Genomic DNA, 56073 nt, shown 5'->3' with positions numbered 1-56073 from the left:
AAGCCAGATAGCCGATGAGCTCCAGCAATCCGGGCGCAATGTCTACCTTTCGGTCAGCCCCCATCGTCGGGTGCCTCGGCGCTATCGCGGCAAGGATGTTTTGTGGTGGTTCGACAAAATGGGACGTTTCGAGATCACCATCGACAGTTTCCCGGAGCAGCGGTATCCCCCCTCGACGGTCGTAACCGGTGTCAACGGCGGTTACGATATGAACGTCCGCCGTTTTGCCCGCGATGGCGGAACGGTGCTGGGACGTGTGCTCGGATGCGCCGATGGAAAACTGTTGGTGGCCGGGGATGCCTCGCAGATATTGGCTGAAGCCGATAGGTCCTATGACGATTTTGTCTCCGCTGCAGAGGCGTTGGCAGAGAAACCTGAAGTCGCGGACCACATCAGCGATGGCAATGAACGCTCAGCAACGCCAATCCTGGCGGAAGTCGGCGGCGCCCGGTCAGTGGATATCTCCGGCGAGAACGTCAGCTCGGTTATCTGGGGGACGGGATACCTCTTCGACTACAACTGGATAGATTTGCCAATTTTCGATTCGCGCGGTGCACCCGTTCAACAGCGTGGCGTGACGGCTTTTCCTGGCCTGTATTTTCTTGGCCTCCATTGGATGCATACCTTTGGCTCCGGCCTTCTCTCATATGTAGGCCGCGACGCCGCCCACATAGCCAGGTGTATGGAAGCCTTGGGGTCGCCTGCGCCGTCAGGCCGGTCGCCGCGCTAGACCGCCGGCACGTCCCAGACTTCGCCCGGCCGCAAGGCGCGAAAACGTTGCCGCGGCAGGCCGGCAGCATCGAGCGCTTCGCCGAGCTTTCTGGGCGGCTCGTCGATCGGCTCGTTGGTGAGCCGGAACGTGCCCCAGTGACAGCCGGCGGCATAGGCGGCGTTGCACAAAAGCATGCCTTGCACCGCCTCCTCCGGATCCTGGTGATGTGGCGCCATGAACCAGCGCGGCTCGTAGGCGCCGATCGGCAGGATGGCGAGGCGGAACCCGCCGTGCTTTTGCGCCATCAGCCGGTAATTGATGCCACCGTGGAAGCCGGTATCGCCGGCGAAATAGATCCTTGCGTCGGGTGTGTCGACGACGAAACCCGCCCACAGCGCCATGCGCCGGTCGCGAGTACCGCGGGCCGACCAGTGGTGCACCGGCTCGACATAGACCGCGACGCCATCGCCGATATCGACCCGGTCGCCCCAGTCATGCGCGGAAAGCCGCATGCGGGGCACGGCAGCGCCGATGATCGTGTCGTTGCCGAGCGGCGTCAGCAGCAGCGGGTCGTGTCTTGTCTTCAGGCGCTTCAGCGTGGCGAGGTCGAGATGGTCGTAATGGTTGTGGCTGACCAGCACGAGGTCGATCGGCGGCAAATGCGAAAAGGCGATGCCCGGCGGATTGACGCGTTTCGGACCGGCGAAGGAGAGCGGCGAGACGCGTCGCGACCAGACCGGGTCGGTCAGGATGTTCAGGCCGGCTGTCTGGACGAGCAGCGAGGAATGACCGACCATGGTGAGGCGGAGCGCTGCACCATCGATGCGCTCGACCGGTCTTGCCGGTGGAAACGGGCTCGGATCCGCCGCCGGCCATTTCGAGCGCTCGCGGCTCAATTGCCATTTCAACAGATCGGCAAAGCGACCCGGCGGCCGTCCGTTGGGATTGAAGAACAAGGTGCCGTCGAAATGATCGCTGGGCGGCCCGCTGTAATAGCGGTTGGCGGCTCTCTTTCTCGCGGCCAAGAAATCGGCTCCCTGCAGTTTGCTGATCCCAAGAGATAATGCCGGCGCCGGCCCGCACAAGCATTTGAGGTGAACGCCAAGGGTTTGGCGCCAGCGTGCCGTATCGAATCAACCGGAGGTGTCGGCCAAACGGCCAAGGCGTAACGCAATTTCAGGCAATGTGCATTTTGCGACAAATTTGCAACATTAGCGGCGCAAACCGTATTTTAACCATATCGGGTTGAAATTTCGCCACCTTCTCCATCTTGGTGAGGGGGACATTGCGCGGACGGCATCCCCAGCCCGATCCGACGGAGGTTGAAGAATGAAATTTTCGAAAACCGGCCTGCTGGCCGTATCGTTGGCCGTGCTCGTTGCGAGCGGCTGTTCAACCTCACGGTTCTCATCGATGGACGAGCAGCAGCCGGCGCCCCTGGAAGCTGCGCCCGCCGGCAAGGTGACTGCAAACCAGCTGCCGCCGCCGGCGACACCCGGCCCGGCCGACCCGTCGAAATTTCCGACCGCGCCGCAGAACACCCAGGTCGCCTCGCTGCCGCCCGACGGGACGGCGCCGGCCGGTGCGGCCGATCTGACCGCCTCCAGCGTCGCCGGTGTTTGGAAGGCAAGCGTGTCCGGCCAGAGCTGTCAGGTGGCGACGCCGCAGACCAAATTCGGTTCGGGCTACCGCGCCGGACCGCTGCATTGCCCGGCGCCGCTCGATGGCATCAAATCGTGGAACGTCGCCGGCAAACAGCTGACGCTCTTTGACGAGAATGGCGGCACGCTGGCACGGCTTTATTCTTCGGGCGGCGAGAAATTCGACGGCCAGACTTCCAACGGCCTGCCGATCTCGCTTACAAGGTAAGAGAACGGCCCCCCATTGTTACGCAATTCCGGACGGAAAACCGTTACACACTTTTCCTGGAATTGCCTCTTTTGTTTTTTACGCAATTCCGGACAGAAAACCGCTACACACTTTTCTTGGAATTGCTCCGGAACGACGTGACCAATGCATCTGCGTGACGGCCTCCAGACCCATGCGACCGTCAAGCAGCGCTATGACCATCTGGTCGAGACGGGCGCCATCGGGCGCGATCCGGCGCAGGAGCGGATCGCCGCTGCGCTCGACCGGCTGATCGAAGAGATATCGGCAAAGCGGCTGGCGCAGAAATCAAGCGCGCTGGGGTGGCTGTTCGCCCGCAAGCGCGAGGTGCACGAGGCGGTCAAGGGCCTTTATATCCATGGCGGCGTCGGCCGCGGCAAGACCATGCTGATGGACATGTTTTTCGGGCTGCTGCCGGTGCGGCGCAAGCGCCGGGTGCATTTCAACGACTTCATGGCCGACGTGCAGGACCGCATCCAGAAGCACCGGCAGGCTCGCAAGAACGGCACGGCCAAGGAGGACGACCCGATCCCGCCGGTGGCGCGCGCGCTGGCCGAGGAAGCCTGGGTGCTATGCTTCGACGAGTTCTCCGTCACCGACATCGCCGATGCGATGATCCTGTCAAGGTTGTTTTCGGCGTTGTTTGCCAATGGCGTGGTGCTGGTTGCCACTTCCAATGTCGCGCCGCAGGATCTCTACCGCGACGGCCTGAACCGTCAGTTGTTTTTGCCGTTTGTCGCTATCCTGGAGCGCCACGCGCAGGTGCTGGCGCTTGACGCCGACAAGGATTACCGCCTCGACAAGCTCAGCCGCATGCCGGTCTACGTCACCCCGGCCGATGCCGCCGCCGACCATGCGCTCGACGACGCGTGGGCGGTGATGACGCATGGCAGGCCGACGGCCGAGACGATGCTGACGGTGAAGGGCCGGCACGTCGTAGTGCCGCGGGCTGCAGGGGAGGCTGCGCGGTTTTCCTTCGCCGATCTCTGCGAGAGGCCGCTCGGCGCCCGCGACTATCTTGCCATTGCCGCCCGCTTCTCGACCATCTTCATCGACCATGTGCCGGTGCTCGGCGAAGGCAAGCGCAACGAAGCCAAGCGCTTCATCCTGCTGGTCGATACGCTCTACGATCATCATGTGCGGCTGGTGATGAGCGCCGCGGCACCGCCGGCGCAGCTCTATACGGCCAAGCGCGGCAACGAAGTCTTCGAGTTCGAGCGCACCGCATCGCGGCTGATCGAGATGCAGAGCCACGACTGGCTGGAGGACTGGGCGGAGAGGCAGAGGGCGCGCAGGGATCATCGACGGAGGCACGGCAGGCACAGGCGTGAGGGATAGTACCGAAGGGGGCGCTGCCGCCGGCGCCTATAATCGATAAACATACATGACGAACCCCTCCGCCGGCCCATGCGGCTCTTTTCGCGACTCGTAAAGTGCGCGAGCAGCAACATTGTCCGGCTCGGTGCCGACCCACGCCTCCTCACAGCCATGCTCGCGACCGAGTGCGAACATGGCGCCGAGCATCCTCGTCGCAATGCCCTGGCGTTGAAAGGCCGGCGCCACGCCGACCTCGTCTACGTAGAGTTCGCTCACCTTGTCCGGGTGGCGGTGGATGACGGCTGCGCATTGGCCAACGACGATGCCGTCGGCGAGGGCCACGACCATGAAATGACAGGGCTCCGCGAGATAGGCGGAGAGCCGATCCGGCCTGACCGGCTCGTCGAAGACTTCATCGGCAACCCGCATCACAAGGGCGTCATCGTCAGGAAACAGCCTTCTGATTTCCAGTGCCATTGTGTAGAATTTCTCTAGTCGGCTTCAGAATTTTGACGTTTACGTAAGTCCCATTGTTTCTAACCGATTGAAATTATTCACTCCAAAATAATCGTTTGAATTTTTGTGCGGCCGGGGCTATTGCGTGCGGCGAATTTCGCGGTTCCGCAGCATTCCGGCCTCTTCCTCCGACGCCGTCATCAAATCGTCAAGGATTTGGGGCGCCGTCATAGTCAAAGGGAAAACATCCTGACATGGCACGCAACAAGATAGCGCTCATCGGCTCGGGCATGATCGGCGGCACCCTCGCCCACATGGTCGGCCTCAAGGATCTCGGCGACGTCGTGCTGTTCGATATCGCCGAAGGCATCCCGCAAGGCAAGGGACTGGACATCGCGCAGTCGTCACCGGTCGATGGGTTCGACTCCAGGCTGACCGGCGTCAACGACTATGCCGGTATCGAGGGCGCCGACGTCTGCATCGTCACCGCCGGCGTGCCGCGCAAGCCCGGCATGAGCCGCGACGATCTTCTAGGCATCAATCTGAAGGTGATGGAGCAGGTCGGCGCCGGCCTCAAGAAATACGCGCCAAAAGCCTTCGTCATCTGCATCACCAATCCGCTCGACGCCATGGTCTGGGCGCTGCAGAAGTTTTCCGGCCTGCCCAAGAGCCATGTCGTCGGCATGGCCGGCGTGCTCGACAGTTCGCGCTTCCGTTATTTCCTTGCCGAGGAATTCAAGGTCTCGGTCGAGGACGTCACTGCCTTCGTGCTCGGCGGCCACGGCGATTCCATGGTGCCGATGATCCGCTATTCGACGGTTGCCGGCATCCCGCTGCCCGACCTCATCAAGATGGGCTGGACCTCGAAAGAGCGGCTCGACCAGATCGTGCAGCGCACCCGCGACGGCGGCGCCGAGATCGTCGGCCTACTCAAGACCGGCTCTGCCTTTTATGCGCCGGCCGCCTCGGCCATCGCCATGGCCGAAGCCTATCTCAAGGACAAGAAGCGGGTGCTGCCCTGTGCGGCGTATCTTTCGGGCCAATATGGCGTCAAGAACACCTATGTCGGCGTTCCCGTTGTAATCGGCGCCGGCGGCGTCGAGCGGATCATCGAGATCGAGCTCGCGAAGAACGAGCAGAAGATGTTCGACAATTCAGTCGCGGCGGTGCAGGGCCTGTGCGACGCCTGCGTCAAGATCGCTCCGCATCTCGCGGCCAAGTAAGCCGGCAACCAAGCCCGCCAAGCAAGCTGGAGACATAGCGCATGAACATCCATGAATATCAGGGCAAGGCGCTGCTGAAAGGTTTTGGCGCACCGGTGGCCGAGGGCGTGCCGGTGTTCAAGGCGAACGAGGCGGAAGCCGCCGCCAAGGCGTTGCCCGGCCCGCTCTATGTGGTCAAGAGCCAGATCCATGCCGGCGGTCGCGGCAAGGGCAAGTTCAAAGAGCTCGGCGCCGATGCCAAGGGCGGTGTCAGGCTGGCAAAGTCGGTGGCCGAGGTCGTCGCCAACGCCGAGGAGATGCTCGGCCATACGCTGGTCACCAAGCAGACCGGCCCGGCCGGCAAGCAGGTCAACCGGCTCTATATCGAGGACGGCGCCGACATCGAGCGCGAGCTCTATTTGTCGATCCTGGTCGACCGCTCGGTCGGGCGCGTCGCCTTCGTCGTCTCGACCGAGGGCGGCATGGACATCGAGGCGGTCGCCCACGACACGCCGGAAAAGATCATCACCGTAGCCATCGACCCGGAAAAGGGCGTGACGGCCGACGACGTGAAGAAGCTCAACGCGGCGCTGAAGCTCGACGGCGACGCCGCCAAGGATGGCGCCACGCTGTTCCCCATCCTCTACAAGGCCTTTGTCGAGAAGGACATGAGCCTGCTCGAGGTCAACCCTTTGATCGTCATGAGGAGCGGCCGGCTGCGCGTTCTCGACGCCAAAGTGTCGTTCGACAACAATGCGCTGTTTCGCCACCCGGACGTGCTCGAATTGCGCGACACCACCGAAGAGGACGAGAAGGAGATCGAGGCGTCGAAATACGACCTCGCCTATGTCGCGCTCGACGGCAATATCGGCTGCATGGTCAACGGCGCCGGCCTCGCCATGGCAACGATGGACATCATCAAGCTTTATGGCGCCGAGCCCGCCAACTTCCTCGATGTCGGCGGCGGCGCGTCGAAAGAGAAGGTGACGGCGGCGTTCAAGATCATCACCAAGGATCCGGCGGTCAAAGGCATCCTGATCAACATCTTCGGCGGCATCATGAAATGCGACATCATCGCCGAGGGCGTCATCGCCGCTGTCAAGGAGGTCGGCCTGCAAGTGCCGCTGGTTGTGCGGCTGGAAGGCACCAATGCCGAGCTCGGCAAGAAGATCATCAACGACAGCGGGCTAAACGTGGTGTCGGCCGATGATCTTGATGACGCAGCCAAGAAGATCGTCGCGGCGGTGAAGGGCGTCTGATGCAGCGGATGCTGGCCCTAGCGCTGACCGGCATGGCCCTTTGGGCCAGCGCTGCTGCGGCCGCGGATAGTTCGAAGTCGCCTGCCTGGATCGGCAAGAGGGTCAATCTCTTCATGAACTTATGTCCGGCAACGGCGCCCAGCTTCGGCCGGTTCAACGCGGTTGCCCGGCAAAGCGGGTTCAAGGCCGGATCCGACGGGCTGCAAGTCTACAAGGCCACGGAGATCGTTGCCTCAATCAAGAGTTGGAACGGTCGCTGCGACTGCCTGGTCTCCTTCGGCACCAACGATCCGAAGCTGGCCGCCAACATGATCCTGAAAAGGCTTCTGACCAAATATGGCAGCAGTTTCCAAGCCGATGATGACCCCAAGTCCCTTGGTGAATTGAGAACGTCTAACGGCAATTTATCGGTGCAGATCGTGACGACCCGGCGCGCCGGGGGCCAATGGATCGGTGCTGTCGTTCATGGAAACCAAAAATGCCCAGCTTGAAAACAGAACTTCAGGGTCAAGGTCGATAGGCGATGCCTCCGTACAAGATAAATCTCGTCGAGGCGGCGGATCAGAAGATCAACAAGGTCTTCGATCCGCATATTGCCGGCGACGTCAACGATTCCCAAGTCAAGATCGCCAAATTCGGCGACGTCTTCGACTGGCACGCGCATGACAATGAAGACGAAGCATTCCTGGTGCTGCGCGGCCGCATCGCCATCGATTTCCGCGACGGCACGGTTGAGCTTGGCAGCGGCGAGTTCATTGTCGTGCCGCGCGCCGTCGAGCACCGGCCGCGCTCGCTAAGCGAGGAGCCGGTGGTGCTGATGTTCGAGCCGGCAACGACGCTCAACACCGGCAATGCCAAAAGCGACCTTACCGTCGCCGAGCTGAAGCGGTTGTGACCATGAGCGCGCGGCCTTCCCCGATCAACGGTTTTTAAAAAGGACCATCATGTCCATTCTCGTCGACAAGAACACCAAGGTGCTGGTGCAGGGCCTGACCGGCAAGACCGGCACGTTCCACACCGAACAGGCGCTGGCCTATCACGGCACGAAAATGGTCGGCGGCATCCACCCCAAGAAGGGCGGCGAAACCTGGACCGGCGCCAAGGGCGAGGCACTGCCGATCTTCGCCACCGTAGCCGAAGGCAAGGCCAGGACCGGCGCCAATGCCTCCGTCGTCTACGTGCCGCCGGCAGGGGCCGCGGAAGCGATCCTGGAAGCGATCGAGGCCGAGATCCCGCTGATCGTCTGCATCACCGAGGGCATACCGGTGATGGACATGATCAAGGTCAAGGCGAGGCTCGACCGCTCGACGTCGCGGTTGATCGGCCCCAACTGCCCCGGCGTGCTGACCCCGGACGAATGCAAGATCGGCATCATGCCCGGCAACATCTTCCGCAAGGGCTCGGTCGGCGTTGTTTCCCGCTCGGGAACGCTTACCTATGAGGCGGTGTTCCAGACCACCAATGTCGGCCTCGGCCAGACCACCGCCGTCGGCATCGGCGGCGATCCGGTCAAAGGCACGGAGTTCATCGATGTGCTGGAGATGTTCCTCGCCGACGACGAGACCAAGTCGATCATCATGATCGGTGAGATCGGCGGTTCGGCCGAGGAAGATGCCGCGCAGTTCCTTAAGGACGAGGCAAAGCGCGGCCGCAGCAAGCCAATGGCCGGCTTCATCGCCGGGCGCACCGCGCCGGCGGGCCGCACCATGGGCCATGCGGGCGCGGTCATCTCCGGCGGCAAGGGCGGCGCCGAGGACAAGATCGCGGCGATGGAATCGGCCGGCATCAAGGTTTCGCCGTCGCCGGCCCGGCTCGGCACGACGCTGGTCGAGGCGATCAAGGGTTAGGGGAGTAAGGGAGTACGGGAATAGGGGAGTAGGGAACAAGACGAGGGCATTTGCCCTACTCCCTTACTCCCCTATTCCCTTACTCCCCTCCAACAAAGGAGACGAAGCAAAGGCTTCGACAATGACATGGCAAGACAAGATCAGGCCAACGACCAGTTTTCGCTTACCTCTTTCCTCTATGGCGGCAATGCCGATTATATCGACGCGCTCTATGCCGCCTATGAGGACGATCCCGCTTCCGTCGATCCCGAATGGCAGGACTTCTTCGCGGCGCTGAAGGACGACGCCGGCGACGTGCGCAGGAACGCCAAGGGCGCCTCTTGGGCCAAGCCCTCCTGGCCGATGCAGGCTAATGGCGAGCTGGTTTCGGCGCTGGACGGCAATTGGGGCCTGGTCGAAAAGCACATCGAAAAAAAGGTCAAGGACAGGGCGGCCGGCAACGGCGCAGCGCTTTCCGACGCCGACGTGCATCAGGCGACGCGCGATTCCGTCCGCGCCATCATGATGATCCGCGCCTTCCGCATGCGCGGCCACCTGCACGCCAATCTCGATCCGCTTGGCATTGCCAAGCCGCTCGAGGATTATAACGAGCTGTCGCCGGAGAATTACGGCTTCACCGAAGCCGACTACGACCGGCCGATCTTCCTCGACAATGTGCTCGGGCTGGAATTCGGCACCATCCGGCAGATGCTCGATATCCTGACCCGGACCTATTGCTCGACGCTCGGCGTCGAATTCATGCATATTTCCGATCCCGAGGAGAAGGCCTGGATCCAGGCGCGCATCGAGGGCACCGACAAGGAGATCTCCTTCACCGCCGCCGGCAAGAAGGCGATCCTGCAGAAGCTTGTCGAGGCGGAAGGCTTCGAGCAATTCATCGATGTCAAGTACAAGGGCACCAAGCGCTTCGGCCTTGATGGCGGCGAGTCGCTGATCCCGGCGCTGGAGCAGATCATCAAACGCGGCGGCCAGCTCGGCATGAAGGAGATCGTGCTGGGCATGGCGCATCGCGGCCGGCTGAACGTGCTGTCGCAGGTGATGGCCAAGCCGCACCGCGCCATTTTCCATGAGTTTAAGGGCGGCTCGGCCGCGCCCGACGAGGTCGAAGGCTCGGGCGACGTGAAGTACCATCTCGGTGCCTCGTCGGATCGCGAGTTCGACGGCAACAAGGTGCATCTGTCGCTGACCGCCAATCCCTCGCATCTGGAAATCGTCGACCCGGTGGTGATGGGCAAGGCGCGCGCTAAGCAGGACTATCTGTTCGGCCGCAGCCGCGAGGAGATCGTGCCGCTGGAAGAGCGCGCCAAGGTGCTGCCGCTGCTGTTGCATGGCGACGCCGCCTTTGCCGGCCAGGGCGTGATTGCCGAAATCCTCGGCCTGTCGGGCCTGCGCGGCCACCGCGTCGCCGGCACGCTGCATTTCATCATTAACAACCAGATCGGTTTCACCACCAACCCGCGCTTCTCGCGCTCGTCGCCTTATCCGTCGGATGTGGCCAAGATGATCGAGGCGCCGATCTTCCACGTCAACGGCGACGATCCGGAAGCGGTGGTCCATGCCACCAAGGTGGCGATCGAATTCCGCATGAAGTTCCACAAGCCTGTCGTGGTGGACATGTTCTGCTACCGCCGCTTCGGCCATAATGAGGGCGACGAGCCGGCCTTCACCCAGCCGATCATGTATCGCAAGATCCGCAACCAGAAGACGACCATGCAGATCTATGCCGACCGGCTGATCGCGGAAGGCCACATCACCCAGGCCGAGCTCGAAAAGGTGAAGGCCGATTGGCGGGCGCATCTCGAGCAGGAATTCGAGGTCGGCCAGCACTATAAGCCGAACAAGGCGGATTGGCTGGACGGCGCCTGGTCCGGCCTGCGCTCGGCCGACAACCAGGACGAACAGCGGCGCGGCAAGACCGCGGTGCCGGTCAAGACGCTGAAGGAGATCGGCAAGAAACTGACCGAGGTGCCGAAGGATTTCGAGGCGCACAGGACGATCATCCGCTTCCTCGACAACCGCCGCCAGGCGATCGAGTCGGGCGAAGGCATCGACTGGTCTACGGCCGAGGCGCTGGCCTTCGGCGCCATCCTGCTCGACGGCAATCCGATCCGGCTGTCCGGCCAGGATTCGGAGCGCGGCACGTTCTCGCAGCGCCATTCCGTGCTCTACGACCAGCGCGACGAGACACGCTACATCCCGCTCAACAATCTGTCGGCGGCGCAGGCCGGTTTCGAGGTCATCAACTCGATGCTGTCGGAAGAGGCCGTCCTCGGCTTCGAATATGGCTACTCGCTGGCCGAGCCGAAGGCACTGACGCTGTGGGAAGCGCAGTTCGGCGACTTCGCCAACGGCGCCCAGGTGGTCTTCGACCAGTTCATCTCGTCGGGCGAGCGCAAATGGCTCAGAATGTCGGGCCTCGTCTGCCTGCTGCCGCATGGCTACGAAGGCCAGGGCCCCGAGCATTCGTCGGCCCGGCTCGAGCGCTTCCTTCAGCTTTGCGCCGAAGACAATATGCAGGTCGCCAACGTCACGACGCCGGCCAACTATTTCCACATACTGCGCCGGCAGTTGAAGCGGGACTTCCGCAAGCCGCTGATCCTGATGACGCCGAAGTCGCTGCTGCGCCATAAGCGGGCGGTATCGACGCTGCCGGAGATGTCGGGCGAAAGCGCCTTTCACCGGCTGTTGTGGGACGATGCCCAGCTGCTGTCGGGCCAGGCCATCAAGCTCACCAAGGATTCGAAGATCCGCCGTGTCGTGCTCTGTTCGGGCAAGGTCTATTACGACCTCTACGAGGAGCGCGAGAAGCGCGGCATCAACGACATCTATTTGCTGCGCGTCGAGCAGCTCTATCCGTTCCCGGCCAAGGCGCTGATCACCGAACTGTCGCGCTTCCGCAATGCCGAGATGGTGTGGTGCCAGGAGGAGCCCAAGAACATGGGCGCCTGGTCGTTCATCGATCCGTATCTCGAATGGGTGCTGGCGCATATCGACGCCAAGCATCAGCGGGTGCGCTATACCGGCCGGCCGGCGGCCGCCTCGCCGGCGACCGGATTGATGTCGAAGCATCTCGCCCAGCTTGCCGCCTTGCTCGACGACGCGCTTGGTGAATAGAACAGAACCGAAAGAAACGGACAGGCACAATGGCAACCGAAATCCGCGTCCCGACACTTGGTGAATCCGTCACCGAGGCGACCATCGGCAAATGGTTCAAGAAGGTCGGCGACGCGATCGCCGCCGATGAGCCGCTGGTTGAGCTCGAAACCGACAAGGTGACGGTGGAAGTGCCGGCCGCCGCCGCGGGCACGCTCGCCGAGATCGCCGTCAAGGAAGGCGAGACGGTCGGCGTCGGCGCACTGCTCGGCACGATTTCGGCAGGCGCCGGCGCGGCAGCCAATGCCGCCGCTCCGGCAACGAAGCAGGAGGCGGTGTCGCAGGCTTCGGCTCCGACTGCGGCCTCGAGCGTCAAGCAGGCCGCTGCCGAGACGGCCAAGATCGCCGGCGACGCCGGCGCAATCGAGACGCGCACCATGCCGCCGGCACCGTCGGCGGCAAAGCTGCTGGCCGAGCACAATCTCGCAGTCGACCAGGTGTCGGGCTCGGGCAAGCGCGGCCAGGTGCTGAAAGGCGACGTGCTCGACCTTATCGCCAGGGGCGCGCCGTCGCAGCCGGCAGAAATGCCGAAGGCCGCGCCTGTACCGGCACCCGTTGCCGCGCGCGCGCCGTCCTCGGCCGACGATGCCTCGCGCGAGGAGCGCGTGCGCATGACCAAGCTGCGCCAGACCATCGCGCGCCGCCTCAAGGAAGCGCAATCGACCGCCGCCATGCTGACCACCTTCAACGAGGTCGACATGAGCGCGGTGATGGCGCTGAGGAGCAAATACAAGGACGTGTTCGAGAAGAAGCACGGCGTGAAGCTCGGCTTCATGGGCTTCTTCACCAAGGCGGTCACCCATGCGCTGAAGGAGATCCCGTCGGTCAATGCCGAGATCGACGGCACCGATATCATCTTCAAGAACTACGCCCATATCGGCGTTGCCGTCGGTACAGAGAAAGGCCTCGTCGTTCCGGTTGTGCGCAATGCCGACCAGATGTCGATCGCCGAAATCGAGAAGGACATCGGCAGGCTGGGGCTTGCGGCGCGCGACGGCAAGCTGTCGGTTGCGGATATGCAAGGCGGCACGTTTACGATTTCCAACGGTGGCGTTTACGGGTCGCTGATGTCGACGCCGATCCTCAATGCGCCGCAGTCCGGCATTTTGGGTATGCACAAGATTCAGGAGCGGCCGATGGTGGTCGGCGGCCAGATCGTCATCCGGCCGATGATGTATCTGGCGCTGTCCTACGACCACCGCATCGTCGACGGCAAGGAAGCGGTGACCTTCCTGGTCCGCGTCAAGGAAAGCCTGGAGGATCCTGAGCGGCTGGTGCTCGACCTCTAGGGGCGGCCGACGTGAGCCGGAGCATGGATCTGCGCCGCCGGATGAGTTCGTCTCGTTTCCGGTCCGGTTTGTTTGTCACAATCTGCGCACTCGGCGTGCAGACGGTCTCCGCGGCGCTCGCCGCCTGCCCGCTCGAGCTCGCCGTCTATGGCGATCCCGAAAACGCCGCCGAGATCGATTTCAGGCCAACCGGCGAATCGGCCGCCGTCACCAACAGCTTCAAGATGGTGCTCGATAAGGGCGTCGTGCTCGACGGCATCGTCATGTGGACGGAGGGCGCGGCGCGGCCGCATGGCTCGCTGATGTACAAATGCCCGGCCGGCGACGTCACCGGCGACGAGCTCGCCGCCTGCACTGTGTGGGAGGGCGTCATCTACACTGCCGACGACCAGGGCAATATCGCGTTGCTGCCGGGCGAAGGAAAGGATGCGCCGAAGAAGCTGATCTTGCCTGATCTGGGAGCGTCGCTGCAGATGTCGGCGGCCTATGGCGCCAACGGCTTTTCCAAGGTGCCCTGGGACGTCTTTGCCCTGAAGGGATGTCAGGAATGAGCGCGAGCGGAAAGATCCTGCTGGTGACCGGCGGCAGCCGCGGCATTGGTGCCGCTACATGCAGGCTTGCCGCCAAGGCCGGCTATCGCATTGCGGTCAATTACGCGTCGAATGCAAAAGCCGCCGAAGCGGTGGTCGCCGACATCGAGGCCGCTGGCGGAGAAGCCTTCACAGTCAAGGCCGATGTCGGCAGCGAGACGGACGTATTGGCCATGTTCGAGGCTGTCGATGGCCGTTTCGGTCGGCTCGACGCGCTCGTCAACAATGCCGGCGTGGTCGACCAGAGCGCGCGCGTCGACGAGCTTAGCGCTGCAAGGCTGGAGCGCATGATGCGCATCAATGTGATCGCGCCGATGCTTTGCGCCCGCGAGGCGGTGAAGCGGATGTCGACCAGGCATGGCGGCAAGGGCGGCGCCATCGTCAATGTTTCTTCGATCGCGGCAAGGCTTGGCGGGCCGGGTCAATATGTCGACTACGCCGCCTCGAAGGGCGCGGTCGATTCCTTCACCATCGGGCTTGCCCGCGAAGTGGCCGGCGAAGGCATTCGTGTCAACGCGGTCAGCCCGGGCATCATCGACACCGAAATTCATGCCTCCGGCGGGCAGCCGGATCGCGTCGAGAGAATGCGCAAGGTGGTGCCCATGCAGCGCGTCGGCACCGCCGAGGAAGTCGCAGCCGCAATTCTCTGGCTGCTGTCGGACGAGGCGTCCTACACAATAGGCGCCAATCTGGAAATCGGCGGCGGCCGCTAAAGCAAAAGGGACAGTATCATGGCCTATGACGTCGTTATCATCGGATCGGGACCAGGCGGCTACGTCTGCGCCATCAAGGCGGCGCAGCTCGGTCTGAAGACGGCGGTAGTCGAAAAGAACCCGACCTTCGGCGGTACCTGCCTCAACATCGGCTGCATCCCGTCAAAGGCGCTGCTGCATGCGTCCGAGATGTTTGCCGAGGCCGGCCATTCCTTCGAGGCGCTCGGCGTCGAGATCGGCGCGCCCAAGCTCAATCTTGGGAAGATGATGGCACACAAGGATGCGACGGTGACGGCCAACGTCAATGGCGTCGCCTTCCTGTTCAAGAAGAACAAGATCGACAGTTTTCGTGGCACCGGCAAGGTGGTTGCGGCCGGCAAGGTGTCGGCGACCTCCGATGACGGCAAGGTCGAGGAGATCGAGACCAAGAACATCGTCATCGCCACCGGCTCCGACGTCGCCGGCATTCCCGGCGTCAAGGTCGATTTCGACGAGAAGGTGATCATCTCGTCGACCGGCGCGCTGTCGCTGGACAAAGTGCCGGGCCATCTGGTGGTGGTCGGCGGCGGTGTCATCGGTCTGGAGCTCGGCTCGGTATGGGCGAGGCTCGGCGCCAAGGTCACCGTTGTCGAGTTCCTCGACACCATCCTGGGCGGCATGGACGGCGAGGTCGCCAAGCAATTCCAGCGCCTGCTGTCGAAGCAGGGCTTTGAGTTCAGGCTGGGCGCCAAGGTGACCGGCGTCGCCAAGGCCAAGAAGGGGGCGACGGTCACCTTCGAACCGGTCAAAGGCGGTGCGGCCGAGACGATCGAGGCGGACGCGGTGCTGATTTCGACGGGACGACGGGCCTATTCGGACGCTCTCGGGCTGAAGGATGCCGGCGTCGACGTCGATGAGCGCGGCCGGGTCAAGACCGACGGTCATCTCAGGACCAACGTGCCCGGCATCTACGCCATCGGCGATGTCATCGCCGGGCCGATGCTTGCCCACAAGGCCGAAGACGAGGGCGTGGCGGTAGCCGAAACCATCGCCGGCCAGGCCGGCCATGTGAACTATGACGTGATTCCGAGCGTCGTCTACACCACGCCGGAAATCGCCTCGGTCGGCAAGACCGAAGAAGAATTGAAGAAGGCCGGCATCGACTACAAGGCCGGAAAATTCCCGTTCAGCGCCAATGGCCGCGCGCGCGCCATGCTGCACACCGACGGCTTTGTGAAAATCCTGGCCGACAAGGCCAGCGACCGTGTGCTCGGCGTCCACATCGTCGGCTTCGGCGCCGGCGAGATGATCCACGAGGCGGCCGTGCTGATGGAATTTGGCGGCTCGTCGGAAGACCTAGCCCGCACCTGTCACGCCCATCCGACAATGTCGGAGGCGGTAAAGGAGGCGGCATTGGCGACGTTCTTCAAGCCCATCCATATCTGAGCAATTGAATCGCAGGCGACGGTGGCGATTGGCGAAAGCGGGGCTGATAGCCAATCTCCCCCCAAGTGGGGGAGATGTCCGGCAGGACAGAGAGGGGCGCGAAGGATCACCACAGACGGCTTCCATTCTGAACCACAGATGGATTCCAGGGTCTCCGCGATGTCGCTTCGCTCCTGCTCCGCGCTGGATGACGAAGATGAAGTTAGCCCATGGCTAATCGCAGCTCAGAGCATCGACGGCTGCTCCCCAAAAAAAACGGCCCGCCTTTCAGCGGACCGTTCATATATTAAATCAGCAGTCTGATCACTGAGCCGGGGCCGGGGCCGGTGCTGGTGCGGGAGCCGGAGCCGGAGCCGGGGCTGGCGCAGGGGCCGGAGCGGGTGCAGGTTCTGCCGGAGCCGGAGCCGGAGCGGGTGTCGCCGGAGCTGGCGCAGGAGCCGGTTCGGCTGGCTTCATCGGCTCGGCAGGTGCTGGGGCCGGAGCCGGTGTGCTGGCTGCGGGCGGTTCGGCAGGCGCAGGTGCCTCGCTACGTCTTCCAAAAACATAATAGGCGACAATTGCCAGGATAACGACGACCAGTGCAATCAGCCAGCCGCTGCCGCCGCCGCGTGGCCGTGCGGTACCCGGTGAGGTGAATGGGTCGTTCGGATTGGGTGTGTTCGCCATAAAAGTGTCCTCCGTGGATGAAAAACATCAAGTAATAGCCATCAACGTACAATCGTTGAATCGGTTTCACATTAGGCGTTGAAAACGCCGAAAACAGGGCAATTCTGATCCGGAATCGCTTGCAGGCATGCATTTCCACCGCAAAATGGGTTTCGATCGAGCCAAACCGAACCTTTTTCAGTTTCTTGGCACGAAGCGCGGCTGGTCCGCCGTCGCGCCACGAGTAAGGGCTGGTCCCGCCTCGGCAATGATTCGGTGTGCAACTCCGCCGTGTCGTTCAGTTGACGGCGGTCACCGTATAGCCGGTCTTGCGGAAACCCTCGACCAAGCCTTGCGCTCCGGGAAGGTGCATGGCGCCGACCGCCATGAAGACATTGCCGTGGGCGAGGATCGGCGCTGCACGATCGACCATCACCTTGTTGCGGCTGGTGATCATGGTCTGCTCGAATTCGGCGTAACCCGATTGGTCGTCGACCTGTTCGGGGATGACGGCCCGAAACAGCGGTACATACATGCCAGTGTCGCCACGCCGGTAAAGCACGATCATGGTTTCGTTGACGTCGTTCACCTTGTCGCCAAGCTTCAGCGTATCGACCAGCCCCTTCAGGTGAAAGGCGATCGGCAGCGAAGCCATGGCGCGCAGCTGGTCGGCGATTGTCTCCAGCCCCTCGACCGATTTGCCCGAAGCCTCGGCGTCCTTGGCAAGCTTGACGTCGAGCACCGGCGCACCGCCAGCCTGGCGGGCGACTTCGCATGCAGGTAGCGCCACCATCGCCGACAGCAACCAGGGTTTCATCTTGGCGACGGTCGCTGGCGGGATGCCACGCGCATCGAGCGCCTTGTTGACCACCGCCGCATCCTCCGGCGACAGCAGCGACGAAAGCGTCGTCTTGTCGGTGAACATCATCAGCTCCGGCTCTTTCAGCAGTGCTGCCATCATCTTCTGCTTGTCGAGCACTTCGGTGGTCTCGATGATGACGGTGCCAGCCGCATCGAATGCCTTCTGCGCGGCGGGTGGCAGCGTGGTGACGCGCGGGTCGGTAACGTGCATGGTGCCGAACAGGAAGGACGGTTTTTCACCCGATTTTTCGAGCTTCCACAGCAGGCCCTTGCCGTTCGGCGTCGCTGCCGCGTCTGCCTCGATCTTGCGGTAGGCAGCCGGGTCGTCCTTTTGCAGCGCGCTCAGCATATCGCTACCGGCGCAGGCCGAAGTCTCGGCGCGTGCCTTGCCCGCGGCGAGCAGCGCGACGATGAGGAAAGAAAGGAAAAACAGGGCGTTGAGCGCGACGAGCAGCTTCAGCGACATATGGGTCGCGCGGTCGGCGATGGCGATGAGGCGTTTCATGCTGCGGTTCTAGGCGCAAAAAGCGGCAAAACGGTTAACCGGCGCATCAAAATTGTTGCGAGATGGCCACCGACACATGCATCGATCACGCACGAGGATGAGCTGCTTCGTAAATCTCGAGCAGCCTGGCGGTGTCGACGCCGGTGTATATCTGGGTTGTCGACAGGCTGGCGTGGCCGAGCAACTCCTGGATGGTGCGCAGGTCGCCGCCCCGCCCTAGCAGATGCGTGGCGAAGGAATGGCGCAGCGCATGCGGCGTCGCCGTGTCGGGCAGGTTGAGCGCCGAGCGCAGCTTGGCCATGTCGCGCTGGACGATTGCCGGGTTCAGCGGGCCGCCGCGGGCACCGCGGAACAGCAGGCCCTTGGGATCGAGATGCCAGGGACACAAGCGGCGGTATTCGGCAATCGCCCGCAGCGCTACCGGCAGCACCGGCACCAGCCGGGTCTTGCCACCCTTGCCGGTGACGCGCAGCACGGTATCACCAGGTGAGGAAAGATCGGCGCCCGACAGGCCGAGCGCCTCGGAGATCCGCAAGCCGGACCCATAGAGCAGGGTCAGCACGGCGGCGTTGCGCGCGGCAATCCACGGCTCCTCTGCCAGTTGGCCTTCCACCGAGACGACGTGTTTTGCATCGCTTGCGGTCAGCGGCTTGGGCAGCGATTTCGGCTGCCGCGGCGCGCGCAAGGCTGTCGCACCTGCCGCATTGGCGAGGCCGCGCCGTTCCAGGAAACGCAGCAGCGAGCGGATGCCGGCCAGCCCGCGCCCGAGCGTGCGGGCGCCGGCGCCCTCGGCACGGCGGGCAGCGAGAAAGCCGCGCAAATCGGCGGGGCGCAGATCGGCGATGTCGGAAATGCCGGGCGAGCCGCCGCAATGGCCGGTCAGGAAATGCAGGAACTGGCGCGTGTCGCGCTCATAGGCCTCGACGGTTTCGGGCGATAGCCGGCGTTCGCGCGCCAGCATCTTCAGCCAGGCCTCGCGCGCCGCCTGCAGGTCGGGTTTTGCCGGTATGAGGAATTCCTGCATTGCACTCTTCCAGTTCCCCGCCATCTTCCGGCACGCGGGTTAGGAAGCGGTGAAGAGCGGCGTCATTGAAATGACGACGGGCTGGGGTTAGAGCAAGGCAAAGGATTTTCCGCAGATGATCAAGCCGCAAAACCCCGTCCAGATGGCCGTGATCGGTGCCGCGCATGGCATCAAGGGCGAATTGCGCGTCAAGAGCTTTACCGGCGACCCGCTGGCGCTGGCCGATTACGGTCCGCTCTACGCCAGGGATGGCCGCGCCTTCCAGATCGTCGACATCAGGCCCGCCAACACCGTGGTGGTGGTGCGGTTCAAAGGCGTCAACGACCGCAATGCCGCCGAGGCGCTGGCCGGCACCGAATTGTTCGTAGATCGTTCGGTGTTGCCCGATGAGGGCGAAGAGGATGAATTCTACCATGCCGACCTCGTCGGACTGGAGGTCAAGGACGACACCGGTGCGGTCATCGGCAAGGTCGTCGCCGTGCACAATTTCGGCGGCGGCGACATTCTCGACGTGACGCTGGCGGGGCGCAAAGGCGTGCTCATCCCGTTCACGCAGGCCGCCGTTCCGGAAGTGTCGATCGCCGGCGGCTTTGTCCGCGTTGATCCAGCCGCCGCAGGGTTGGTCGAGGACGAGGACGGCGAGCCTCCCGCTGACGACGGTTTCGACCCCAAGGGCAGGCCGCGCGGGCCGAGGGACGCCGGAGGCAACCGGTGAGTTTTTCGGCTTCGGTGCTGACGCTCTATCCCGACATGTTTCCCGGCGCGCTCGGCCTGTCGCTGGCCGGCCGCGCGCTGGAGACCGGCATTTGGTCGCTCGAAACAGTCCAGATCCGCGACTTTGCCAGCGATCGCCACCGGACCGTCGATGACACGCCGGCCGGCGGCGGCGCCGGCATGGTGATGCGGGCAGACGTGCTGGCCAGCGCCATCGACCACGCCTCGCCGGCAGGCGATCCACGTCCGCGCCTGCTGATGAGCCCGCGCGGCAAGCCGCTGAACCAGGCACGCGTGCGCGAACTCGCCGCTGGGCCGGGTGCGGTGATCGTCTGCGGCCGCTTCGAAGGCGTCGACCAGCGGGTCATCGAGGCGCGCGGCCTCGAAGAAGTTTCGATCGGCGACTTCATCCTGTCCGGCGGCGAGCCGGCGGCACTCGTGCTGCTCGACGCCGTGGTGCGCCTGCTGCCCGGCGTCATGGGCAATGCGGTATCGGGCGAGGAAGAGAGCTTTGAAAACGGCCTGCTCGAACATCCGCATTATACGCGGCCGCAGGAGTTCGAGGGGCGGCCGATTCCCGAAGTGCTGATTTCGGGCAATCACAGGAAGATCGCGGCGTGGCGGCGGGCCGAAGCGGAGAGGCTGACGAAGGAGCGACGGCCGGATCTTTCAGCCGCTCAGCCCTTATCGAAATAGTAGAAAGCCAGGAACAGGCCGACGGCGATGACGAAGCCGCGCACCGCGTTCTGCGGCACGCGCCTGGCGATCCAGACGCCGGCATAGCCGCCGAGCGCGCCGCCCGGGATCATGATGATCGCCTGCAGCCAGGCGATGACGCCGCCGGAGACAAAGACCAGGATGGCGACCGCAGCGATGACCACGGCCAGCATGTTCTTCAGTGCGTTCAGCCGGTGATAGTCGCCGGACTGGGTGAGACCGAGCGTCGCCAGCATCATGACGCCCATGCCGGCGCCGAAGAAGCCGCCATAGACGGCGGTGGCGAACTGCGCCAGCGACCCGACCAGCGAACCTACCGCGGCCTCATGCTCCGGCTTGGGCGCCGGCTTCAGCCATGGCCCGGCAGCGAACAATGCGGTTGCCGCCAGCAGCAGCCACGGCACCAAGGCGCGGAACGACGGGTTGTCGAGCCCTAGAAGGATGAGCGCGCCAGACAGCGCACCGAGAGCCGAAATGAGGCTGAGCAGCAGTGCGCCACGCCAGAAATGCTTGATGTCGTGCCAATAGGCGAGCGTCGAGGTGATGTAGCCAGGAAATTGCGTCACCGACGATGTCGCATTGGCGACGATCGGCGGCAGGCCGGCCAGGGTCATGGCGCCAAAGGTTATGAACGTGCCGCCGCCGGCAACGGCATTGACCGCGCCTGATAGAAAGCCGGCGAGAAAGAGCAGGACCGCGTCCAAGATTGGCATGAGGGGTGTCGTCGCTGGAGGAAAATGCCTGTCTTCCGGCTTAGGAAGCTTGACGCGCGGGCGCAACCCCCTGGACCACAAGCGATCACGGGATTGCCACAGCGGGCGCCAGCCCAAGAAGCAGCGCAAAAAAGAAACGGCCCAAAAAAGAAACGGCGAAGACGTGACAAAGCGCCGAAATAGCTGTATGTGCGCGCCGAACCGGAAGAAAAATCTGCCAAGAGCGATCTTCTGGCCCGTCAACAATGACGGTGTAGTCGCCCCTGCCCGATGTTCTCGAACAGACGTTCTCGAACGAAGGGCATAGCCGAGCGGTCGATGCGACTGCAAGGCGAGTGTCGGGCGCTCTGACTGTCGGAAGAACAAGAAGTGGATTTTTGAGATGGACATCCTCCGTCAGCTCGAGGCCGAGCAGGCCGCCAAGATCGAAGCCAAGCGCAAGCTCCCCGAATTCCAGCCCGGCGACACCGTGCGCGTCCAGGTCCGCGTGACCGAAGGCACCCGCACCCGCGTGCAGGCCTATGAGGGCGTCGTCATCGCCCGCGCCGGTGCCGGTTTCCAGGAGAGCTTCACCGTCCGCAAGATTTCCTACGGCGAAGGCGTCGAGCGTGTGTTCCCGGTCTATTCGCCAATGGTCGAGGGCGTCGAGATCGTGCGCCGCGGCAAGGTGCGTCGCGCCAAGCTGTACTATTTGCGTGACCGTCGCGGCAAGTCGGCCCGCATTTCGGAAAACACCGGTGTGCGCGCCCGCAAGCTCAACGACGAAGAGCGCGATGCGCTGAACGCCGAGAAGGCGCGCATCGAGGCCGAGAAAGTGGCCGCCGCCCAGGCGCTGGCCGCCGAGAAGGCCGCGCAGGACGCCGCCGAGAAGAAGGCCGCCGACGAGGCCGCCAAGGCCGCGGAAGCAGCTGCCGCCGAATAAGGCTCTTCAAGAACGTATTTTCGGAAAGGCGGCTTCGGCCGCCTTTTTGTTTCGCGAGGCGGATTCTATTTTGCCGGGCTGCGTCGGCCGCAATCGATACGGATCGTTACGTAATGCCGCCGTTGAAAGCATTGGAATCCATTTTCGTGCCGAGTGGCGCATCGGAGCGGCTTGCAAGGCGCCTGCGGAAAGCTAAAGTCGGCGCCGGATTTCCTGCATGCCTCGGTCGATCGAGGCGGTTCAGTTCCTGGGGAGCATAGTCATGATCAATTCGAAACTGCTGCTGGCCGGCCTGCTGGCTTGCCTTCTCGTGCCTGTCGCGGCTCTGGCGCAGGCGCTGCCCGACCTCGGCGGCAAGAAGGTGGTGGTGGTGACCGAAAACGCCTATCCGCCGCTGCAGTTCATCGATGCCAAGACCGGCAAGCAGATCGGTTGGGAATATGACGCGATGAACGAGATCGCCAAACGGCTGAATTTCAAGGTCGAGTACCAGAATACCTCTTGGGACGCGATGATCCAGGCGGTTTCCGACAATCAGTACAACATCGGCATGACCGGCATCACCATCAAGGACGACCGCAAGCAGAAGGTCGATTTCTCCGATCCGTATATGCGCTCGGAACAGTTCATGCTGGTGCGCGGCGACGAGAAGCGCTTCACCGACGCCAAGACGTTCGCCGCCTTCAAGGACGGGCTGATCGGCGCGCAGGCCGGCACGACGCCCTTCTACACCGCCGTCTACAGCGTGCTCGACGGCAACGAGCAGAACCCGCGCATCAAGCTGTTCGAGACATTCGGCGCGACGGTGCAGGCGCTGAAGGCCGGCGACGTCGACGTCGTGCTCACCGACGGCACTGCCGGCAAGGGCTATGTCGATGCGTCCAATGGCGGCCTTAAGCTGATCGGCGGCCCACTCGGCACCGAGGATTTCGGCTTCATCTTCCCCAAGGGCTCCGACCTGGTGAAGCCGGTCAACGCGGCAATCGCCGCGCTCAAGGCCGACGGTACGCTCGACGCGCTCAACAAGAAGTGGTTCCTTGATTACAAGATGGGGCAGTAGGCCCGCTTGTTGCGCGCATTTCATGACGATTGTGCGCGGGAACTCGCGCTGACTCTGCGCTCGTACACCCCCCTCTGTCCTGCCGGACATCTCCCCCTCAAGGGGGGAGATCGGATTTCGCATCGGCTTTCGCCAATTTTCAGTGTTGCAGAACGGGCCGCGAGGTCAAAGCTGCCGATCTCCCCCCTGGAGGGGGAGATCGCCGGCAGGCCAGAGGGGGGTGTGACAGAACGCTGCCTTCGTGACTCTGTTATCGGTACCGCTTGATGCCGTCGGCGCCTCCCGCCTCAGCCAAATCCGACTTCCCGTGGTGGCTTGCCGTGGCCGTGGCGATCGCCTTGGCCGCCGCCATCTTCATCGCTGCCAGCGACCTCTATGCCCAGGTCTTCGCAACCGTCGCCAAGGGCATCGGCGTCACCATCTTCGTCACGGTGGTCGCCTTCGCGCTGGCTTGCGCGATCGGCCTCGGCGTCGCGCTGATGGGCCTGTCGGGCTCACGCTGGCTCAGCCAGATCGGCCGCTTCTACGTCGAGATCATCCGCGGCGTGCCGATGCTGGTGCTGTTGTTCTGGATCGCCTTTGCCGGGGCGCCGGCCTTCGTCGCGGCATGGAACGCGCTGACGGCGCCGCTGCAAAGCGCCGGCCTCTTCGGTGAGCTGCTGGTACGCGACGTGTCGTTGCTTTGGCGCGCCGTCATGGCGCTGACCATCGGCTATTCCGCCTTCATCTCGGAGGTGTTCCGCGCCGGTATCCAGGCGGTCGAGAAGGGGCAGATCGAGGCGGCCAAGGCGCTCGGGCTGACGCGCACCCAGCGCTTCCGGCTGGTCATCTTTCCGCAGGCGATCCGCACCATCCTGCCGCCGCTCGGCAATGATTTCGTCGCCATGGTCAAGGATTCCTCGCTGGTCTCGGTGCTCGGCGTCGCCGACATCACCCAGATGGGCAAGATCTACGCCGCCGGCTCGTTCCGCTTCTTCGAAACCTATTCGATCGTCGCCTATATCTATCTCATCCTGACCGTCGGCCTGTCGTTGGCCTTGCGGGCGCTGGAGAAGCGGCTCCGCCACCAGCATGGGGAATAGAAGGCAGGCGAAAACGGCGCTACCATCGAGCGGACGCGACCGGGGAGGACCCATGATCATCGACAAGGCCAATGCGGCGCTGGAAGCGGTCTATACGGCCGACACGCCTGAGACGCTCGCCAAGGCCTATGCGCAATGGGCCGCGACCTATGACGGCGAAACCGCGGCGCTCGGCTATCTCCTGCCGTTCCTGATCACCGCCTGGGTGGCGCGCCATGTGCCGGCGGGCGAAGGGCCGCTGCTCGACGCCGGTTGCGGCACCGGCCTGTCGGGGCCGTCCCTGAAGGCACTCGGCTACCACGATATTGCCGGGCTCGACCTGTCGCAGGACATGCTGAAAATCGCCGGCAGCCGGCAGGCCTACAGCGAGCTGAAACAGGCGATGCTCGGCGGGCCATTGCCTTGGGCGGACGGGTATTTCCGCGCCTTTTTCTCGACCGGCGTGTTCACCATCAGCCACGCACCGGCGTCGGGCCTGCATGAACTGGTACGCATCACCAGGACGGGCGGCCACGCCATCTTCACGGTTCGCGACCAGGTGTTTGAAAGCGGCGGGTTTCAAGCCGTGTTTGGCGAACTGGAGCAGGCGAAAAAATGGCAGCCGGTCGAGGAGAGCCCGTGGTTCCGCTGCTACGCAATCGCCGAGCCCGACGCGCTGGTGAAGACCTTCGTGTTCGAGGTGGTTTGAGTGGCGCCTTCTTCCTTCTCCCCTTGTGGGAGAAGGTGGATCGGCGCGCAGTGCCGAGACGGATGAGGGGTGTTGGACGGAATGAGGCGTTGGCGTTCCCTGGAGCACCCCTCATCCGTCGCCTTCGGCGACACCTTCTCCCACAAGGGGAGAAGGGGAAGCCGCGCCACAACCCGCCAATTGCCGAAAAGCCAAAACATTGATATGAGCAGCGCCATGGAAGAGCTTTTTGGCGATCCGGCCTATAAAGGTTTCGTGCTGCAGGACAGGAAACGCCTGCCGTCGCGATTTTCCGCGCGCGTCTGCGGGGCGCTGACCAGCCGACTTAGCTAGGGCAGACTCGCCAGGCTGTTTCGCCGGTCCGACCGGCGTCGTTTTCCCTTTTTAAATCGACGGATTTACGCAAATGAGCGCACCGCGCACCCTCTACGACAAGATTTTCGACGACCATGTTGTCGACCGCCAGGACGACGGCACCTGCCTGCTCTATATCGACCGCCATCTGGTCCACGAAGTCACCAGCCCGCAGGCTTTCGAAGGCCTGCGCATAACCGGCCGCAAGGTTCGGCATCCGGAAAAGACGCTGGCCGTGGTCGACCACAATGTGTCGACTTCGCCGGAGCGAAAGTTCGGCATCAAGAACGAGGAAAGCCGCATCCAGGTCGAAGCGCTGGCCAAAAACGCCAAGGATTTCGGCGTCGAATATTATTCCGAGAAGGATATCCGCCAGGGCATCGTCCACATCATCGGGCCGGAGCAAGGCTTTACGCTGCCCGGCATGACCATCGTCTGCGGCGACAGCCACACCTCGACGCATGGCGCGTTCGGGGCGCTGGCGCATGGCATCGGCACCTCTGAAGTCGAGCATGTGCTGGCGACGCAGACGCTGATCCAGCGCAAGGCCAAGAACATGCTGGTGCGCGTCGACGGCGCACTGCCGGAAGGCGTCACCGCCAAGGACATCATCCTCGCCATTATCGGCGAGATCGGCACGGCCGGCGGCACCGGCTATGTCATCGAATATGCCGGCGAGGCAATCCGTGCGCTGTCGATGGAAGGCCGCATGACGATCTGCAACATGTCGATCGAAGCCGGCGCCCGCGCCGGCCTGATCGCGCCCGACGAGACCACCTTCGCCTATGTCAAGGACAAGCCGCGCGCCCCCAAGGGCGAAGCCTGGGACGCCGCGCTCGCCTACTGGAAGACGCTGCAGTCCGACGAAGGCGCGCATTTCGACAAGGTGGTCGTGCTCGACGCGGCAAAGCTGCCGCCGATCGTCTCCTGGGGCTCCTCGCCCGAGGACGTGGTCTCGGTGCAAGGCATCGTGCCGAACCCGGACGACATCACTGATGAGAACAAGCGCACCTCCAAGCAGCGCGCACTCGACTATATGGGCCTGAAGCCGGGCACCAAGATCACCGATATCGAACTCGATCGCGTCTTCATCGGCTCCTGCACCAATGGCCGCATCGAGGATCTGCGCGCCGCAGCCAAGGTGATCGAGGGCAAGAAGGTCAATCCGCGGGTCAGTGCGATGATCGTGCCGGGCTCCGGCCTGGTCAAGGAACAGGCAGAGGCCGAAGGCCTCGACAAGATCTTTGTCGCCGCCGGCTTTGACTGGCGTGAGCCGGGCTGCTCGATGTGCCTTGCCATGAACGACGACCGGCTGAAGCCGCATGAGCGCTGCGCCTCGACCTCGAATCGCAATTTCGAGGGGCGCCAAGGCTTCAAGGGCCGGACGCATCTGGTGTCGCCGGCAATGGCCGCGGCGGCGGCGATCGCCGGCCATTTCGTCGACATCCGCGAGTGGAAATAGGGCAGGCGCGCGCAGTCGGATATGAGGAGCCCGAGCCGCAATGCGGTTCGGGCATTCTTCAGTCGGGCCGCCTGACGAATTCGTGGAATCCCTCACGGCGGCCGGGTTGGTCCTTTGCGACGACCAGCGCCAGTTGGCGCTCGTCGAAGAGTTTGAACCATTCGTCCCATTCGACCAGTTCGTAGCCGCCGGCATTGACCGGGCGTTCGGCCTCATCCTGGTCCTGGTAGGCATGCTGGCCGAAGACCAGCCTCAGCATGGGCTGCGTTCCGGCTTCGGGCGACACGTCGACGATCGCCGGAAAGCCGGCGCGTGCCGCGGCCCATGAGCGAATTGCATCGTGATCGGTCAGCATGATCGTGTCGGCCATCGGAGCGTCTCCTGGTTGCCGTCGTGAAACGCCGCTCGCCGTTCGCGGTTCCGCCCAGCGGCTTTGTCGACGCACCTGTCGTATATTCGCTTTCGCTTAACCGCTTGTTTGGGCTTCCGCTCTAAGGTCCTCCAAGGGGAAGCGAGGGGAAATTACAGCGCTTGGACACCGGCCTGCTCATAGCGCTGCTCAATCCAGGCATCGCCCTCACACTCGGCGCGGCATTTCTCGTGCTGTGGTTCTATCAGCGCCACCGTCCCTATCTGGGCGTGCTGGCGGCGGGCTACTCGGCCTCGGCCGCAGGCTTCCTGCTCCAGTATTTCACGCTGCCGGTCGGCATGGCACCGACCAAGCTCATCTCGATCCTGTGCTTCACCTTCGCCACCTGCTGTCTCGCCGGCGCGGTCATTGCGCGCTATGGGCGGCGCGTGCCTTACCCGGCGGTCGGCATTCTGGCCTGCGGCGGCCTGGCCGCGTTTTCGTGGTTTCTTTTTGCCCGGCCGGATCTCACCTGGCGCATCCTTGCCATCAATTTCAGCTTCGGCGGCATCAGCCTGGTTGTCGCCGCCGAGTTGCGCGTGGTGCGCAACAACGGCCCGACAGAAATGATCCTGTTCGTGCTGTCGCTGCTTTCCGGCCTGAACTTCCTGGCGCGGACGCTTGCCGTCGTCATCGCGCATGGGCCGTTCACCAGCTATGAAGGGCTTTACTCCTCGTCCTACTGGACGACGGCTCTGCTGTCGCATGCATTGCTGTCGCTGCTTATTGCGCTTTGCCTGTTCGGCGCCGCCGCGCTCGATGTGATGAAGGCCCTGAAGACCGAAACTCTGACAGACCCGCTGTCGGGCCTGCTCAACCGCCGCGGCTTCGAGGAGCGCGCCATGCTTGTCCTGCAGCACTGTGCCACGGCGCAATTGCCGGTTGCGCTGGTGCTTGCCGATCTCGATCATTTCAAGGCGCTCAACGATCAGCATGGCCACGCGGCCGGCGATCGCGTTATCGCCGACTTCGCTGCCAAGCTTCTGTCGGCTGCAGGTACGCGCGGCGTTGCCGGCCGTATCGGCGGCGAAGAGTTCGCCGTGCTGTTGCCGCTCAGCGACCTTGGCGCGGCAAGACTGTTTGCCGAAGCCATTCGCACGGTCTATTCGGCGGGCAGAATCGACGGACTTCCGCCCGACACAAGAGTGACTGCGAGCTTCGGCGTGGCCGCCCGCACCAGCGACGAAGGGCTGGACCCGCTGATGCGCCGCGCCGACGAAGCGCTCTACAAAGCCAAAAGGAGTGGCCGCGACAGCGTATACCTGTCCTATCAGCGGCCTGAAACGGTCGTCCTTCCCAATCGGACCAGTGCTGGCTGAGCGTCAGCGGCGGCTTCGAATTAACGTCTTTTTCGCGCGTTGGTGATTTGCTGTTCGGGGGGAGTGCCAAAACGCCATGGGCAGCGCTAATTTCATCCTGATGATCAACCTGTTCGTTGCCGGGCTGCTGGCGGCGGCCTTCATGACGATCGCGGTCTATGACGCCGGCCGGGTGTCGGCACGCTGGCTGGCGTTCGGCTATGTGCTCGGCACGGCTTATTTCGCGATCGAGTTCAGCATTCCTGCCTTCGACAATGCGCGCCCCGTGGTTGTCGCCGCCTTTGCCGCCTTCCTTGGCGCTACCGTCGCCTTCAATGGCGGGCTTGCCCATAAATACCGCGTTTCGCCGCCTTGGCCGCCGATGCTGTTCTTCCTGGTCTTCGCCACCCTCGCGGTCTACTTCGTGCAGGACCTGCCACGCCAATCCTTTGTGCGAATGGCGGCCTACCAGCTTCCCTATGCGGCCATGCAGTTCACCGGGCTGGCGATCGTCTTGTCGTCCAGGCAAAGACGCGAGCGGCTCGACTATATGCTGATGGCTGTCCTGGCGGCCAGCACCTTGCAGTTCGCCAGCAAACCCTTCATCGCCCATGCGCTTGGTGGCTGGGGCGCCAACCCGCAATCTTATGCGCAGACCAGCTATGCGTTGGTGTCGCAGTCGGTCGGCACCGTGTTCGGCCTGGCGCTTGCGCTGGTGACATTGGCTATCCTGGTCCGCGACGTGCTCGCCGAGGCGACGTCGAAATCGGAAACCGACACGCTTTCGCGGCTGCTCAACCGTGGCGGCTTCGAGCGCCATGCCGAGATCGCACTGTGTGACGCCATGCAGCGCGCCGTTCCAGCGGCACTGGTCATTGCCGATCTCGACCATTTCAAGCGTATCAACGATACTTACGGCCACGCGTCGGGCGATCGGGTCATCGAGACCTTTGCCGGTTTTCTCCGCGATGCCGCGGCCGACCATCATGTCGCCGGCCGCATCGGCGGCGAGGAATTCGCTATTTTCCTGCCGGGGACCAATCTAGCCGCCGCCCGGCTCTTTGCCGAGGGCACGCGTAGCGCCTTCGGTGCCACGCCGATCGACTGCCTGCCCGCGGATCACCGCTGCAGCGCCAGCTTCGGCGTTGCCGAGCTTGGTCCGGACGAAAGCTTTTCCGACCTGCTGCGGCGCGCCGACAAAGCGCTCTATCAGGCGAAGGGCAGCGGTCGCGATTGCGTGCGTGTCTCGGTGGGGCCGGCTGTTGCCCTGCCGGCGCCGTCAACCAAGGGCGGCGTGGCCGTCAGCGGCAGGGGCTGAGCTCCGGCATTTCGCCGTCGGAGAGGCCGTACATATAGCTGCGGCCCTTGACGAAAACCGGCGGCCTATAGCAGTCGCCGCCGCGGACATCGTCCGATTCGTTTTCGTAGATCACGTCGGGATGGCCGGCGCTGGTGTAGTCGGACAATTCCTTGGCCAGCTTGCCCTCGCCAACGAGGATACGCTTGTAGCCGGCGGCGCTGTCGATGACGAGATTGCCGAAGGAATCGGCATAGACGCGGTCATGATGGCGCGTCCCGGCGAATGCCGGTGCGACGACGCCGACGGCGAGCGCCGCCAATAGGAACCAGGGAAGGCGCGATCCTGCTGAATTCGAATGCATGGCGTGCTGCTCCATTTGCTGAGAGGCAAGCCTCCTCGAATCAGAAATTAACCTTTTATTAACCTTTGTTAAGAGGGCAACCGCAGCAGGGGCGAGGTCTCGGAAAATATGGTTAATACTCGATCGCCCACCGGCCATCATTCGGCCATGCCTTGTTCCCACCATCCCCAGCATCGGGCACGACTCAAAAAGCATGAAATCCGGTGGCTTGCCGGAGCATCGCGGCGGGCTCGATACGCGGGGGGGAAAGCAGCAAATGAGATTACGCCGCACGTTTCGGATGGCGCTGGCCATTCCGCCGCTGCTGGCTGCCGCCGCCTGCGCGCCGCAGACCAGCGCGCCCAAGCTCGGCGACACGGCCGCCGCTTCCGTGTCGCTTGCTCCCGCCGCTAGTGAACCGACGGCACCGCAGCCGCGCACAGCTACTTACAACTGCGCCGACGGTAGCGTGATGACCATCGAGAATCTCGGCACGTCGGTGCTCGTCCTCGGCCAGAACGGCGCCAGCGCCGAGCTGCCGGCGTCACCGGCCAATCAGACCAGCCGTTACGGCGAGGCGCATGACGCAATCGTGATCGATGGGCGTGAGGCGCTGGTGATGAAGGGCGGTGCATCACCGCTGGCCTGCAAGCGCTGATCCGCCCCTTGCGCCAGCCATATTTTGCAGTGCGGCGACATTGTGCCGGCGCAAGGCGACAGTCCTAATCGATTGAAGCTGAAAGCCTCGCTTTCATCAGACTAAATTACGTTTTCGAAACGGTTTTCCGGCTTTGACGCGGTGCAAAAAGAGCATTAGAAACCGGCTGTCCGAAGTCGCAACCGGAAGCGGTAATGCCGCATTCCCACCTGAGGCTCCAGAGACGCCGAACTGGGGGAGCCATGAGCAAATCACCAGCCACCCGCGAATTTGCCAGACGTGAACGGCCGCTTTCGCCGCATCTGACCGTCTATCGGCCGCCGATCACCATGACGATGTCGATCGTCCACCGCATCACCGGCGGGGCGCTCTATTTCGGCACGCTGCTGGTCGCGCTGTGGCTGATGGCGGCGGCGAGCTCGGAGGCGACCTTCAATGCCGTCAACTGGGCCTTCGGCTCGTGGCTGGGACGGCTGGTGCTGTTCGGCTACAGCTGGGCGCTGATGCACCACATGCTGGGCGGTGTGCGCCATCTTATCTGGGACACTGGGGCAGGGCTGGAAAAGCATACGGCATCGAGGATCGCCTGGGCGACGCTTGCCGGCTCGGTCACGCTGACGCTGCTGATCTGGATCGCCGGCTACATGGCGCGGGGAGCCTGACATGAACGGCAAGAACACCGACATGCGCACGCCGCTGGCCAAGGTCCGCGGCCTCGGTTCCGCCCGCGAGGGCACCGGCCATTTCTGGCGCCAGCGGCTGACGGCGATCTCCAACATCCCGCTGGTCCTGTTCTTCGTCGGCTTCCTGATCGCACTCAACGGCGCCAGCTATCTCGAGGTGCGCGCCGCACTTGCCAATCCGTTCGTTGCACTGGTCCTGGCGCTGGTGCTGTTGTCGGTGCTCTACCACATGCGGCTCGGCATGCAGGCGATCATCGAAGACTATGTGCATGGCGAAGGCACCAGGCTGGCGCTGCTCGCCCTCAACACATTCTTTCCCGTCGTCGTCGGCGTCGCTTCGGTCTTCGCCCTGCTTAAACTGGCATTTGGAGGCTGATTTTTGGCCAAGGACGCGAAGAACGCCAACACGGCTTCCGCCTATAGCTATGTCGATCACAAATTCGACGTCGTGGTCGTCGGCGCCGGCGGCGCCGGCCTGCGCGCCGCGCTCGGCATGGCCGAGCAGGGCCTGCGCACCGCCTGCATCACCAAAGTGTTCCCGACGCGCTCGCATACGGTTGCGGCGCAGGGCGGCATCGCCGCCTCGCTCGCCAATATGGGGCCCGACAACTGGCAGTGGCATCTCTTCGACACCGTCAAAGGCTCAGATTGGCTGGGCGACACCGACGCTCAAGAATACATGGTGCGCGAAGCGCCGGCGGCGGTCTACGAGCTCGAGCACTACGGCGTTCCCTTCAGCCGCACCGAGGACGGGAAAATCTACCAGCGGCCGTTCGGCGGCATGATGATGAATTTCGGCGAGGGGCCGCCGGTGCAGCGCACCTGTGCGGCCGCCGACCGCACCGGCCACGCCATGCTGCACACGCTCTACGGCCAGTCGCTGAAGCACAATGCGCAGTTCTTCATCGAGTATTTCGCGCTCGATCTGATCATGGAGCCGGACGGCACCTGCACCGGCGTCGTCGCCTGGAACCTCGACGACGGCACCATCCACCGCTTTTCGGCCAAGATGGTGGTGCTGGCGACCGGCGGCTATGGCCGCGCCTATTTCTCGGCCACCTCGGCGCATACCTGCACCGGCGATGGCGGCGGCATGGCCGCACGCGCAGGCCTGCCGCTGCAGGATATGGAGTTCGTGCAGTTCCACCCGACCGGCATATACGGCGCCGGCTGCCTGATCACCGAGGGCGCGCGCGGCGAGGGCGGCTATCTCGTCAATTCCGAGGGCGAGCGCTTCATGGAGCGCTACGCGCCGTCAGCCAAGGATCTGGCTTCGCGCGACGTCGTCTCGCGCTGCATGACGCTGGAAATCCGCGAGGGCCGCGGCGTCGGCCCGAAGAAGGATCACATTTTCCTGCATCTCGACCATCTCGACCCGGCCGTTCTGCACGAGAGGCTTCCAGGTATTTCGGAATCGGCAAAGATCTTTGCCGGCGTCGACCTGACCAAGGAGCCGATCCCGGTGCTGCCGACGGTCCACTACAATATGGGCGGCGTGCCGACCAATTACTGGGGCGAGGTGCTGAATCCGACGGCGTCGAATCCGGACCAGGTGTCGCCCGGGCTGATGGCGGTCGGCGAAGCCGGCTGCGCCTCGGTGCACGGTGCTAACCGGCTGGGCTCCAACTCGCTGATCGACCTGGTGGTGTTCGGCCGTGCGGCGGCAATCCGGGCCGGCCAGGTGATCGACCGCACATCGGCGATCCCTTCGCCCAACGAGGCCGCCGTCGAAAAGATCATGGACCGCTTCGACCGGCTGCGTCACGCCAACGGCTCGACGCCGACAGCGGTTTTGCGCGAAAAGATGCAGAAGGCGATGCAGGAGGACGCGGCGGTGTTCCGCACCCAGGAATCGCTGGAAAGCGGCTGCAGGCGCATTTCGCAGATCTGGGGTGAACTCGGCGACGTCAAGGTGTTTGACCGCTCGATGATCTGGAACTCCGACCTGGTCGAGACGCTGGAGCTGGAAAACCTGATGGCCAACGCCATCACCACCGTCTACGGCGCCGAGGCGCGCAAGGAAAGCCGCGGCGCGCACGCGCGGGAGGACTTTTCGGCCCGCGACGACGCCAACTGGCGCAAGCATACGCTGGCTCGGCTCAACGAGGCCGGCGAGGTGGCGCTCACCTACCGGCCGGTGCACACCGAAACGCTGCTTAAGGAAGCAGACGGCGGCATCAACCCGGCCAAGATCGCGCCAAAGGCCAGGGTGTATTGACGATGGCGCTGGCGGTTGCGGGATATTCCGGCACGCTCCTTCCGGCCAAGCTCGGCCTGAAGGACGGGATGATTGCCGCTTTCGTCGCCTTGCCGGCCGAGCTGGACGACCTTGCCGAAGCCGTGGACTTTGCCGAGCTCGACCGGCTGGCCAACTGGTCGGCGATTTCGGGCGTTCATGACAAATACGATGCCGTGCATGCTTTCACCCGGCAGCGTGTCGAGATCGAGGACCGTCTTGGCGACATCGAAGCAGCGATCAAGCGGGACGGCATGGTCTGGGTCTCTTGGCCAAAAAAGGCATCGAAAGTGCCGACCGACGTCACCGAGGACGTTATCCGCACAGAGGCGCTGAAGCTCGACCTCGTCGACGTCAAGGTCGCGGCGGTGAACGAGATCTGGTCCGGGCTGAAGCTCGTCATCCGAAAGGACCTGAGGTAATGGTCGAACTCACGCTTCCGAAAAACTCGAAGATCATGGCCGGAAAAGCCTGGCCGAAGCCGGAGGGCGCGACCAATCTGCGCGAATACCGCATCTACCGCTGGTCGCCGGACGATGACGAGAACCCGCGCATGGATACGTATTTCGTCGACATGGACGATTGCGGGCCGATGGTGCTCGACGCGCTGCTCTGGATCAAGAACAAGATCGATCCGACGCTGACGCTGCGCCGCTCCTGCCGCGAAGGCATTTGCGGCTCGTGCGCCATGAACATCGACGGGTCGAACACGCTGGCCTGCACCAAGGGCTGCGACGATATTTCCGGCGCGATCAAGGTCTATCCGCTGCCGCACATGGCCGTGGTCAAGGACCTGGTGCCCGACCTCACCAATTTCTACGCCCAGCACGCCTCGATCGAGCCGTGGCTGAAGACGGTGTCGCCCGAGCCGGCCAAGGAATGGCTGCAGAGCCATGAGGACCGCGAAAAGCTCGACGGGCTCTACGAGTGCATATTGTGCGCCTGCTGCTCGACCTCCTGCCCGAGCTACTGGTGGAACGGCGAGCGCTATCTCGGCCCGGCGACGCTGCTGCAGGCCTATCGCTGGCTGATCGATTCCAGGGACGAGGCGACGGGCGAGCGGCTCGACAATCTCGAAGACCCGTTCCGGCTCTATCGCTGCCACACCATCATGAACTGCGCCCAGACTTGCCCCAAAGGGCTCAACCCGGCCAAGGCGATCGCCGAGATCAAGAAGATGATGGTGGAGCGACGGGTTTAGGCGGCGGGCGGGTTGCAGCCGAGATCGTCTCGTCCGTAGCGATCCTTCGCGCCCCCTCTGTCCTGCCGGACATCTCCCCCTCAAGGGGGGAGATTAGCAGCTTGGAGGACAGCGCCCTTTCTGCAGCCTTGAAAAGTGGCGAAGCGGTGATGACAGCCAATCTCCCCACTAGAGGGGGAGATGTCCGGCAGGACAGAGGGGGGCGCTGTCCCGCCGAGTTCGAAAGGATAGCAAACTTATGACCGATATCGACCTTCCCATCCTCTCTCCCATCGAAGCCCGCGTGCTCGGCTGCCTTATCGAAAAGAAGGAGCTGACGCCGGACGTCTATCCGCTGACGCTCAATGCGGCACATGCGGCGGCCAACCAGAAGACGGCGCGCGAGCCGGTGATGTCGGTCGAACTTGGCGAGGTCAGAAGAGCGCTTGGCCAGCTCGAGCAGAAGGGCCTAGTCAGGCAAGTGTTCGCGTCGCGCGTCGAGCGCTACGAGCATGTCGTGGCGCAGCGCTTTTCCCTGACCTCGGCGCAGATCGCGCTGCTCGGCCTGTTGCTGCTGCGCGGCCCGCAGACGGCCTATGAATTGCTGGCGCGAAGCGAGCGCATGGCGCGGCTGCCGTCGATCGACGAGCTTCGCGGCAATCTCGATCTGCTGATCGGCCGCCGGCCACCGCTGGTGCAGCAGATCGATCGCGGCCCAGGCCAGCGCGAGGATCGCTATGTCCATCTGCTCAGCGGGCCGCCGCAGCTGTCGGCTGCCGCAGCGCCCCTGCAGTCGTCCTCGCCGGCGTCGGATCTGGAGACGCGCGTGCAGGCCCTCGAGGAAGAGGTCGCGGCATTGCGCGCTCGTCTCGACGCACTGTCCGGCGATGGGCGATAAGGATTTTCGAGACGTCGGGGACGGCCCCTCAGGTAACGTGTTCGTTGCCTACTTTCGATTGGCTGGCGCTGCCCCGCCTGCCGGCGACCTCTCCCCGTATAGGGACGAGGAGAGGGACGCTCTTCGACGGTTTCGTCAATCATCAACGTTGCAAGAAGGGTGCCGCAGCTGCGGCCAGCTTCTTTCTCCCCGTCACTGACGGGGAGAAATGCCCGGCAGGGCAATGAGGGGCGGCGCCGACTTCAACAATTGATGGACTCCAACACCAGTTGGAATCTATCAGACATAAAAGCTCCCTCACCCGAGCCTGGCGTCGAGCGATACTTTGATGGCGCCGAGCGCTTTCGAGACCGGGCATTCGGCCTTGGCCTTCTCGGCCAATTCCTTGAACTTGGCGGCATCGATGCCCGGTACCTTGCCGACCAGCGTGATCGCGCTGCCGGTGATGCCGGTGCCGGGGACCAGCGTTACCACGGCCTTGGCGTCGAGCTCGGCAGCCGGAGTGCCGTTCTCGGCGAGAAAATGCGAAAGCTGCATGGCGTAGCAGCCGGCATGGGCGGCGGCGATCAGCTCTTCCGGGTTTGTGCCGGATTTGCCGCTCTCGTCCTCGAAACGCATCTTGGCGGAATAGGGCGTGCCCTTCAGCGTCCCGCTCTGTGTATCGAGCGTGCCTTTGCCTTCCTTGAAACTGCCTTTCCAAACGGCGTTGGCGGTGCGGTCCATCAATTCCTCCTTGATTGTCGTGATTGAGCCCGTGATCGGCATCCAGTCGACTATAGCGCGCGCCGGAGCGAAGGCCACCCACGCTTTCGTATCGGCGGCAGCGTGACACATCATGTCGAGCGAAAAAAATTAAAAAAAATACGCGTGCAAAAATGTCGACTTCCATCTGTCCCGGCCGTCCTGCGGGCGGCCATGGACTTGGTGGCCGGATGGAGGACCACATGAACAACCTGTTTTCTGCTCACTGGACAAGCACCGGCCACAGGGCCGGTGAACAACAAGCCGACTGGTCGCGCCTGCAGCCTTCCGGCTTCGGCCGATTGCTTGCGGCGATTGCCATTATCGGGATTGCGGTATCTCTTCTCGACTATGCTGCGGCCGGTCTCGATTCTGCGGCAGGCAAGGGCTCCGCGGAGATTTCCGTAGCCTCGTCTTCGGCTTCAAGCCAGGAATGGAGATAAAAATGAAGTATGTTTGCCTGGTCTATGGTGAAGAAAAAGATCTCTACGCAATGACGCCCGAGAGGCTGGCCAAGCTCGACGCCGATTCGATGGCCCATGACCGGTCATTGGACCAACGCGGGATGCTGATCATCGCGCAGGCGCTGCAATCGGTGAAAACGTCGAAAACCGTTCGCAGGCGCAAGGGCAAGCGGCTGGTCACCGACGGCCCCTTCGCCGAAACCAAGGAGCAGTTGCTCGGTTTCGTCATGATCGAGGCCGAGAGCCTAGACGAGGCGCTGGAGATCGCGGGCGAGATTCCGCTGGCCGAAATCGGCACGATCGAGGTGCGGGCGATCTACAAGGTGCCCGGGTCATAGAGATGTCTCGATAGGTTCCTCCGCGGAGCGGCGGAGACCAACGACTGGCGCGGGCTTTCGTTTTCCTCATCGGACGCAACTTTTGCGTGTTGAAGCGAAGCAATACTTCTCCTATGGTCGCCGAGATCGGGGGATTTCGGGGCATGCATATATTGATTGCAGCAATCGGCCTGCTGGGGGCAGCGGCGTTCTGGTGGTACCGGCTGAAGACCATGAACGACGCGGCGCGTGAGGTTGCCGACGTCGTTGGCCGCGTGCAGGGCAACGTCCGCCGCAAGAAACTGCGCAAGCAGGCGGCGCTCTCGCCGCTGACGGCGATCGACGATCCGGTCGTCGCCGCCGCGACGCTGATCACCGCCATCGTTTCCGAACATGGTCCTGTGCTGCCGCAACGCGAAGCTGCCATTCGATCGGTGATCTCGGAGATTGCCGACAAAAAACAGACCGATGAAGCGGTGATCTACGCCAAATGGGCGGCATCGCAAATCGACGACGCCACGGTCGTCATCGACAAGCTGGCACCGTTCCTGCGCGAACGGCTCGACGCGGCCGAAAGGAGCGATCTGCTGCGGATGGTCAGCCGTGCGGCGGAAGCCGGCGGACAAAACCTGCAGATTCCCGACCAGCGCATGCTGCGGCTGCGCCAGAAGCTGGGCTTCGAGGTGAACTAAGTTCCCTGACACGGAAATTTGGCAGACCGCATGGCGATTAAGCCGAGACGCCTGATCGCTTCAGGGCCTGTTTAGATCGCCTCGCCCTTCAACAGTTTCGGCGTGTCGCCGGACAGACCCGACGCCTGGCGGATGAAAAACCCCTTCAGCCGGGGCATGCGCTCGACGAGGCCGAGGCCGATGTCGCGCAAAGTGCGCAGCGGGCCGAAATCGTTGGAAAACATCCGGTTCAGCACATCGGTGGTGATGCCCATCTGCACCGTGTCGAAACGCCGCCATTGCTGGTAGCGCTCAAGCACGTCGAGCGCGCCGATGTCCTGGCCGAGCCGGTCGGCCTCGACCACCACTTCGGCCAGCGCCGCCACGTCCTTGAAGCCGAGATTGAGACCCTGGCCGGCGATCGGGTGGATGCCGTGGGCGGCGTCGCCGGCCAAGGCGATGCGCGGCGCGACGAAGGCGCGCGCAATGATCAGCCCTAGCGGCCAGGCACGCGGCTTGTCGGCGATATGAATTTCGCCGAGTTTCAGGCCAAAGCGCTGCTCGAGCTCATATTCCAGGACCAGCGCGTCGCCACTGACCAGTTTCTCGGCATCCTGCGACCGTTCGACCCAGACGATCGACGAGCGGTTGGTGCCGTCCTTGCCCGGCTTGAGCGGCAGCATGGCAAACGGGCCTGCGGGCAGGAAATGCTCTTCGGCGCGGCCGTTGTGCGGCCGCTCGTGCGCCACCGTGCAGACGATGCCGGACTGGCCATACTCCCATTTTACCGTCTTGATGCCGGCCATGTCGCGCAGCTTCGAGTTGACGCCGTCGGCGGCAACCAGCAGCCGCGCCTTCAGCGTCGCGCCGTCGGCAAGATGCACCGTTATGCCGGCGCCGTTGATGTCGAAGGCGCTGACGGCGACGCCTTCGATGATGCCGATGCCGAGTTGTTCGGCGCGCCGGCGCAAGGCGCCGTTCAAATCCTTGTTGGCGACCATATGCGCAAAGGGTTCGCCGGGCGCGACCTCGCCGTCGAAGGTGAGGAACACCGGGCGGACCGGATCGGATGTGCGCGAATCGGTGACAATCATTTCGGTGATTGCCTGCGCCTCCGGCGCGATCTCGTTCCAGACGCCGAGCTGGTCGAGCATGCGGCACGCGGCGGCGGCAATCGCCGAGGCGCGGCCGTCCTTCTGCCAGACACCGGCCGGCGCGGCATCGACGACGGCGACGGCGAGGCTCGGCCGCGCCTGCTTCAGCGACACGGCGGCGGCCAAGCCGATATAACCGGCGCCGGCGACCAGAACGTCGAGCGAATTCTTGCTGTCGACCATGGGCAATTCCTTTCGCAGCCTGACTGTCGCCGGGCATTCCGCCCTTGACTGCCCGCTGTTCCTGTCGGAAACCGCCATGGTAATTTTGCGGCGAGGTCAAGATGACGGCAGCCATGGACGAGCTTCTCGGTATTCTCGACCTCGAGCAGCTGGAACACAACCTGTATCGTGGTCGCAGCCCCAAGCTCGATTGGCAGCGCATCTTCGGCGGCCAGACCATCGCCCAGGCGCTGGTCGCCGCGCAGCGAACGGTCGAGCCCGAGCGCCACGTGCATTCGCTGCATGGCTATTTCATGCGGCCGGGCGACACCAAGGTGCCTATCATCTACGAGGTCGACCGCATCCGTGACGGCGGCTCCTTCACCACGCGCCGCGTCGTGGCGATCCAGCACGGCCAGGCGATCTTTTCGCTGGAAGCCTCGTTCCAGCAGGATGAGGTCGGCCTGGAACATCAGGTGCCGATGCCGCAGGACGTGCCGGCGCCTGACACGTTGCTGTCGCAGCGCGAATTGCTGGGCAAGTTCGGCGAAGCCGTGCCCGACGGCATCAAGCGCTATTGGGAGCGCGACCGGCCGATCGAGATGAAGCCGGTGATGCTGAAGCATTATACCAGCCGGGAAAAGCTCGAGCCGAAGCAGAACATCTGGATCCGCACCACCGGCCCGGTGCCGGCCGACCGCGCCACGCAGGCGGCCGTGCTCGCTTACCTCTCGGATATGACGCTGCTCGACACCTCGACCTTTGCCCATGGCCGCGCCATTTTCGATCGTGATATCCAGGCAGCCAGCCTCGACCACGCCATGTGGTTCCACCGCAGCCATCCGCTCGACGACTGGATGCTGTACACGCAAGACAGCCCGTCGACGCAAGGATCGCGTGGCTTTACCCGCGGCTCGCTGTTTGCCCGCGACGGCACCCTGATCGCCTCGGTTGCCCAAGAAGGACTCATCCGGCTGAAGCGGCCGCCTGCGGAGTAGGCATTTTTCGAAATTTGCCTACTTTTTAAGCATATGCACTGCCGCGCCTGTGAACAGGCAGCTGCCAGACCTTCTCGATTTCGTTGTTTAACAACAGCTTAACACCCTGCTTCGGCAATTGGCACGGAGCTTGAATCCTAGCGGGCACTCTCCGGCTCTCATGGGGATCGGCGAAGTCGTGCAAACGCGGGGACCCGCAACAGCAAAGGGTGAAACCTTATGAAGATCGTGATGGCAATCATAAAGCCGTTCAAGCTCGACGAGGTGCGCGAGGCGCTCACCGCAGTCGGCATCCAGGGCCTGACCGTCACCGAAGTAAAAGGCTACGGACGTCAGAAGGGGCACACGGAAATCTATCGCGGGGCGGAATACGCGGTCAGCTTCCTGCCGAAGATCAAGATCGAAGTCGCGGTCGCTGTCGACATGGTCGACAAGGCCGTCGAAGCCATCACCGCGGCGGCCAAGACCGGCCAGATCGGCGACGGCAAGATCTTCGTTTTCGGCATCGACCAGGCGGTGCGCATTCGCACCGGCGAAACAGACACCGACGCGCTTTGAGCTGCGGATACGTATTCCAATGGAGAGTTCAATGAATATTCCTTCCACCTTGAAGATAACGGGACGCGCGGCCGTTTTAGGTTCGCTCGCTCTCGCTGCGCTGGGCACGGTTGCTGCGTTCGCGCAGGAAGCGGCACCGGCGGCACCGGCTGCCCCTGCGCCCGCGCTCGACACCGGCAACACAGCCTGGATGCTGACCTCGACGGCGCTGGTGCTGATGATGACCGTACCGGGCCTGGCGCTGTTTTATGGCGGCATGGTGCGCAAAAAGAACGTGCTCGCCACCATCATGCAGAGCTTTGCCATCACCTGCCTGGTGACGGTGCTGTGGTTCATGTTCGGCTACTCGCTGGCCTTCTCGGATGGCGGCGGCATGAATGCCTATCTCGGCGGCTTCTCGAAGTTCTTCCACAACGGCATCACCACCTCCTCGCTGTGGCTGCCGGGCGTGGCGAACATTCCTGAGTTCGTCTTCTCGATGTTCCAGATGACCTTCGCCATCATCACGCCGGCGCTGATTGCCGGCGCCTTCGCCGAACGCATGAAGTTCTCGGCGCTGCTCATCTTCATGGGCGCGTGGCTGCTGGTGGTCTACGCCCCGATCGCGCACTGGGTGTGGGGCGGCGGCTTCCTCGGCACAGCCGGCGTTCTCGATTTCGCCGGCGGCACGGTCGTTCACATCAATGCCGGTGTTGCCGGCCTGGTCTGCGCGCTGGTTCTCGGCAAACGTGAAGGCTACGGCACCACCAACATGGCGCCGCACAACCTCGTCTACTCCGTCATCGGCGCTTCGCTGCTGTGGGTCGGCTGGTTCGGCTTCAACGCCGGCTCGGAACTGGCCGCCGACGGCCTTGCCGGTGCCGCGATGCTGAACACCCAGGTTGCCGCTGCCGCTGCGGCGCTCGCCTGGATGTTCGCCGAATGGATCGTCGCCAAGAAGCCGAGCGTGCTTGGCATCATCTCGGGCGCCGTCGCCGGCCTGGTCGCGGTGACGCCGGCTTCCGGTTTCGTCAATCCGACCGGCGCCTTCATCGTCGGCATCGTCGCCGGCGTGCTCTGCTACGTCTCGGCCGTCAAGCTCAAGCACGCGTTCGGCTATGACGACTCGCTCGATGCATTCGGCGTGCACGGCATCGGCGGCATCATCGGTGCATTGCTGACCGGCGTGCTCGCCGATCCGGCGATCAACAGCCTTGGCTCGGGTGCCTCTGTCGGCAAGCAGCTCTACGGTATCGTCTTCACCATCCTGTGGACGGCGATCGCGAGCTTCGTGATCCTCTATATCGTCAAGGCGCTGGTCGGCCTGCGTCCTTCGACCCAGGAAGAGGTCGAAGGCCTCGACATCAGCCAGCACGGCGAAGTGGTGCCGTGAGGTTTATTGGCTGGCACCGGCGTTTGCCGGTGCGGGGAAGATCCCGTCGTGATGCTCCCGAAAGGGCTCACGCCTTGAGGCCCGGAAGATTTCCGGGCCTCTTTTTTGTGCGCAGGCGGCCGTTATGGCTCGATCACACAATCGCTTGATCAAGGTGCTCGATCCGCCGGCGGCGTGAAACAGCGGCCGCAACGCTCCGAACTGTGGTGGCGGTCGCCCGTTCCGGTGACGCAGAATGCCCATGGTTAATGCGCCCTTAACCTTCCCGCCGCTAGTCTGACAGCCGAATCTGCCGTGTTGCGCGTCCGCGCCCGGCCGGGCAACGACAGACGAGGAAAAGCATGCGTTCAGGGGCTTCAGCACCGCTTGCGCTGGCCGATACGGAGCACGGCATCCGGTCGTTCGCGAGGCGCCAGGTCGGGCGGCTGGTCGGTGCCGGGCTGTTTGCTCTGGTTGGTTTCGGCGTCGCCGCCCTTGCCACCTGGAACGTCGCCGATCCGAGCTTTTCGCACGCCACCGACAATATCGTCACCAATGCAATGGGTTATGCCGGCGCCGTCTTTTCCGACATTGCCATGCAGTTCTTCGGACTTGCCGCCGTTGCGGCGCTGGTGCCGGCGGTGATCTGGGGATTTCTGCTGTTTACCGCGCGCGGCGTCGACCGGCTGCCGAAACGGGCGCTGGCCTGGTTCGGGTTTTCGCTGCTTGGCGCGGCAATTGCCGGCTGCGTGGTGCCGCCCAAGACCTGGCCGCTGCCGACCGGCCTCGGCGGCGTCTTCGGCGACATGGTGCTCAATATCCCGGGCCTGGTCATCGGCGGCTATCCGACCGGCCTCGTCGCCAGCGTGCTCGCCGTGCTCCTGGCAGCGCCGGCGCTGTGGGTATTCTTGTATGGCTCGGCGCTGATTTCGCGCAAGAACGGCTTTGCCGTCCTCGAACAGCCTGCAGTGCCCGATCCGCAGGACGACCTGCTTTTCGACAATGAAGAGGACGAGGGCGACGAAGGTATATTGGCGCTTGGCGCCATCACCCACTGGTGGCTGTCGCTGCGGGCCTATCTGCGCCGCCGCGCCGCGCGCCGGCGCGAGCGCGACGATTTCGAGCCGGAGATGGAACCGCGCCCCAGCGCCTGGCGGCGGGCGGCCGAACGGGTCGAATCGGCCGAGCTCGCCGAGGCGCGGATGAGCCCGGGCGGGCGCGCGCGCGTCGAGCCGGAATTCTTCGCCGCCATGGTCAACGACCGCAGTGCCTCGATCGACCCTGACGATGCCGACGTCTTCGATAACGACGACAATGACGACGACATGGATTTCGCGCCCGAGCCGGCCGGCCAGCGCCGCGCCGCGCCAACGGCCAAGGTCCAGAACTTCCGTTCCGACGCGGCGACACGCGTCGAGGCGCCGGCGCCGCGGCCGGCCCCCGGCGCCCGCGTCCAGCGCGAGGCGCAGACTTCGCTGATCGGCTCGGAAAAATTCGAGATGCCGTCGCTGCACTTCCTGTCGGAACCAAAGAACGTGGTGCGCGACGCCAGCCTGTCCAAGGACGCGCTGGAGCAGAACGCCCGCCTGCTCGAGGGCGTGCTGGAGGATTTCGGCGTCAAGGGCGAAATCATCCATGTGCGTCCGGGTCCGGTCGTCACGCTCTACGAGCTGGAACCGGCGCCCGGCATCAAATCGTCGCGGGTCATCGGCCTGTCCGACGACATCGCCCGCTCGATGAGCGCCATCGCCTGCCGTGTCGCCGTGGTGCCCGGCCGCAACGCGATCGGCATCGAATTGCCGAACGCCAGGCGCGAGACGGTCTATTTGCGCGAGATCATGGCCAGCCGCGATTTCGAAACCACCAAGGCCAAGCTGGCGCTGGCGCTGGGCAAGACCATCAATGGCGAGGCGGTGATCGTCGACATCGCCAAAATGCCGCACGTGCTGGTCGCCGGCACTACCGGCTCGGGCAAGTCCGTCGCCATCAACACCATGATCCTGTCGCTGCTCTACCGGCTGACGCCGCAGGACTGCCGGCTGATCATGATCGATCCAAAGATGCTGGAGCTCTCGGTCTATGACGGCATTCCGCATCTTCTGACGCCGGTCGTCACCGATCCGAAGAAGGCGGTGGTGGCGCTGAAATGGACCGTGCGGGAGATGGAGGACCGCTACCGCAAGATGTCCAAGGTCGGCGTCCGCAACATCGACGGCTTCAACGCGCGCGTGCAGCAGGCCGAGAAAAAGGGCGAAAGGATCTCGCGCACCGTGCAGACCGGCTTCGACCGCCAAACCGGCGAGGCGATCTACGAGACGGAGAACCTCGACCTCGAGCCGATGCCCTACATCGTCGTCATCATCGACGAGATGGCCGATTTGATGATGGTCGCCGGCAAGGACATCGAAGGCGCGGTGCAGCGCCTGGCGCAGATGGCGCGCGCCGCCGGCATCCATGTCATCATGGCGACGCAGCGGCCGTCGGTCGACGTCATCACCGGCACCATCAAGGCGAATTTCCCGACCCGCATCTCCTTCCAGGTGACATCGAAGATCGACAGCCGCACCATCCTGGGCGAGCAGGGCGCCGAACAGCTGCTCGGCATGGGCGACATGCTCTACATGGCCGGCGGCGGCCGCATCCAGCGCGTGCACGGTCCCTTCGTCTCCGACGACGAGGTGGAGAAGATTGTCGCGCATCTGAAGCTGCAGGGCGTGCCGGAATATCTCGACGCCATCACCGAGGACGACGACAAGGATGACGATGAGCCGACGGGCAAAGGCAGTGGCGGCGGCGACGGCGGTAATTTCGAGGATTCCGACGATCCCTACGACCAGGCGGTCGCGGTGGTGCTGCGCGACGGCAAGGCCTCGACCAGCTACATCCAGCGCCGGCTCGGCATCGGCTACAACCGCGCCGCCTCGATCATCGAGAAGATGGAGAAGGAAGGCATTGTCGGCCCGGCCAACCATGCCGGAAAACGCGAAATCCTGGTGCCGACGGAGGACGACAAGTTCTAGAGCGCGTCCGCGCCGGCAACTTTGAACCTTTTGGCGCGTTGCAGCGGACGGGGTTCGTGCGGCCCGCCAAACTTAAGCCCAACTGGGGGGCCAGACCAATATAACGAGCAAGCAATCAGATGATGGTGACCGGCATGAAAAACGCAACTCTCGCCCCAAGCAGGGATTTCGCCCCAACCCGCCGGCAGGTGTTCGGCCTCGGCCTGGTCCTGGCCGGTGCGGCGGCCGCCAACCTCGTGCCCGGCTTCCAGTTGCTGGCGTCGGCGCAAGCAGCGGTTCCGGCGACGGCGCAGAAGATCGCCGATCATTTCTCCTCGGTCAAATCGATGAGCGGCGAGTTCGTGCAGTTCGGACCCAAGGGCGAGCAGACCGGCGGCAAGTTCTTTCTGGAACGGCCGGGCAAGATCCGCTTCAATTACGACGGCGCCTCGAATTTCAGGGTGATTTCCGACGGCAAGTCGGTAGTCATCCTCAACAAGAAGCTGCGGACCTCCGACCTCTATCCGCTGTCGAAGACGCCGCTGAAGCTGCTGCTCGACGACAAGATCGATCTGTCGGGTGGGCGCGTCAGAAGCGTCAAGGAAGAGGACGATCTCACCACCATCCAGCTTGCCGACAAATCGGTGTTCGGCAATTCGAAGATCACCATGATGTTCGATCCGAAATCTTATGAATTGCGGCAGTGGACCATCACCGATGCGCAAGGCAAGGACACGACGGTGATGATCTTCAACACCAAGGAGGGCGTCAGCTTCGCCCCCGACACCTTCGCCATCGACTATACGGCGAACCGCGAGCTGAACACCAAGACACGGTAACTTCTACCGTTGCGGGATGGCTTTTCCGCGTTGGTGCGGGCGGCTTGTTTTTGCGGTGCGCGGCTGGCAGTAGTTTCCGCGATTGACTTCCGTCGGAGCCATCCGGCGGATCTTGCGTTGTCCGGAACCTCACATGCCGTTTTCCGTCGCTACCTGGAACATCAACTCCGTCCGGCTGCGCATGCCGATCGTCGAGCGCCTGCGGGTCGAGCAGGCGCCGGACGTGCTCTGCCTGCAGGAAACCAAGGTTCCGGACGAATTGTTTCCGGAGAAGGCGTTCCGCAAGCTCGGCTACGAGCACATCGCCTTCCATGGCCAGAAGGGCTATCACGGCGTTGCCACCATAGCGCGGCGGCCGATCGAGGTGGTCGAAAAGCGCCGCTTCTGCGAGATCGACGACAGCCGGCATCTGTCGGTCACCGTCAAGGCCGGCGGCAAAACGATCCTGCTGCACAATTTCTACGTACCGGCCGGCGGCGACGAGCCCGACCCGGCCGTCAACCGCAAGTTCAAGCACAAGCTCGATTTCGTTGCCGAGATGAACGCCGTCCGCGCCGAGCATGACGAGCACTCCGGCTCGATCCTGGTCGGCGACCTCAACATCGCGCCGCTCGAGCACGATGTCTGGTCGCACAAGCAGCTCCTCAATGTCGTCAGCCATACGCCGGTCGAGACGGAAAACTTCGAGGCAATGCGGCTCGCCGGCGACTGGATCGACCTGATGCGGCTCAATGTGCCTTACGAGGAGAAACTCTACACCTGGTGGAGCTATCGCGCCCAGGATTGGCAGGCCTCAAATCGCGGCCGCCGCCTCGACCATGTCTGGTCGTCGCCAAACCTGGTGTCGCATTTTGCCGGCTATGAAATCCTGCGGCCGGCGCGCGGCTGGGAACGGCCCTCGGACCATGTGCCGGTGATCGGGCGTTTCAACCTGGATTAGCTTTGTCTCGCCTTAACAACTCAGCGAAACCTGAAGCTATCCGCGATGTAGTCGGGACGGGCGTTCAGCGTGGCGAAAACGTCCTCCAGGTCAGGCGCCCCCGCCAATATGCCCGACAGGACCAGCGTCGTCGCGACGCCGACGCCGTTGCCGCCGGCGATGTCGTGCTCGACGCTGTCGCCGACGCAGACCACGCTGTCGCGCTCCGGGTGGCCCGCCAGTGCCAGCGCTGCCTCGAATATCTGCGGATTGGGCTTGCCAATGCGCGCCACGCTGCCGCCGAGGCTCTCATAGAGATCGGCGAGCCGGCCGGCGCCGAAGCGAGGGCCGACGGCAGTCAGCATGATCTTGTCGGGATTGGTGCAGAAGCATGGCACCCGCCGCGCCGCCGCCGGACCAAGAAGCCGGCGATAATGGTCGAGGTCGTAGCGATCGCCCTCGCTGGCGGAAATCAGCACCAGTTCGGCATCGTCGCCGTCCTTGGCCAGGACGAAGGGCAGGCCGTCGACAGCCGAACGGTCATTGTCGCGGCGGATCAGCAGGCATTTTGTCTGCGGGCGCAGGGCTCCGGATGCTGCCATTTGGTGGAAGGAGCGCCACGCCACCTCGCCGGAGGAGACAAAGTGATCCCAGCTTCCCGGTTCGAAGCCGAGCTTCAGCAGGCGGCGCTCATTGGGTTGCGCCCGCTTGCCGGAATTCGAGATCAGTACGATAGTCTTGCCGGCGCGCTTGAGTGCCGACAACGCTTCGACAGCACCTGGATAGGCGCTGGTGCCGTCGTGCAGCACACCAAATTGGTCGAGCAGGAACACCTGATAGCGGTCGGTCAGCGCGGCGATGCCGTCGAGGTGTTGAATTGCCTTGGCCGTCATAAAAGCCCCGCTGCGAATGCGCCCATCAGCGCCAGCCGCGCCGTGCCGGCAGCGGCCTCCTCCGAAAGAGCCGGCACGAGAGCGACGCCAAGCTTGCGCTGCCGGATCGCTGTCCAGGCCGGATTGGCCGCACCGCCGCCGACGCTCCTGACCGATGTCAGCCGGGGGGCGCCGAGTTCGGCAAGCCGGCGATAGCCGAGCGCTTCGATCGCCGCAATACCCTCGAACATCGCTTTCAGATAGTCGGCGTCGTCGGCGGGCCGCGGCTCGAGGCGCGGCGGCAGCGCCGGATCGGCTATGGGGAAGCGTTCGCCCGGCGCCGGCAGCGGGTAATAATCGAGGCCGGTCTTCGTCGCCGGGTCGATTTTTTTGCTGAGTTCGACAATGCGGGCGACGGGGAAATGCTGGGCCAGCACCTTGCCGCCGGAGTTCGAGGCGCCGCCCGCCAGGTAGGTGTCACCCAGCCGATGGCTGTAGATGCCGAATTGCGGCGCCGAGATCGGCCGGTCGGAGAGGATCTTGATGGTCAGCGACGAGCCGAGCGCGGTAACGCCGTCGCCCGCGGCACTCGCACCGGTCGCCAGGAATGAGGCGCAGCCATCCGTCGTGCCGGCAACGATAACCACGTCGCGCGGCAGGCCGAACATTTTCGCAGCGCTGGCGGTGAGCGTGTCCGTGACATCGCCCGGCCGCACGACGCGGGGCAGGAATTCCATGCGCAGGCCGGTCGCCGCGATCCAGTCCGGCCAGCGCCGGGCCTCGACGTCGTAGCCGGTCTTCAGGGCGTTGTTCTCGTCGCTGACATCGAAGCGGCCGGAAAACTGTCCGGCGATCCAGTCTGCCTGGTGCAGCACAGTGGCGACGCCGGGCAGGTGCTGGAAAGACAGCGCCTTGGCGAGACCGGAGGTCGCCCCAAGTGCAGCGCTCGTTGCCGGTGCCGCGCCGGCTATTGCTGTCAGAATAGTGTCGTCAGCGACCTTGTCGTTGTACATCAGCGGTTCGGCCAGCGGCCGCCCGGCGCCGTCGACCGGCAGCAGCGTGCCCGACGTACCGTCGACGGCGATCGAGCGCACTGCCGCGCGATCGATACATTTGAGCAGTTCCGCCAACGTCGCGCCGACCGCCTCCCACCATATGGCGGGGTCGCGGCCGTTCGGCCCAAATCGCTCGAGGGCAATAGCGGAATGCGCGGCAACGGAAAAATCCGGACGCATGGCGACGGCGCGCGCGCCGGATGTGCCGATGTCGATGCCGATAGCAAGCGGACCAGACGAACGCGGCATGTCAGCTGCCTCCGGCATTGAGTTTCTGGCGATATTTTTCGGCGTCCCAGTTGATCAGCTCGTCATTCTCCGCCGCTGTCAGATAATTCAGCTTCGCCGCGACATCGATCCGCGCTGTCACGTCGGAAAGGCAGCGCTGCATGGCGTCGGCACCGGCGCCGGCGTCGCCGCGCATCAACACGCCGAGTCCAGGAAACAGGATCGCCACGGGTGCGGCGCCGCAGCGCTCGATGACGCGCTTCACACCCTCGTCCGGTCTCGCCACGACCGAGCCTTCGCCGAGAAAGATGACGTGGTCGGGGTAGAGGCTGCCACCCGAAGCCATGCGGCAGTTTTCGGGGTCGATCGCCACCGCATGCGCCTCAACGTCCGCCGGCAATCTGTAGTCGCTGTCGCCGGCGCGCGCCGTCAATGCCGCGATGTCCGGTTCCGCCACCCGGCGCGGCGGCCGCGCCAACAGTCGTGTCACGCGCCGCAGCAGCATGTCGGCCGCGGCGACGGTCTCGGCTGCAACGACCAGGCCGTGATTGCCGAGGATCAGGATATCCACGCCTGGCCGAAGGCGCTCGGCGATACCCTGCGCGAGCGGCAGTCCCGGCCGGCGATAGGGAACATACGCCCATTGATGGCCGTCGAGCCGCCTGGCGGCCTCGGCCTCGCAGTCGGCCTGCACGGCCAGCGAAATGGTCTCGACGCAGTGAACATGCAGAACGATGCGCTGCGGCATCAGCGCATGCACGGTGGTCTCGATCGACGGGCGCAAGCCGCGCGCGTTGAGGGCGCCGACAGTGAAGGCCTGCGGCTGTTCGGCGGCCGGGTCGCGCCGTTCGATGGCGTCGAGCAATGGCGGGATGCCGACCGGCACCATGATGTCCGCGATGAGCGCGTCCTTCAGCCAGGTGCCGGAGGCCTTGATCCAGAGCGTGTCGCCGGCTTTCAGCGAGGTGTTGCCGCCGGCGGCCTGGGTCAGATGCGGGTCGCTGCCGATGGCGGCCGAAAGCGACCGCAGCGCTGCCAGTTCCTGCGCATCCGCACTGATCGTCATCGAAATTCCTCCACAAACCGGCCGCGTGGCCACGGCTTTGGACGTCCCGGTGCCGGGACGAAGACCGACGCTGGTATCGCAGATGCGAGTAAGTTACGTCAACAGTGATGTTATCGCGTCAGATCAGGCTTGCAATCCGAGGCGTGTTGAGTAAGTTGCACCAATTGCCGTGCAAAATGGCAATGCCGTGCAAAATGCTTGGGAGGCAAGCGCATTGGGAGGTAAGGGTTGAGCGACTCCGGCCGCCAGCGCCAGATTGTCGAGCTTTTGCGGGACCGGCCTTTCGCATCGGTGCGCGAGCTGCAGGAGCGGCTTGGCGTGTCGGCGGCGACAGTGCGGCGCGACATCGACAAGATCGACGAGGCCGGCGAAGCGCGCAAGGTCTATGGCGGCATCTCGGCGCTCGATGGCGCTTCGCAAGCCGGCGTCGCCTATGCCAGGCCCTATGACGAGAACCGCGACCTCGCCGTCGAGGCCAAGCGGCAGATCGCCGCTCTCGCCGCCACCATGGTGCGCGACGGCGACGCGGTCATCGTGCATGGCGGTTCGACCTGCTTCCATCTCGGCGTCAAGCTCGCCGACCGCAACATCCGGCTCTACACCAACTCGATGCCGCTCGCGGCCTATCTCAGCGACCACGGCCATTGCAGCCTCACCGTCGCCGGCGGCGAACTGCACCGCGAGCCGGGCATCATCCATTCGCTGACGCAGACGGTGCCGTTCTACGCCTCGAAGTTCTTTCTCGGCGCGCAAGGCATCGGCCAGGAAGGCCTTCTGGAATCGCACCCGCTGCTGGTCCGCTCGATCGTCGAGCTCAGCCTCTGCGCCGACCAGATCGTCGTGCTGGCCGACAGCCGAAAACTGTCGATCCACGCGCGCAATGTGGCACTGCCGCTGTCGCGGATCGGCACGCTGGTCACCGATGACGGCCTGTCCGAGACAGATGCCCGCATGCTCGAAGATGCCGGCGTCATGGTGCGGATCGCGGCTTCCTCGGGAGGCGCCCAGTGAACATCGCCGTCCTCGATTTCGGCAAGACCAATTCGAAGCTGTTCGTCTTCGGCCAGGACGGACAGATCCTCGACGAGCGCCGCACCCAGCCGAGCTGGATCCGCAAAGGCGGCTTCAGCGTGCTCGACGAGCCAGCGCTGCACGACTGGGCGGCTCGCGCCATCGATGATGCAGTCGACACGCATGGCGTGGAAGGGCTGATGGTATCCGGCCATGGCTGCACCTTCGCGTTGGTCGACGAAGCCGCGCTGACGCATCCGATCCTCGATTACGAGCAGGAACCGCCAGCTGAAATCGCCGCGCAGATCGACCGCCGCATTCCGGATTTTGCCGAGACCTTTTCGCCGCGCCTGCCGCTTGGCTTCAACTACGGCCGCCACATGTTGTGGCTGAAGCAGGTGGAGCCCGGTGCCTTCGCCACAGCGAAATCGATCCTCGGCTACCCCCAATATTGGAGCTGGCGGTTTGGCGGCCGGCCGGTATCGGAAGTGTCGTATCTTGGCTGCCACTCGCATTTATGGGCGCCGCGCAAACGCGATTTCAGCTCGCTGGTCGATGCCGAGGGCTGGCGCGGCCAGATGCCCGCCTTCGAGCGTGCCGGCGCGGTGATCGGCGAGCAGCGCTTCGGCCAGGCCGCGAAGCCAGTCGCCATCCATAATGGCATCCACGACAGCAATGCCGCGCTCCATGCCTACCGCCGGCAGCAGCTCGGGCCGGTGACCGTGGTCTCGACCGGCACCTGGGTGGTCGTGCTCAATCCGGACTGCCCGCTCGACGCACTCGACGGCGAGCGCGACATGCTGGTCAATGTCGATGTCGATGGCGGCCCGGTGCCAACCGTCCGCTTCATGGGCGGGCGCGAATTCGCCACGATCAGCGCCGGCTGGCAGGGCGCAATCGCGCCGTCATCGATACAACGGGTGATCGACGCCGGCATTATGGCGCTGCCGAGCTTCGCGCCCGGCGGCCCGATGCCGCACCGCCGCGGCGAACTGGTCGGGCGTACGCCCAATGCCGAGGAACGCGCGGCCATGGCGCTGCTCTATGTCGCGCTGATGGTCGATCTGTGCCTCGAGCTGATCCATTCGGACAACACAGTGATCGTCGACGGCGGCCTGAACAATGGCGGGCTGCTTGCCGCGTTGCTGGCGCAGTTGCGGCCCGGGCAGGCTTTCCTGCAGGGCGCAACGCTGGAGGGCAGCGCCACCGGTGCTGCCGCACTTGCCTTCGAAAGCGTCGGACGCGAGTTTGCCACCGAAGCGCCGGAGGCGGTGCATGCGGCAAGTTTCAGCGGCCTTGCCGGCTATCGCAACGACTGGCGCGGCCTTGCCGCCGACCGGGCTGTGGCCAGCGCAGCTGCAGGAGGTGCGCGATGAGCGCCGCCGCCCGGATCGAGACGGTGCGCCAGCCGGTGCTGGAGATGCGCCACATCTCCAAGACGTTCGGTGCGATCCGCGCCTTGCACGATGTGTCGCTGACCGTTCACGCCTGCGAGCTGCACGCGCTGATGGGCGAAAACGGTGCCGGCAAGTCGACGCTGATGAAGGTGCTGTCCGGCGCCTACCGGCCGGACCCCGGCGGCGAAATCCTGATCGACGGCGTGCCGGCCGCGACTGGCGACCCGATCAAGGCGCGCGCCGCCGGCATTGCGGTCATCTATCAGGAGCTGTCGCTGGCGCCTAATCTGTCGGTAGCGCAGAACATTTTTCTCGGCAACGAGCCGCGACGGTTCGGCGTTGTCGACCGCGAGCAGTGCAATCGGCGCGCCAGCGAGATCATCGCGCGGCTCGGCGTGACCTTCTCGGCGCGCACTCCGGTCGCAAGCCTGTCGCTCGGCGAGCGACAGCTGGTGGAAATCGCCCGCGCACTGTCGACCAATGCGCGCATCATCGTCATGGACGAGCCGACCACGTCGCTGACCTCGCGTGAGACCGACCGGCTGTTCGAGGTGATCGCGACGCTGAAGTTGCAAGGCATCGCCATCATCTACATCAGCCACCGCATGGAAGAGGTCTACCAGCTCGCCGACCGCGTCAGCGTGCTACGCGACAGCGGCTATGTCGGCACGCTCGACCGCGCCGACCTGAACGCCTCGCGCCTGGTATCGATGATGGTCGGGCGCGATCTGTCGACGTTCTACAAGAAGGATCACCGTCCGCCGGACAGCAAGCGCGCCATCGCGCTGTCGGTGCGCGGCATGTCGGACGGCAATCTCATAAAGAATTGTTCCTTCGACCTCCACAAGGGCGAGGTGCTGGCACTGGCCGGCCTGGTCGGCTCGGGCCGCACCGAACTGGCACGGCTGATCTTCGGCGCCGACAGGCACACATCAGGCACGCTGGAGCTCGGCGGCAAACCGATATCCATCGGTTCGCCGAGCGAGGCGCTCGATGCCGGCATCGCCTACCTGACCGAGGACCGCAAGCAACTTGGCCTGTTTCTCGACATGTCGATCTCCGACAATATCAGCATGGGCGTGCTGGCAAAGGACGCGAAGGCCGGCGGTTTGCGCGACTTCACGGCTGCCGAAAAGCGCGCTGCCAAGGCGGTGTCAGACCTCTCCATCCGCACCAGCTCGGTGCAGGCCAATGCCGGCTCGCTGTCGGGCGGCAACCAGCAGAAGGTGCTGCTCGCCCGCCTGCTGGAAACCGAGCCGCAGGTCGTCATCCTCGATGAGCCGACCCGCGGCGTCGATGTCGGGGCGAAGTCGGAAATCTATCGGCTGGTCGACAATCTGGCCAAGAAAGGCATCGCCATCCTGATGATCTCCAGCGAACTGCCGGAGGTGATCGGCATCGCCGACCGCGTGCTGGTGATGCGCGACGGCACCATTGCCGGCGAGGTGACGGCGTCGGAGGGCGAGCCGCTGCGGCAGGAAGCGATCATGGAACTTGCAACGGGAGCGGCTCAGCGATGACCGACAAGGTGGCCGACACGATGAAAGCGGACGACCGGGCGGTCGGCAGGAGCACGAGATGGCGTACCGCCATCGCCGCACTCGGCATGCTGCCGATCCTGATCCTGCTGGCGGTCGGCTTCCAGTTCATCAATCCGCGCTTTTTCACCCAGACCAATCTGCTGATCGTCATGCAGCAATCGTCGATCAACATCGTGCTGGCCGCCGGCATGACCTTCGTCATCCTGACCGGCGGCATCGACCTGTCCGTCGGCTCGATCCTTGCCGCCTCGGCGATGGTGGCGGTGATGGTGTCGCTGGTGCCCGATTGGGGACTGCTGGGCGTGCCTGCGGCCATTCTCGTCGGGCTCGGTTTCGGCGTCATCAACGGGCTGCTGATCGCCTATATCAAGCTGCCGCCCTTCATCGTCACGCTGGGATCGCTGACCGCCGTGCGCGGCGTCGCCCGCCTGCTCGGCCAGGACACGACGGTGTTCAACGCGGACCTGCCGTTCGACTTCATCGGCAACGGTTCGCTGTTCGGCATTCCGTGGCTGGTAATCATCGCGCTGGCGGTCGTCGTCCTGTCCTGGCTGGTGCTCAAGCGCACCGTGCTCGGCACCTGGATCTACGCCGTCGGCGGCAACGCCGAGGCCGCCAGGCTGACCGGCATCAAGGTGCCGCTGGTGCTGCTCTTCGTCTACGGCGTTTCCGGCCTTCTGGCCGGCCTTGGCGGCGCCATGTCGGCGGCCCGGCTCTATGCCGCCAACGGGCTTCAGCTCGGCCAGTCCTACGAACTCGACGCCATTGCCGCAGTCATCCTCGGCGGCACCAGTTTCGTCGGCGGTGTCGGCTCGATCTGGGGCACGCTGATCGGCGGCCTGATCATCGCCGTGCTGTCCAACGGGCTCATCCTCGCCGGTGTTTCGGACATCTGGCAGTACATCATCAAGGGATTGGTCATCATCGTGGCGGTCGCCCTCGACCGTTACCGGCTCCAGGCAGGAGCAAGAACGTGATGGCCCTTAGTCGCCGGCATCCAACGAGCCGGTTTCATGTGTAACGCACCGTGAGAGGCGCGGGGCATCAGGAGGAAAACAAAACAATGAAGACCATCGCTAAACTGCTCTGCGGCGTCGCCCTTGCGGCCGCCGTCATCGCGCCGGCATCGGCAAAGGATCTGAACAAGGTCGGCATCTCGGTCGGACTGCTCGGCAACCCGTTCTTCGTCGCCACCATCAAGGGCATCGAGGACGCGGCCAAGAAGATCAACCCGAATGTGCAGGTGACCTCGGTATCGGCCGACTACGATCTCAACAAGCAGGTATCGCAGGTCGATTCCTTCATCGCTGCCGGTGTCGACGTCATCATGCTCAACGCAGTCGATGCCAAGGCGATCGCGCCGGCGGTGAAGAAGGCGCAGGCGGCCGGCATCGTCGTTGCCGCTTTCGACGTTTCGGCGCCGGGCGCCGACGTCACCGTGATGACCAACAACGTCAAGGCCGGCGAAGAGGCGTGCCAGTATCTGGTCGATCATACCGGCGGCAAGGGCGACTATGTCATCCTCAATGGCCCGGCCTCGTCGTCGATCCTGGAGCGGGTCAAGGGCTGCAAGGACGTGCTGGCAAAGCACCCCGACATCAAGATCCTTTCCGACGACCAGAACGCCGAAGGCTCGCGTGACGGCGGCCTGAAAGTGTTCCAGTCGCTGCTGACGCGTTTCGACAAGATCGACGCGGTCTTCGCCATCAACGATCCGACGGCGATCGGCGCCCAGCTTGCGGCCAAGCAGCTCAACCGCTCGGAGTTCATCTTCACCGCGGTCGACGGCGCGCCCGATATCGAGAAGGAACTCGCCTCCGGCGCGTCGATGATCAAGGCCTCGGCCTCGCAGGATCCCTATGTGATGGCCGGCCAGTCGCTGACGATGGCGGCTGACCTGCTTGCCGGCAAGAAGCCGGCCGAGCCGACGGTACTGCTCGACCCGAAGCTGATTACGGCCGACAATTTGAAGGATTACAAGGGCTGGACCGCAGCTCGCTAAGCCTCCCGAGCCTGGTGGGGGGGGGGGGGGGCGGCGCCCGCCGGGGTGGGGGGGGAGTGTGTGGGGGTGTTAGAAAAATCACGGTAGCCACGCCAGGACCAGGTGGTGGGGGTGGGGGGGGGGGGGGGG

At 64.0% G+C, this 56073-nt stretch carries 55 protein-coding genes (1 of these 55 only partly in view); 43 read left to right on the top strand and 12 right to left on the bottom strand.

The window, feature by feature from the left end; genetic code table 11:
• On the top strand, positions 1-730 hold the 3' portion of the coding sequence (locus NKJ23_RS13340) for a flavin-containing monooxygenase (protein WP_352680598.1). 530 nt of this gene lie to the left of the window's left edge; the window shows 730 of its 1260 coding nt (coding positions 531-1260); its start codon lies beyond the left edge, outside the window; its stop codon occupies positions 728-730.
• On the opposite strand, the gene NKJ23_RS13335 is transcribed toward NKJ23_RS13340, so the two are convergent.
• Positions 727-1737, bottom strand: coding sequence for an MBL fold metallo-hydrolase (locus NKJ23_RS13335; RefSeq protein WP_352680597.1), 1011 nt, complete (start codon positions 1735-1737; stop codon positions 727-729). The genes NKJ23_RS13340 and NKJ23_RS13335 overlap by 4 nt on opposite strands.
• A gap of 304 nt (positions 1738-2041) precedes the next feature.
• On the opposite strand from NKJ23_RS13335, the gene NKJ23_RS13330 reads away from it, so the two are divergent.
• The gene (locus NKJ23_RS13330; protein WP_023679800.1) at positions 2042-2581 is read left to right on the top strand and encodes a protease inhibitor Inh/omp19 family protein; all 540 of its coding nucleotides are present in this window, start codon (positions 2042-2044) and stop codon (positions 2579-2581) included.
• 144 nt (positions 2582-2725) lie between these two features.
• Positions 2726-3937 carry a cell division protein ZapE gene (gene zapE / locus NKJ23_RS13325; protein ID WP_502902532.1) on the top strand — a complete coding sequence of 404 codons (1212 nt, stop codon included), beginning with the start codon at positions 2726-2728 and terminating at the stop codon, positions 3935-3937.
• Positions 3938-3964: 27 nt separating this feature from the next.
• On the opposite strand, the gene NKJ23_RS13320 is transcribed toward zapE, so the two are convergent.
• Positions 3965-4393: a GNAT family N-acetyltransferase gene (locus NKJ23_RS13320; protein WP_352456336.1), complete on the bottom strand. Its 429-nt coding sequence runs from the start codon at positions 4391-4393 to the stop codon at positions 3965-3967.
• Between the two features lie 233 nt (positions 4394-4626).
• Here NKJ23_RS13320 and mdh point away from each other — a divergent pair, with 233 nt between their 5' ends.
• From mdh to lpdA, 10 genes are all read left to right on the top strand, one after another.
• Positions 4627-5595, top strand: coding sequence for a malate dehydrogenase (mdh, locus tag NKJ23_RS13315; RefSeq protein ID WP_352450176.1), 969 nt, complete (start codon positions 4627-4629; stop codon positions 5593-5595).
• A 41-nt stretch (positions 5596-5636) separates the two neighbouring features.
• A complete protein-coding gene (gene sucC, locus NKJ23_RS13310; RefSeq protein ID WP_352450175.1) occupies positions 5637-6833 on the top strand; it encodes an ADP-forming succinate--CoA ligase subunit beta in 1197 nt (398 codons plus the stop codon).
• The gene (locus NKJ23_RS13305) at positions 6833-7324 is read left to right on the top strand and encodes a hypothetical protein (protein ID WP_352680596.1); all 492 of its coding nucleotides are present in this window, start codon (positions 6833-6835) and stop codon (positions 7322-7324) included. The genes sucC and NKJ23_RS13305 overlap by 1 nt, the downstream gene beginning before the upstream one ends.
• Before the next feature lie 32 nt (positions 7325-7356).
• Positions 7357-7728 (top strand): cupin domain-containing protein, encoded by a 372-nt coding sequence (locus NKJ23_RS13300; protein ID WP_352450173.1) that lies wholly within the window; start codon positions 7357-7359, stop codon positions 7726-7728.
• Between the two features lie 49 nt (positions 7729-7777).
• Positions 7778-8680, top strand: a complete 903-nt coding sequence (sucD, locus tag NKJ23_RS13295; protein ID WP_352450172.1) for a succinate--CoA ligase subunit alpha — start codon at positions 7778-7780, stop codon at positions 8678-8680.
• A gap of 126 nt (positions 8681-8806) precedes the next feature.
• Entirely contained in the window at positions 8807-11794 is a 2988-nt protein-coding gene (locus NKJ23_RS13290; protein ID WP_352680595.1) for a 2-oxoglutarate dehydrogenase E1 component, read from the top strand.
• A gap of 29 nt (positions 11795-11823) precedes the next feature.
• Complete coding sequence (odhB, locus tag NKJ23_RS13285) at positions 11824-13122, top strand: 2-oxoglutarate dehydrogenase complex dihydrolipoyllysine-residue succinyltransferase (RefSeq protein WP_352680594.1); 1299 nt, start codon at positions 11824-11826, stop codon at positions 13120-13122.
• 23 nt (positions 13123-13145) lie between these two features.
• Positions 13146-13673, top strand: coding sequence for a hypothetical protein (locus NKJ23_RS13280; protein ID WP_352680593.1), 528 nt, complete (start codon positions 13146-13148; stop codon positions 13671-13673).
• Entirely contained in the window at positions 13670-14425 is a 756-nt protein-coding gene (locus tag NKJ23_RS13275; RefSeq protein ID WP_352680592.1) for an SDR family oxidoreductase, read from the top strand. The genes NKJ23_RS13280 and NKJ23_RS13275 overlap by 4 nt, the downstream gene beginning before the upstream one ends.
• Before the next feature lie 18 nt (positions 14426-14443).
• Positions 14444-15850 (top strand): dihydrolipoyl dehydrogenase, encoded by a 1407-nt coding sequence (lpdA, locus tag NKJ23_RS13270; RefSeq protein WP_352680591.1) that lies wholly within the window; start codon positions 14444-14446, stop codon positions 15848-15850.
• A gap of 943 nt (positions 15851-16793) precedes the next feature.
• Here lpdA and NKJ23_RS13265 read toward each other — a convergent pair.
• Positions 16794-17861 carry a TraB/GumN family protein gene (locus NKJ23_RS13265; RefSeq protein ID WP_352680590.1) on the bottom strand — a complete coding sequence of 356 codons (1068 nt, stop codon included), beginning with the start codon at positions 17859-17861 and terminating at the stop codon, positions 16794-16796.
• Between the two features lie 85 nt (positions 17862-17946).
• Entirely contained in the window at positions 17947-18885 is a 939-nt protein-coding gene (locus NKJ23_RS13260) for a tyrosine recombinase XerC (protein WP_352456326.1), read from the bottom strand.
• A 115-nt stretch (positions 18886-19000) separates the two neighbouring features.
• Between NKJ23_RS13260 and rimM the strand changes: the two genes are divergently transcribed.
• Together rimM and trmD are read left to right on the top strand one after the other, a co-directional pair.
• The gene (rimM, locus tag NKJ23_RS13255; protein WP_352680589.1) at positions 19001-19600 is read left to right on the top strand and encodes a ribosome maturation factor RimM; all 600 of its coding nucleotides are present in this window, start codon (positions 19001-19003) and stop codon (positions 19598-19600) included.
• A complete protein-coding gene (trmD, locus tag NKJ23_RS13250) occupies positions 19597-20295 on the top strand; it encodes a tRNA (guanosine(37)-N1)-methyltransferase TrmD (protein ID WP_352680588.1) in 699 nt (232 codons plus the stop codon). The genes rimM and trmD overlap by 4 nt, the downstream gene beginning before the upstream one ends.
• On the opposite strand, the gene NKJ23_RS13245 is transcribed toward trmD, so the two are convergent.
• Positions 20277-21029 (bottom strand): sulfite exporter TauE/SafE family protein, encoded by a 753-nt coding sequence (locus tag NKJ23_RS13245; protein ID WP_023679781.1) that lies wholly within the window; start codon positions 21027-21029, stop codon positions 20277-20279. The genes trmD and NKJ23_RS13245 overlap by 19 nt on opposite strands.
• A gap of 382 nt (positions 21030-21411) precedes the next feature.
• Between NKJ23_RS13245 and rplS the strand changes: the two genes are divergently transcribed.
• The 5 genes from rplS to leuC all read left to right on the top strand — a co-directional run bounded on the left by rplS (position 21412) and on the right by leuC (position 26597).
• Positions 21412-21951, top strand: coding sequence for a 50S ribosomal protein L19 (gene rplS, locus NKJ23_RS13240; protein ID WP_352468080.1), 540 nt, complete (start codon positions 21412-21414; stop codon positions 21949-21951).
• Positions 21952-22213: 262 nt separating this feature from the next.
• Positions 22214-23011: a transporter substrate-binding domain-containing protein gene (locus NKJ23_RS13235; protein WP_031212709.1), complete on the top strand. Its 798-nt coding sequence runs from the start codon at positions 22214-22216 to the stop codon at positions 23009-23011.
• Between the two features lie 266 nt (positions 23012-23277).
• Entirely contained in the window at positions 23278-24093 is an 816-nt protein-coding gene (locus tag NKJ23_RS13230) for an amino acid ABC transporter permease (RefSeq protein WP_352572232.1), read from the top strand.
• Positions 24094-24145: 52 nt separating this feature from the next.
• The gene (locus NKJ23_RS13225) at positions 24146-24781 is read left to right on the top strand and encodes a class I SAM-dependent DNA methyltransferase (RefSeq protein ID WP_352680587.1); all 636 of its coding nucleotides are present in this window, start codon (positions 24146-24148) and stop codon (positions 24779-24781) included.
• Between the two features lie 406 nt (positions 24782-25187).
• Positions 25188-26597 carry a 3-isopropylmalate dehydratase large subunit gene (gene leuC, locus NKJ23_RS13220; protein ID WP_023679774.1) on the top strand — a complete coding sequence of 470 codons (1410 nt, stop codon included), beginning with the start codon at positions 25188-25190 and terminating at the stop codon, positions 26595-26597.
• Between the two features lie 58 nt (positions 26598-26655).
• Here the strand turns inward: leuC and NKJ23_RS13215 are convergent, their stop codons facing one another.
• On the bottom strand, positions 26656-26967 hold the full coding sequence (locus NKJ23_RS13215) for a hypothetical protein (RefSeq protein WP_023679773.1): 312 nt from the start codon (positions 26965-26967) through the stop codon (positions 26656-26658).
• A 161-nt stretch (positions 26968-27128) separates the two neighbouring features.
• Here NKJ23_RS13215 and NKJ23_RS13210 point away from each other — a divergent pair, with 161 nt between their 5' ends.
• The gene (locus NKJ23_RS13210) at positions 27129-28325 is read left to right on the top strand and encodes a GGDEF domain-containing protein (protein WP_352680586.1); all 1197 of its coding nucleotides are present in this window, start codon (positions 27129-27131) and stop codon (positions 28323-28325) included.
• 76 nt (positions 28326-28401) lie between these two features.
• Complete coding sequence (locus NKJ23_RS13205) at positions 28402-29622, top strand: GGDEF domain-containing protein (protein ID WP_352680585.1); 1221 nt, start codon at positions 28402-28404, stop codon at positions 29620-29622.
• Here NKJ23_RS13205 and NKJ23_RS13200 read toward each other — a convergent pair.
• Positions 29606-29965 (bottom strand): hypothetical protein, encoded by a 360-nt coding sequence (locus NKJ23_RS13200; RefSeq protein WP_352680584.1) that lies wholly within the window; start codon positions 29963-29965, stop codon positions 29606-29608. The genes NKJ23_RS13205 and NKJ23_RS13200 overlap by 17 nt on opposite strands.
• 256 nt (positions 29966-30221) lie before the next feature.
• On the opposite strand from NKJ23_RS13200, the gene NKJ23_RS13195 reads away from it, so the two are divergent.
• The 7 genes from NKJ23_RS13195 (at position 30222) to NKJ23_RS13165 (ending at position 35599) form a co-directional block, all read left to right on the top strand.
• Positions 30222-30602, top strand: coding sequence for a hypothetical protein (locus NKJ23_RS13195; RefSeq protein ID WP_352680583.1), 381 nt, complete (start codon positions 30222-30224; stop codon positions 30600-30602).
• 242 nt (positions 30603-30844) lie between these two features.
• Positions 30845-31264: a succinate dehydrogenase, cytochrome b556 subunit gene (gene sdhC, locus NKJ23_RS13190; RefSeq protein WP_292663224.1), complete on the top strand. Its 420-nt coding sequence runs from the start codon at positions 30845-30847 to the stop codon at positions 31262-31264.
• 1 nt (position 31265) lies between these two features.
• Positions 31266-31661, top strand: coding sequence for a succinate dehydrogenase, hydrophobic membrane anchor protein (gene sdhD, locus NKJ23_RS13185; RefSeq protein ID WP_292663226.1), 396 nt, complete (start codon positions 31266-31268; stop codon positions 31659-31661).
• Between the two features lie 3 nt (positions 31662-31664).
• A complete protein-coding gene (gene sdhA / locus NKJ23_RS13180) occupies positions 31665-33503 on the top strand; it encodes a succinate dehydrogenase flavoprotein subunit (protein ID WP_023679766.1) in 1839 nt (612 codons plus the stop codon).
• Positions 33504-33505: 2 nt separating this feature from the next.
• On the top strand, positions 33506-33943 hold the full coding sequence (locus NKJ23_RS13175) for a DUF3052 family protein (protein ID WP_352680582.1): 438 nt from the start codon (positions 33506-33508) through the stop codon (positions 33941-33943).
• Positions 33943-34722 carry a succinate dehydrogenase iron-sulfur subunit gene (locus NKJ23_RS13170; protein WP_352680581.1) on the top strand — a complete coding sequence of 260 codons (780 nt, stop codon included), beginning with the start codon at positions 33943-33945 and terminating at the stop codon, positions 34720-34722. The genes NKJ23_RS13175 and NKJ23_RS13170 overlap by 1 nt, the downstream gene beginning before the upstream one ends.
• Positions 34723-34960: 238 nt before the next feature.
• On the top strand, positions 34961-35599 hold the full coding sequence (locus NKJ23_RS13165; RefSeq protein ID WP_352680580.1) for a YceH family protein: 639 nt from the start codon (positions 34961-34963) through the stop codon (positions 35597-35599).
• 297 nt (positions 35600-35896) lie between these two features.
• Here NKJ23_RS13165 and NKJ23_RS13160 read toward each other — a convergent pair whose 3' ends face one another.
• Positions 35897-36322, bottom strand: a complete 426-nt coding sequence (locus NKJ23_RS13160) for an OsmC family protein (protein WP_031212702.1) — start codon at positions 36320-36322, stop codon at positions 35897-35899.
• 221 nt (positions 36323-36543) lie between these two features.
• Between NKJ23_RS13160 and NKJ23_RS13155 the strand changes: the two genes are divergently transcribed.
• The 3 genes from NKJ23_RS13155 (at position 36544) to NKJ23_RS13145 (ending at position 37813) form a co-directional block, all read left to right on the top strand.
• The gene (locus tag NKJ23_RS13155; protein WP_352450153.1) at positions 36544-36783 is read left to right on the top strand and encodes a hypothetical protein; all 240 of its coding nucleotides are present in this window, start codon (positions 36544-36546) and stop codon (positions 36781-36783) included.
• 2 nt (positions 36784-36785) lie between these two features.
• Positions 36786-37142, top strand: a complete 357-nt coding sequence (locus tag NKJ23_RS13150) for a YciI family protein (protein WP_352450152.1) — start codon at positions 36786-36788, stop codon at positions 37140-37142.
• 143 nt (positions 37143-37285) lie between these two features.
• Positions 37286-37813, top strand: a complete 528-nt coding sequence (locus tag NKJ23_RS13145; RefSeq protein WP_352540843.1) for a hypothetical protein — start codon at positions 37286-37288, stop codon at positions 37811-37813.
• Between the two features lie 71 nt (positions 37814-37884).
• Here NKJ23_RS13145 and NKJ23_RS13140 read toward each other — a convergent pair whose 3' ends face one another.
• Positions 37885-39129 (bottom strand): ubiquinone biosynthesis hydroxylase, encoded by a 1245-nt coding sequence (locus NKJ23_RS13140; protein WP_352450150.1) that lies wholly within the window; start codon positions 39127-39129, stop codon positions 37885-37887.
• Positions 39130-39230: 101 nt separating this feature from the next.
• On the opposite strand from NKJ23_RS13140, the gene tesB reads away from it, so the two are divergent.
• The 6 genes from tesB (at position 39231) to NKJ23_RS13110 (ending at position 46793) form a co-directional block, all read left to right on the top strand.
• Positions 39231-40106: an acyl-CoA thioesterase II gene (tesB, locus tag NKJ23_RS13135; RefSeq protein ID WP_031212697.1), complete on the top strand. Its 876-nt coding sequence runs from the start codon at positions 39231-39233 to the stop codon at positions 40104-40106.
• Between the two features lie 219 nt (positions 40107-40325).
• Positions 40326-40664 (top strand): P-II family nitrogen regulator, encoded by a 339-nt coding sequence (locus NKJ23_RS13130; RefSeq protein WP_023679755.1) that lies wholly within the window; start codon positions 40326-40328, stop codon positions 40662-40664.
• 49 nt (positions 40665-40713) lie between these two features.
• Positions 40714-42036: an ammonium transporter gene (locus tag NKJ23_RS13125; protein ID WP_352540949.1), complete on the top strand. Its 1323-nt coding sequence runs from the start codon at positions 40714-40716 to the stop codon at positions 42034-42036.
• 341 nt (positions 42037-42377) lie between these two features.
• The gene (locus NKJ23_RS13120) at positions 42378-45035 is read left to right on the top strand and encodes an FtsK/SpoIIIE family DNA translocase (RefSeq protein ID WP_352680579.1); all 2658 of its coding nucleotides are present in this window, start codon (positions 42378-42380) and stop codon (positions 45033-45035) included.
• 134 nt (positions 45036-45169) lie between these two features.
• Positions 45170-45853: an outer membrane lipoprotein carrier protein LolA gene (locus NKJ23_RS13115; RefSeq protein ID WP_352680578.1), complete on the top strand. Its 684-nt coding sequence runs from the start codon at positions 45170-45172 to the stop codon at positions 45851-45853.
• A 133-nt stretch (positions 45854-45986) separates the two neighbouring features.
• On the top strand, positions 45987-46793 hold the full coding sequence (locus tag NKJ23_RS13110; protein WP_352680577.1) for an exodeoxyribonuclease III: 807 nt from the start codon (positions 45987-45989) through the stop codon (positions 46791-46793).
• A gap of 20 nt (positions 46794-46813) precedes the next feature.
• On the opposite strand, the gene NKJ23_RS13105 is transcribed toward NKJ23_RS13110, so the two are convergent.
• From NKJ23_RS13105 to NKJ23_RS13095, 3 genes are read right to left on the bottom strand one after another with little or no spacing between them, the layout of a single operon-like run.
• Positions 46814-47665 (bottom strand): TIGR01459 family HAD-type hydrolase, encoded by an 852-nt coding sequence (locus tag NKJ23_RS13105; RefSeq protein ID WP_023680489.1) that lies wholly within the window; start codon positions 47663-47665, stop codon positions 46814-46816.
• Positions 47662-48948: an FGGY-family carbohydrate kinase gene (locus NKJ23_RS13100; protein WP_352680576.1), complete on the bottom strand. Its 1287-nt coding sequence runs from the start codon at positions 48946-48948 to the stop codon at positions 47662-47664. The genes NKJ23_RS13105 and NKJ23_RS13100 overlap by 4 nt, the downstream gene beginning before the upstream one ends.
• Position 48949: 1 nt before the next feature.
• The gene (locus tag NKJ23_RS13095) at positions 48950-49993 is read right to left on the bottom strand and encodes a class II aldolase/adducin family protein (protein ID WP_352680575.1); all 1044 of its coding nucleotides are present in this window, start codon (positions 49991-49993) and stop codon (positions 48950-48952) included.
• A gap of 228 nt (positions 49994-50221) precedes the next feature.
• On the opposite strand from NKJ23_RS13095, the gene NKJ23_RS13090 reads away from it, so the two are divergent.
• The 5 genes from NKJ23_RS13090 (at position 50222) to NKJ23_RS13070 (ending at position 55944) form a co-directional block, all read left to right on the top strand.
• Positions 50222-51004, top strand: coding sequence for a DeoR/GlpR family DNA-binding transcription regulator (locus NKJ23_RS13090; RefSeq protein ID WP_023680486.1), 783 nt, complete (start codon positions 50222-50224; stop codon positions 51002-51004).
• Positions 51001-52380, top strand: coding sequence for an FGGY-family carbohydrate kinase (locus NKJ23_RS13085; protein ID WP_352680574.1), 1380 nt, complete (start codon positions 51001-51003; stop codon positions 52378-52380). The genes NKJ23_RS13090 and NKJ23_RS13085 overlap by 4 nt, the downstream gene beginning before the upstream one ends.
• The gene (locus tag NKJ23_RS13080; protein WP_352680573.1) at positions 52377-53921 is read left to right on the top strand and encodes a sugar ABC transporter ATP-binding protein; all 1545 of its coding nucleotides are present in this window, start codon (positions 52377-52379) and stop codon (positions 53919-53921) included. Before NKJ23_RS13085 ends, NKJ23_RS13080 begins: the two co-directional genes overlap by 4 nt.
• A 20-nt stretch (positions 53922-53941) precedes the next feature.
• Positions 53942-54919: an ABC transporter permease subunit gene (locus tag NKJ23_RS13075; RefSeq protein ID WP_502894527.1), complete on the top strand. Its 978-nt coding sequence runs from the start codon at positions 53942-53944 to the stop codon at positions 54917-54919.
• 86 nt (positions 54920-55005) lie between these two features.
• On the top strand, positions 55006-55944 hold the full coding sequence (locus NKJ23_RS13070) for an ABC transporter substrate-binding protein (RefSeq protein WP_352450137.1): 939 nt from the start codon (positions 55006-55008) through the stop codon (positions 55942-55944).
• Positions 55945-56073 lie beyond the last annotated feature (129 nt).

Origin of the sequence: Mesorhizobium sp. M0184, assembly GCF_040322215.1 — a bacterium.
Lineage (GTDB): Bacteria > Pseudomonadota > Alphaproteobacteria > Rhizobiales > Rhizobiaceae > Mesorhizobium.
The sequence above is the reverse complement of the archived record's forward strand: the minus strand, read 5'-3'. Positions and strand labels throughout refer to the sequence as shown.

Coding starts and splice junctions, on each gene's coding strand:
- NKJ23_RS13170 (WP_352680581.1), top strand. CDS start 33,943: ATGGTCGAACTCACGCTTCCGAAAAACTCGAAGATCATGGCCGGAAAA.
- NKJ23_RS13140 (WP_352450150.1), bottom strand. CDS start 39,129: ATGGTCGACAGCAAGAATTCGCTCGACGTTCTGGTCGCCGGCGCCGGT.
- NKJ23_RS13200 (WP_352680584.1), bottom strand. CDS start 29,965: ATGCATTCGAATTCAGCAGGATCGCGCCTTCCCTGGTTCCTATTGGCG.
- lpdA (WP_352680591.1), top strand. CDS start 14,444: ATGGCCTATGACGTCGTTATCATCGGATCGGGACCAGGCGGCTACGTC.
- NKJ23_RS13070 (WP_352450137.1), top strand. CDS start 55,006: ATGAAGACCATCGCTAAACTGCTCTGCGGCGTCGCCCTTGCGGCCGCC.
- NKJ23_RS13280 (WP_352680593.1), top strand. CDS start 13,146: ATGGATCTGCGCCGCCGGATGAGTTCGTCTCGTTTCCGGTCCGGTTTG.
- odhB (WP_352680594.1), top strand. CDS start 11,824: ATGGCAACCGAAATCCGCGTCCCGACACTTGGTGAATCCGTCACCGAG.
- sdhC (WP_292663224.1), top strand. CDS start 30,845: ATGAGCAAATCACCAGCCACCCGCGAATTTGCCAGACGTGAACGGCCG.
- NKJ23_RS13225 (WP_352680587.1), top strand. CDS start 24,146: ATGATCATCGACAAGGCCAATGCGGCGCTGGAAGCGGTCTATACGGCC.
- NKJ23_RS13265 (WP_352680590.1), bottom strand. CDS start 17,861: ATGAAACGCCTCATCGCCATCGCCGACCGCGCGACCCATATGTCGCTG.
- mdh (WP_352450176.1), top strand. CDS start 4,627: ATGGCACGCAACAAGATAGCGCTCATCGGCTCGGGCATGATCGGCGGC.
- NKJ23_RS13230 (WP_352572232.1), top strand. CDS start 23,278: ATGCCGTCGGCGCCTCCCGCCTCAGCCAAATCCGACTTCCCGTGGTGG.
- NKJ23_RS13100 (WP_352680576.1), bottom strand. CDS start 48,948: ATGCCGCGTTCGTCTGGTCCGCTTGCTATCGGCATCGACATCGGCACA.
- rimM (WP_352680589.1), top strand. CDS start 19,001: ATGATCAAGCCGCAAAACCCCGTCCAGATGGCCGTGATCGGTGCCGCG.
- NKJ23_RS13075 (WP_502894527.1), top strand. CDS start 53,942: ATGAAAGCGGACGACCGGGCGGTCGGCAGGAGCACGAGATGGCGTACC.
- NKJ23_RS13290 (WP_352680595.1), top strand. CDS start 8,807: ATGGCAAGACAAGATCAGGCCAACGACCAGTTTTCGCTTACCTCTTTC.
- NKJ23_RS13275 (WP_352680592.1), top strand. CDS start 13,670: ATGAGCGCGAGCGGAAAGATCCTGCTGGTGACCGGCGGCAGCCGCGGC.
- NKJ23_RS13080 (WP_352680573.1), top strand. CDS start 52,377: ATGAGCGCCGCCGCCCGGATCGAGACGGTGCGCCAGCCGGTGCTGGAG.
- NKJ23_RS13245 (WP_023679781.1), bottom strand. CDS start 21,029: ATGCCAATCTTGGACGCGGTCCTGCTCTTTCTCGCCGGCTTTCTATCA.
- leuC (WP_023679774.1), top strand. CDS start 25,188: ATGAGCGCACCGCGCACCCTCTACGACAAGATTTTCGACGACCATGTT.
- tesB (WP_031212697.1), top strand. CDS start 39,231: ATGACGGCAGCCATGGACGAGCTTCTCGGTATTCTCGACCTCGAGCAG.
- NKJ23_RS13330 (WP_023679800.1), top strand. CDS start 2,042: ATGAAATTTTCGAAAACCGGCCTGCTGGCCGTATCGTTGGCCGTGCTC.
- NKJ23_RS13235 (WP_031212709.1), top strand. CDS start 22,214: ATGATCAATTCGAAACTGCTGCTGGCCGGCCTGCTGGCTTGCCTTCTC.
- NKJ23_RS13145 (WP_352540843.1), top strand. CDS start 37,286: ATGCATATATTGATTGCAGCAATCGGCCTGCTGGGGGCAGCGGCGTTC.
- NKJ23_RS13105 (WP_023680489.1), bottom strand. CDS start 47,665: ATGACGGCCAAGGCAATTCAACACCTCGACGGCATCGCCGCGCTGACC.
- sucC (WP_352450175.1), top strand. CDS start 5,637: ATGAACATCCATGAATATCAGGGCAAGGCGCTGCTGAAAGGTTTTGGC.
- NKJ23_RS13320 (WP_352456336.1), bottom strand. CDS start 4,393: ATGGCACTGGAAATCAGAAGGCTGTTTCCTGACGATGACGCCCTTGTG.
- NKJ23_RS13130 (WP_023679755.1), top strand. CDS start 40,326: ATGAAGATCGTGATGGCAATCATAAAGCCGTTCAAGCTCGACGAGGTG.
- NKJ23_RS13205 (WP_352680585.1), top strand. CDS start 28,402: ATGGGCAGCGCTAATTTCATCCTGATGATCAACCTGTTCGTTGCCGGG.
- NKJ23_RS13115 (WP_352680578.1), top strand. CDS start 45,170: ATGAAAAACGCAACTCTCGCCCCAAGCAGGGATTTCGCCCCAACCCGC.
- NKJ23_RS13305 (WP_352680596.1), top strand. CDS start 6,833: ATGCAGCGGATGCTGGCCCTAGCGCTGACCGGCATGGCCCTTTGGGCC.
- NKJ23_RS13155 (WP_352450153.1), top strand. CDS start 36,544: ATGAACAACCTGTTTTCTGCTCACTGGACAAGCACCGGCCACAGGGCC.
- rplS (WP_352468080.1), top strand. CDS start 21,412: ATGGACATCCTCCGTCAGCTCGAGGCCGAGCAGGCCGCCAAGATCGAA.
- NKJ23_RS13095 (WP_352680575.1), bottom strand. CDS start 49,993: ATGACGATCAGTGCGGATGCGCAGGAACTGGCAGCGCTGCGGTCGCTT.
- NKJ23_RS13120 (WP_352680579.1), top strand. CDS start 42,378: ATGCGTTCAGGGGCTTCAGCACCGCTTGCGCTGGCCGATACGGAGCAC.
- NKJ23_RS13165 (WP_352680580.1), top strand. CDS start 34,961: ATGACCGATATCGACCTTCCCATCCTCTCTCCCATCGAAGCCCGCGTG.
- NKJ23_RS13110 (WP_352680577.1), top strand. CDS start 45,987: ATGCCGTTTTCCGTCGCTACCTGGAACATCAACTCCGTCCGGCTGCGC.
- NKJ23_RS13160 (WP_031212702.1), bottom strand. CDS start 36,322: ATGGACCGCACCGCCAACGCCGTTTGGAAAGGCAGTTTCAAGGAAGGC.
- NKJ23_RS13175 (WP_352680582.1), top strand. CDS start 33,506: ATGGCGCTGGCGGTTGCGGGATATTCCGGCACGCTCCTTCCGGCCAAG.
- sucD (WP_352450172.1), top strand. CDS start 7,778: ATGTCCATTCTCGTCGACAAGAACACCAAGGTGCTGGTGCAGGGCCTG.
- NKJ23_RS13195 (WP_352680583.1), top strand. CDS start 30,222: ATGAGATTACGCCGCACGTTTCGGATGGCGCTGGCCATTCCGCCGCTG.
- sdhD (WP_292663226.1), top strand. CDS start 31,266: ATGAACGGCAAGAACACCGACATGCGCACGCCGCTGGCCAAGGTCCGC.
- NKJ23_RS13260 (WP_352456326.1), bottom strand. CDS start 18,885: ATGCAGGAATTCCTCATACCGGCAAAACCCGACCTGCAGGCGGCGCGC.
- NKJ23_RS13215 (WP_023679773.1), bottom strand. CDS start 26,967: ATGGCCGACACGATCATGCTGACCGATCACGATGCAATTCGCTCATGG.
- zapE (WP_502902532.1), top strand. CDS start 2,726: ATGCATCTGCGTGACGGCCTCCAGACCCATGCGACCGTCAAGCAGCGC.
- NKJ23_RS13150 (WP_352450152.1), top strand. CDS start 36,786: ATGAAGTATGTTTGCCTGGTCTATGGTGAAGAAAAAGATCTCTACGCA.
- NKJ23_RS13300 (WP_352450173.1), top strand. CDS start 7,357: ATGCCTCCGTACAAGATAAATCTCGTCGAGGCGGCGGATCAGAAGATC.